The sequence below is a fragment of the Bradyrhizobium sp. LHD-71 genome (assembly GCF_031157255.1).
Lineage (GTDB): Bacteria > Pseudomonadota > Alphaproteobacteria > Rhizobiales > Xanthobacteraceae > P52-10.
Window position 1 is genome coordinate 229,750 of record NZ_JAVIFX010000005.1, and the last position, 57,671, is coordinate 287,420.

At 61.0% G+C, this 57,671-nt stretch carries 47 protein-coding genes and 6 pseudogenes (2 of these 53 only partly in view); 19 read left to right on the plus strand and 34 right to left on the minus strand.

Annotated elements, in window-relative coordinates:
- Window positions 1-249 carry the 3' end of a LuxR family transcriptional regulator gene (locus RCO31_RS07435; protein WP_308967615.1) on the plus strand. The gene continues 483 nt to the left of window position 1, outside the view, so 249 of the gene's 732 nt are visible here — the last part of the coding sequence; its start codon lies beyond the left edge, outside the window; its stop codon occupies window positions 247-249.
- Window positions 250-960: 711 nt separating this feature from the next.
- Here RCO31_RS07435 and RCO31_RS07440 read toward each other — a convergent pair.
- From RCO31_RS07440 to RCO31_RS07455, 4 genes and pseudogenes are all read right to left on the minus strand, one after another.
- On the minus strand, window positions 961-2,394 hold the full coding sequence (locus RCO31_RS07440; RefSeq protein WP_308967617.1) for an MFS transporter: 1,434 nt from the start codon (window positions 2,392-2,394) through the stop codon (window positions 961-963).
- A 321-nt stretch (window positions 2,395-2,715) separates the two neighbouring features.
- Window positions 2,716-2,967, minus strand: a pseudogene (locus RCO31_RS07445) (UBP-type zinc finger domain-containing protein); the annotation flags it as partial.
- Between the two features lie 15 nt (window positions 2,968-2,982).
- Entirely contained in the window at window positions 2,983-4,656 is a 1,674-nt protein-coding gene (locus RCO31_RS07450) for an FAD-dependent oxidoreductase (protein ID WP_308967618.1), read from the minus strand.
- A 13-nt stretch (window positions 4,657-4,669) separates the two neighbouring features.
- Window positions 4,670-4,978, minus strand: coding sequence for a hypothetical protein (locus RCO31_RS07455; protein WP_308967619.1), 309 nt, complete (start codon window positions 4,976-4,978; stop codon window positions 4,670-4,672).
- Between the two features lie 582 nt (window positions 4,979-5,560).
- Here RCO31_RS07455 and RCO31_RS07460 point away from each other — a divergent pair.
- Window positions 5,561-7,018, plus strand: coding sequence for an MFS transporter (locus RCO31_RS07460; RefSeq protein ID WP_308967620.1), 1,458 nt, complete (start codon window positions 5,561-5,563; stop codon window positions 7,016-7,018).
- A gap of 157 nt (window positions 7,019-7,175) precedes the next feature.
- Here RCO31_RS07460 and RCO31_RS07465 read toward each other — a convergent pair.
- From RCO31_RS07465 to RCO31_RS07480, 4 genes and pseudogenes are all read right to left on the minus strand, one after another.
- Window positions 7,176-7,882: pseudogene (locus RCO31_RS07465) on the minus strand (glutathione S-transferase family protein).
- A gap of 228 nt (window positions 7,883-8,110) precedes the next feature.
- Entirely contained in the window at window positions 8,111-9,631 is a 1,521-nt protein-coding gene (gene gorA, locus RCO31_RS07470; RefSeq protein ID WP_308967622.1) for a glutathione-disulfide reductase, read from the minus strand.
- 162 nt (window positions 9,632-9,793) lie between these two features.
- Window positions 9,794-10,297, minus strand: a complete 504-nt coding sequence (locus tag RCO31_RS07475; protein ID WP_374991441.1) for a Dps family protein — start codon at window positions 10,295-10,297, stop codon at window positions 9,794-9,796.
- Window positions 10,298-10,434: 137 nt separating this feature from the next.
- On the minus strand, window positions 10,435-12,129 hold the full coding sequence (locus RCO31_RS07480; RefSeq protein WP_308967625.1) for a thiamine pyrophosphate-binding protein: 1,695 nt from the start codon (window positions 12,127-12,129) through the stop codon (window positions 10,435-10,437).
- Between the two features lie 296 nt (window positions 12,130-12,425).
- On the opposite strand from RCO31_RS07480, the gene RCO31_RS07485 reads away from it, so the two are divergent.
- The 6 genes and pseudogenes from RCO31_RS07485 (at window position 12,426) to RCO31_RS07510 (ending at window position 18,067) form a co-directional block, all read left to right on the plus strand.
- Window positions 12,426-13,016 carry an NAD(P)H-dependent oxidoreductase gene (locus RCO31_RS07485; RefSeq protein ID WP_308967626.1) on the plus strand — a complete coding sequence of 197 codons (591 nt, stop codon included), beginning with the start codon at window positions 12,426-12,428 and terminating at the stop codon, window positions 13,014-13,016.
- 97 nt (window positions 13,017-13,113) lie between these two features.
- A pseudogene (locus RCO31_RS07490) lies at window positions 13,114-13,388 on the plus strand (osmotically inducible protein C); the annotation flags it as partial.
- 212 nt (window positions 13,389-13,600) lie between these two features.
- Window positions 13,601-14,650 carry a VPGUxxT family thioredoxin-like (seleno)protein, type 2 gene (locus RCO31_RS07495; protein WP_308967627.1) on the plus strand — a complete coding sequence of 350 codons (1,050 nt, stop codon included), beginning with the start codon at window positions 13,601-13,603 and terminating at the stop codon, window positions 14,648-14,650.
- Window positions 14,651-14,652: 2 nt separating this feature from the next.
- The gene (locus tag RCO31_RS07500; protein WP_308967629.1) at window positions 14,653-15,465 is read left to right on the plus strand and encodes a transglutaminase-like domain-containing protein; all 813 of its coding nucleotides are present in this window, start codon (window positions 14,653-14,655) and stop codon (window positions 15,463-15,465) included.
- Between the two features lie 443 nt (window positions 15,466-15,908).
- The gene (locus RCO31_RS07505) at window positions 15,909-16,358 is read left to right on the plus strand and encodes a DUF983 domain-containing protein (protein WP_308967630.1); all 450 of its coding nucleotides are present in this window, start codon (window positions 15,909-15,911) and stop codon (window positions 16,356-16,358) included.
- Window positions 16,359-16,366: 8 nt separating this feature from the next.
- Window positions 16,367-18,067, plus strand: coding sequence for a glutamine--tRNA ligase/YqeY domain fusion protein (locus RCO31_RS07510; RefSeq protein WP_308967631.1), 1,701 nt, complete (start codon window positions 16,367-16,369; stop codon window positions 18,065-18,067).
- Between the two features lie 50 nt (window positions 18,068-18,117).
- Here the strand turns inward: RCO31_RS07510 and RCO31_RS07515 are convergent, their stop codons facing one another.
- The gene (locus RCO31_RS07515) at window positions 18,118-18,468 is read right to left on the minus strand and encodes a hypothetical protein (protein ID WP_308967632.1); all 351 of its coding nucleotides are present in this window, start codon (window positions 18,466-18,468) and stop codon (window positions 18,118-18,120) included.
- Window positions 18,469-18,492: 24 nt separating this feature from the next.
- Window positions 18,493-18,804 (minus strand): hypothetical protein, encoded by a 312-nt coding sequence (locus RCO31_RS07520; protein WP_308967633.1) that lies wholly within the window; start codon window positions 18,802-18,804, stop codon window positions 18,493-18,495.
- Between the two features lie 165 nt (window positions 18,805-18,969).
- On the opposite strand from RCO31_RS07520, the pseudogene msrA reads away from it, so the two are divergent.
- Window positions 18,970-19,422, plus strand: a pseudogene (msrA, locus tag RCO31_RS07525) (peptide-methionine (S)-S-oxide reductase MsrA).
- A gap of 131 nt (window positions 19,423-19,553) precedes the next feature.
- On the opposite strand, the gene RCO31_RS07530 reads toward msrA, so the two are convergent.
- From RCO31_RS07530 to RCO31_RS07560, 7 genes are all read right to left on the minus strand, one after another.
- Window positions 19,554-20,087 (minus strand): DUF1993 family protein, encoded by a 534-nt coding sequence (locus RCO31_RS07530; protein ID WP_308967634.1) that lies wholly within the window; start codon window positions 20,085-20,087, stop codon window positions 19,554-19,556.
- A gap of 179 nt (window positions 20,088-20,266) precedes the next feature.
- Window positions 20,267-20,842, minus strand: coding sequence for a cytochrome P460 family protein (locus RCO31_RS07535; RefSeq protein WP_308967636.1), 576 nt, complete (start codon window positions 20,840-20,842; stop codon window positions 20,267-20,269).
- Window positions 20,843-21,049: 207 nt separating this feature from the next.
- Complete coding sequence (locus RCO31_RS07540; RefSeq protein ID WP_308967638.1) at window positions 21,050-21,334, minus strand: GNAT family N-acetyltransferase; 285 nt, start codon at window positions 21,332-21,334, stop codon at window positions 21,050-21,052.
- Window positions 21,335-21,840: 506 nt separating this feature from the next.
- Window positions 21,841-22,356, minus strand: coding sequence for a hypothetical protein (locus RCO31_RS07545; RefSeq protein WP_308967639.1), 516 nt, complete (start codon window positions 22,354-22,356; stop codon window positions 21,841-21,843).
- Between the two features lie 57 nt (window positions 22,357-22,413).
- A complete protein-coding gene (locus tag RCO31_RS07550) occupies window positions 22,414-23,121 on the minus strand; it encodes a metal-dependent hydrolase (RefSeq protein WP_308967641.1) in 708 nt (235 codons plus the stop codon).
- 483 nt (window positions 23,122-23,604) lie between these two features.
- Window positions 23,605-24,474 carry a class II fructose-bisphosphate aldolase gene (locus tag RCO31_RS07555; protein ID WP_308967642.1) on the minus strand — a complete coding sequence of 290 codons (870 nt, stop codon included), beginning with the start codon at window positions 24,472-24,474 and terminating at the stop codon, window positions 23,605-23,607.
- A gap of 808 nt (window positions 24,475-25,282) precedes the next feature.
- On the minus strand, window positions 25,283-26,167 hold the full coding sequence (locus RCO31_RS07560) for a LysR family transcriptional regulator (RefSeq protein ID WP_308967643.1): 885 nt from the start codon (window positions 26,165-26,167) through the stop codon (window positions 25,283-25,285).
- Between the two features lie 354 nt (window positions 26,168-26,521).
- Between RCO31_RS07560 and RCO31_RS07565 the strand changes: the two genes are divergently transcribed.
- The 3 genes from RCO31_RS07565 (at window position 26,522) to RCO31_RS07575 (ending at window position 30,641) form a co-directional block, all read left to right on the plus strand.
- Entirely contained in the window at window positions 26,522-29,560 is a 3,039-nt protein-coding gene (locus RCO31_RS07565; RefSeq protein ID WP_308967644.1) for a PAS domain S-box protein, read from the plus strand.
- On the plus strand, window positions 29,557-29,931 hold the full coding sequence (locus RCO31_RS07570) for a response regulator (protein ID WP_308967645.1): 375 nt from the start codon (window positions 29,557-29,559) through the stop codon (window positions 29,929-29,931). The genes RCO31_RS07565 and RCO31_RS07570 overlap by 4 nt, the downstream gene beginning before the upstream one ends.
- A gap of 92 nt (window positions 29,932-30,023) precedes the next feature.
- The gene (locus RCO31_RS07575) at window positions 30,024-30,641 is read left to right on the plus strand and encodes a response regulator (protein WP_308967646.1); all 618 of its coding nucleotides are present in this window, start codon (window positions 30,024-30,026) and stop codon (window positions 30,639-30,641) included.
- 486 nt (window positions 30,642-31,127) lie between these two features.
- Here the strand turns inward: RCO31_RS07575 and RCO31_RS07580 are convergent, their stop codons facing one another.
- Together RCO31_RS07580 and RCO31_RS07585 are read right to left on the minus strand one after the other, a co-directional pair.
- The gene (locus RCO31_RS07580) at window positions 31,128-33,335 is read right to left on the minus strand and encodes a xanthine dehydrogenase family protein molybdopterin-binding subunit (protein ID WP_308967647.1); all 2,208 of its coding nucleotides are present in this window, start codon (window positions 33,333-33,335) and stop codon (window positions 31,128-31,130) included.
- 4 nt (window positions 33,336-33,339) lie between these two features.
- Window positions 33,340-33,795: a 2Fe-2S iron-sulfur cluster-binding protein gene (locus RCO31_RS07585; RefSeq protein WP_308967648.1), complete on the minus strand. Its 456-nt coding sequence runs from the start codon at window positions 33,793-33,795 to the stop codon at window positions 33,340-33,342.
- Between the two features lie 285 nt (window positions 33,796-34,080).
- Between RCO31_RS07585 and RCO31_RS07590 the strand changes: the two genes are divergently transcribed.
- Window positions 34,081-34,314, plus strand: a complete 234-nt coding sequence (locus tag RCO31_RS07590) for a hypothetical protein (protein ID WP_308967649.1) — start codon at window positions 34,081-34,083, stop codon at window positions 34,312-34,314.
- Between the two features lie 148 nt (window positions 34,315-34,462).
- Here RCO31_RS07590 and RCO31_RS07595 read toward each other — a convergent pair whose 3' ends face one another.
- The 13 genes and pseudogenes from RCO31_RS07595 to RCO31_RS07650 all read right to left on the minus strand — a co-directional run bounded on the left by RCO31_RS07595 (window position 34,463) and on the right by RCO31_RS07650 (window position 48,657).
- On the minus strand, window positions 34,463-35,380 hold the full coding sequence (locus RCO31_RS07595; protein ID WP_308967650.1) for an NADP-dependent oxidoreductase: 918 nt from the start codon (window positions 35,378-35,380) through the stop codon (window positions 34,463-34,465).
- A 51-nt stretch (window positions 35,381-35,431) separates the two neighbouring features.
- A complete protein-coding gene (locus RCO31_RS07600) occupies window positions 35,432-36,349 on the minus strand; it encodes an NADP-dependent oxidoreductase (protein ID WP_308967651.1) in 918 nt (305 codons plus the stop codon).
- 114 nt (window positions 36,350-36,463) lie between these two features.
- Window positions 36,464-36,901 (minus strand): universal stress protein, encoded by a 438-nt coding sequence (locus RCO31_RS07605; RefSeq protein ID WP_308967652.1) that lies wholly within the window; start codon window positions 36,899-36,901, stop codon window positions 36,464-36,466.
- A gap of 153 nt (window positions 36,902-37,054) precedes the next feature.
- Window positions 37,055-37,402: pseudogene (locus tag RCO31_RS07610) on the minus strand (hypothetical protein); the annotation flags it as partial.
- Between the two features lie 372 nt (window positions 37,403-37,774).
- The gene (gene pgl / locus RCO31_RS07615) at window positions 37,775-38,512 is read right to left on the minus strand and encodes a 6-phosphogluconolactonase (protein ID WP_308967653.1); all 738 of its coding nucleotides are present in this window, start codon (window positions 38,510-38,512) and stop codon (window positions 37,775-37,777) included.
- Window positions 38,513-38,678: 166 nt separating this feature from the next.
- The gene (locus RCO31_RS07620) at window positions 38,679-39,512 is read right to left on the minus strand and encodes a Cof-type HAD-IIB family hydrolase (RefSeq protein WP_308967654.1); all 834 of its coding nucleotides are present in this window, start codon (window positions 39,510-39,512) and stop codon (window positions 38,679-38,681) included.
- A 21-nt stretch (window positions 39,513-39,533) separates the two neighbouring features.
- Complete coding sequence (gene zwf / locus RCO31_RS07625; RefSeq protein ID WP_308967732.1) at window positions 39,534-41,027, minus strand: glucose-6-phosphate dehydrogenase; 1,494 nt, start codon at window positions 41,025-41,027, stop codon at window positions 39,534-39,536.
- A 77-nt stretch (window positions 41,028-41,104) separates the two neighbouring features.
- Window positions 41,105-43,204, minus strand: coding sequence for a transketolase (gene tkt, locus RCO31_RS07630; RefSeq protein ID WP_308967656.1), 2,100 nt, complete (start codon window positions 43,202-43,204; stop codon window positions 41,105-41,107).
- Between the two features lie 38 nt (window positions 43,205-43,242).
- On the minus strand, window positions 43,243-44,316 hold the full coding sequence (gene gnd, locus RCO31_RS07635; RefSeq protein ID WP_308967734.1) for a phosphogluconate dehydrogenase (NAD(+)-dependent, decarboxylating): 1,074 nt from the start codon (window positions 44,314-44,316) through the stop codon (window positions 43,243-43,245).
- A gap of 70 nt (window positions 44,317-44,386) precedes the next feature.
- Window positions 44,387-46,003, minus strand: a complete 1,617-nt coding sequence (gene pgi, locus RCO31_RS34690) for a glucose-6-phosphate isomerase (protein ID WP_374991445.1) — start codon at window positions 46,001-46,003, stop codon at window positions 44,387-44,389.
- Between the two features lie 90 nt (window positions 46,004-46,093).
- A pseudogene (gene tal / locus RCO31_RS34695) lies at window positions 46,094-47,146 on the minus strand (transaldolase); the annotation flags it as partial.
- A gap of 326 nt (window positions 47,147-47,472) precedes the next feature.
- Window positions 47,473-48,018 (minus strand): peroxidase-related enzyme, encoded by a 546-nt coding sequence (locus RCO31_RS07645; RefSeq protein WP_308967659.1) that lies wholly within the window; start codon window positions 48,016-48,018, stop codon window positions 47,473-47,475.
- 21 nt (window positions 48,019-48,039) lie between these two features.
- Window positions 48,040-48,657 (minus strand): nitroreductase family protein, encoded by a 618-nt coding sequence (locus RCO31_RS07650; protein WP_308967660.1) that lies wholly within the window; start codon window positions 48,655-48,657, stop codon window positions 48,040-48,042.
- A gap of 970 nt (window positions 48,658-49,627) precedes the next feature.
- Between RCO31_RS07650 and RCO31_RS07655 the strand changes: the two genes are divergently transcribed.
- The 6 genes from RCO31_RS07655 to RCO31_RS07680 all read left to right on the plus strand — a co-directional run bounded on the left by RCO31_RS07655 (window position 49,628) and on the right by RCO31_RS07680 (window position 54,866).
- Window positions 49,628-51,565 (plus strand): FUSC family protein, encoded by a 1,938-nt coding sequence (locus RCO31_RS07655; protein WP_308967661.1) that lies wholly within the window; start codon window positions 49,628-49,630, stop codon window positions 51,563-51,565.
- Window positions 51,562-51,765, plus strand: coding sequence for a DUF1656 domain-containing protein (locus tag RCO31_RS07660; RefSeq protein WP_308967662.1), 204 nt, complete (start codon window positions 51,562-51,564; stop codon window positions 51,763-51,765). The genes RCO31_RS07655 and RCO31_RS07660 overlap by 4 nt, the downstream gene beginning before the upstream one ends.
- A gap of 68 nt (window positions 51,766-51,833) precedes the next feature.
- Complete coding sequence (locus tag RCO31_RS07665; RefSeq protein ID WP_374991442.1) at window positions 51,834-52,931, plus strand: biotin/lipoyl-binding protein; 1,098 nt, start codon at window positions 51,834-51,836, stop codon at window positions 52,929-52,931.
- Window positions 52,932-52,955: 24 nt separating this feature from the next.
- Window positions 52,956-53,597 (plus strand): NAD(P)H-dependent oxidoreductase, encoded by a 642-nt coding sequence (locus RCO31_RS07670; protein WP_308967663.1) that lies wholly within the window; start codon window positions 52,956-52,958, stop codon window positions 53,595-53,597.
- A 3-nt stretch (window positions 53,598-53,600) separates the two neighbouring features.
- Window positions 53,601-54,356 carry an SDR family oxidoreductase gene (locus RCO31_RS07675; protein ID WP_308967664.1) on the plus strand — a complete coding sequence of 252 codons (756 nt, stop codon included), beginning with the start codon at window positions 53,601-53,603 and terminating at the stop codon, window positions 54,354-54,356.
- 90 nt (window positions 54,357-54,446) lie between these two features.
- Window positions 54,447-54,866, plus strand: coding sequence for a cupin domain-containing protein (locus tag RCO31_RS07680; RefSeq protein ID WP_308967665.1), 420 nt, complete (start codon window positions 54,447-54,449; stop codon window positions 54,864-54,866).
- Window positions 54,867-55,121: 255 nt separating this feature from the next.
- On the opposite strand, the gene RCO31_RS07685 is transcribed toward RCO31_RS07680, so the two are convergent.
- Complete coding sequence (locus RCO31_RS07685) at window positions 55,122-56,312, minus strand: ABC transporter substrate-binding protein (RefSeq protein ID WP_308967666.1); 1,191 nt, start codon at window positions 56,310-56,312, stop codon at window positions 55,122-55,124.
- Between the two features lie 200 nt (window positions 56,313-56,512).
- Window positions 56,513-57,671, minus strand: partial view of a multidrug efflux RND transporter permease subunit gene (locus RCO31_RS07690; RefSeq protein WP_308967667.1) — the final stretch only. The gene runs 2,012 nt beyond the window's last position; only the last 1,159 of its 3,171 coding nucleotides appear in the window; the start codon falls outside the window, past its right edge; the stop codon is at window positions 56,513-56,515.

The following is a 57,671-nucleotide window of genomic DNA, read 5'->3' on the forward strand; positions in this document are numbered from 1 at the left end:
CACGCCCATGTCGATGCAAAGATTGCCGACGTGCTGTGGTCCGACCGAGCCGCATCCTTGTTGACGCAACGAGAACGGCAGTGCCTTGCGTGGGCGTCTCGCGGCAAGACGATGGAAGAGATCGCCATGATTCTGGATGTCACGTCGCGAGCCGTGAAGTTTCATCTCGACAACGCGCGCAGGAATCTTGGTGCCTCGACGGTCACCCACGCAGTCGCACTCGCTGTCCGCCACGGATTGTTGCCATAGCCAGGACCTTCGCAGTGCGGTTGGCATCCGCGCTCGCGATGAGATCGAACGCGCGGGCGCGCGTAGCGATGTCAGCCGTCATAGTCGAAGAGCGACGCATGATCGTAGTGCTGTGCGCCCAGTTGGCCGCGAAGGGCGACACGCGGTCGATCACGGGCCAGCGGCAACGTTGATCCTGTGAAAGTCAACGGATGATCTTATAGCGGATCGCCTCTCCAATGAGGCGCGCCCTGTTCATCGCGTCGACCCTTCTGCCGCGCGGACAGAAGCTGCTTCGCCACTGTCGGTCGCGAGATACCGAGGATGATCGATATCTCGAAGTCGTTCAGCATCGTATGGCCTATCGCCTGGATGATCACCGGCCGGACCGTCGGCGGCCTACGCATATACCCGTAGCGCAACTGTCTCGATTGGCAAACAGCACTCAGGACTTCGCACAGGTGTGGGAGGAGGATGCCGCACCGGGGGTGTAGTCGAATTCCAGGCAATCAACGATTTGCCCGGGATGCCGGGAATGGTGGCCTCTAAGTTCGGCATGACGGATTGCGCTTCACTATCATGGGTGTAAAGCAGCCCGGCCATCGAGACGACCCAGGCGGCGATGATGGTTCGGATCTGCATAGTCTTTCTCCTTGCCTCTGTGGGTTCGTCGTGGTTCTTCACTGTTTACTCTCAGCCTTGGCCAGCCTGCTGATCGTGAACACCAACCGGTCAGTCTCGCGGGATGAAATCGACGTGGGGCCCCGGCTCGATGATGAACACCGCGAGGGTGGCGAGAACGCAGGCGATCGCAGCGAGAGCCATCGCCGTGTGGAATCCTGCGAACAACTGAGGACCGCCCTGCTGCATCACGCCCCCGAGGAGCGCGATGGCGAAGAGTGAACCGGCGCGCGAGACCGCGCCGTTGACGCCGGATGCCGTTCCGGCGCGATCAGGCTCGACGGAGGTGAGGACGAGCGTCGTCAACGGCGCGATCGCCAGGCTCATGCCCAGCGCCAGCAAAACAATGCTCGGGAAGACGTCCGTCCAATAGGTCGCGTCCGGACCGATACGGAGCGCCATGGCGCATCCCAGGGCGGCGATGACGCCCCCGGCGAACAATGGCAAGCGGCGGCCAAACTGCCGGCAGAGCATGCCGGCGAGCGGTGAGACGACCGTAATCAGCACCTGCAGGGGAATGAAGGCCAAGCCTGCCACAAGCGACGGCAAGTGCGCGCCTTGAATCATCACGAACGGGATTAGGGTCAGCATGACCGTGAACGGCCCGTAGAGGAGCGCGGTGAACAAGTTCGCGCCAATGACCGACCGCGAAGCGAAAAGCGATGGAGGCAGCATGGCGTTGTCGCCTAATCGCCTTTGGGTCACGATGAGGCCGGCCAAGCTGCCCAAACCGACAATCAAGGTGATGAGCACCCATTGGTTCAGCCCGGAAGCGTTAGTCAGGCTGGTCAGCCCCGCGCCCAATCCACCGAGCCCGACCGTCGAAAGGACTGCGCCACCGACGTCGACCCGGACGCGATTCCCTGGAGCATCCGGTATCCACACGGCGCCAAGGGTCAGCGCGCCAGCGACCACGGGCAAGAGCATCAGAAAGGTCATCCGCCAGGACCCGTGATCGAGGATGGCACCGGCGATCGCGGGTGCGACGCCGCTGGCGATCGCCGCGGCCGCGGACCAGATGCCGACCGCGCGGGCCTTCTTGTCGGCGGGAAAGGCTTGCCCAAGCACGGAAAGGCCGTTGGGCAGGATCAAGGCTTCACCCAGGCCTTGCAGGAGCCGGCCGACGATGAGCGGCGCGAAACTTGGCGCGAAAGCAACCGCGGCTACGCCAAGACCAAAGAGAGCGATCCCCGCGACGAAGATCCGCTTCTGTCCGAACCGGTCACCCAGAGTGCCGGCGATCAAGGTCAGGGCCGCGAGCGGCAGCAGCTCGGCGTTCATCACCCACTGCAGGTCGAGCGGCGACAAGCGCATGTCTCGGCCAATCGCCGCGAGTGCGACGGTGACGACGGCGGCGCTGACGAACACGAGGCAACTGCCCAGGCTCGATGCGACGAGCACCTGAGTGCGGTCGAGCGCGCCGATGGCCTTGCGCTCGGAAAGCGCCAGGCCGCCATCGGTAAGGATCAGGGGCGCGCCGCTCACGACATCGTCTCTCAGGTTCGATCGCGCGATTTACAGCGCGTGAACTCGTCGGCCAACGGGTTGAAGCCGAGCCGCCATGCGCGTCCTCGGATTACTCTTCGCAACATCAATTCAATCTCAGGTAAGGCCTGTCTGAAGCACTCTCACTTCCAGCACGTGCTGCTCCGCCGAACGCCGGGGGGTGGGATTGCGCCGCGCTTGCGCGCGGTGAAAGAGGACAAGGGAGATCTGCCGCGCCGACCGTCGCGAGAACAACAGTCGGTACTTTCCGCCGGTCGTTCTCCTTTCTGTTGGCGGCCTTCTATACCCATCGCGTGATCGGCCCAGTTGCGGTGTTTGATTGGGAAGCTCGACGATTGTTTCATCGACGTAACACCAGCCCCAGCCTTCCGGCGGGTCGTACCCCTCGATGATCGGGTGAGCGGTCGCGTGGAAATGCTTCGTGGCGCGGTGGTTCGGGGAATCGTCGCAACAGCCAACTTGCCCGCATGTCCAGGAGAGCCGTAAATGCACCCACCAATCGCAGGTCCTCAGGCATTCCTCGCAATCCTGGCGCTCGGAATGATTCGCCATGGCCGCATCGGTTGCTCATCGACCCATCTCGTTTGAGCCTGACGAAGCTTGGGCCGCGAGAGCCTGGTGGATCTGCGCAACGACCGCCGCGCCTTCACCAACGCCGGCGGCGACTCGCTTGACCGAGCCGGAGCGGACATCGCCGATGGCAAAGACGCCCGGTCGGCTGGTTTCAAGCGCAAGTCGGCCGTGGCCGGTCAGGACAAAACCGTTGTCATCGGTCTCGACGCAGCCGGCAAGCCAGCCAGCGTTCGGATCGGCGCCGATGAACAGGAACAGAAACCTGATCGAAAAATGCCTGGTCGAGCCGTCGGCACGATCGCGGAAGACGACGCCGGTGAGACCGCTCTGGCAATCGCCTTCGAGCGTGACGATCTCGCTGCCTACGTGGATCGTGACGTTGGGCAGCGCCCGGATCCGGTCGATCAGGTAACGCGACATCGTTGCTTCGAGCGGTCTGCGGACGATCAGGTGGAGGTGATTCACGTGCGGCGCGAGGAAGACCACGCCCTGGCCGGCCGAATTGCCGCCACCGACCAGCGCAACTTCCTCACCTTCGCACAGCCGCGCCTCGATCGGCGTGGCCCAGTACGAGACGCCCTTGCCTTCAAACATCCCGAGCCGCTCGACATCGGGGCGGCGGTAGCGCGCCCCTGAGGCGACAACGATCGTGCGGGCGTGCACCCGTTGGTCGCCAGCGAGGACCACGCCCAGGGGGCGCCCCGGGGTTGTCTTACCTTCGGGGCAATCGAGCCGCTGTACGGCGAGGGGAATAGCGATCTCAGCACCGAACTTGAGGGCCTGATTGAAGGCGCGGCCGGCGAGCGCATGGCCCGATATGCCAGTAGGAAAACCCAGATAGTTCTCGATTCGATTCGACGCACCCGCCTGGCCGCCGTATGCGAGCTCGTCGAGAACAATGGTCGAAAGCCCTTCGGACGCCGCATAGACCGCGGCCGCCAGACCGGCTGGGCCGGCGCCGACTACCGCGACGTCATAGAGCTTGTCTGTATCGATTTCGGGCGTGATGCCGACGCAGCGCGCCATATCGATCTCGTTCGGTCGGTGCAGCAGCGAGCCGTTCGGGCAGACGACGAGCGGCAATTCTTCGGCAGTTACGCCGAATCGTTCGATGAGATCGTGACCTTCACCGCCGCTGCGTGCGTCGAGCACCAGGTAAGGATAGCCGGCGCGGGACAGGAAGCTCTGCAGTCGGATAACAGCGGCGGAGTCCGGCGCCCCTATGATGATCGTGCCGGCGCTGCCTTCCTCGATCAGTTCGACGCGGCGCAAGATCAAAGCGCGCATGATCGTCTCGCCGATTTCGGCCGAGCCTATCATCAGCGCTCGCAGGTGCGCAGCGTCGAACGGACGTGCAATGGCGCCTTGCTCCCCGGCTCGGGCTCGGGTGATCGCAGGGCGACCGGCGAGCTGATTGACCTCGCCGGTGAATTGGCCCGCTCCAAACGTGACGAGTGCCGCATCACGGTCTAAACCGTCGCGCCGGGATATGTCGACTGAACCCGACAAAATAAGCCAGGAAGGCACTCCCCGCTGGCCGTGGTCGTAGAGAATCTCGCCTGGTGCGAAATGCCGCTCCGGCCCGCTGGCGAAGCGCAGCGCCGTCTTGATCTGCGCCACGTCGAGCACGGGAAACATCTGATATGAGCGTTGCTCGCGCGTACTCATCGAGTGGACTCCTTCACAGCAGCCAGGATCGTGGGATCAACTCGGAAACGGTGGAATAGATCTGCGGCGTGTGGTGAAGTCCGGAGATGGGACGATCACCGCTCATTGTGTCGACCAGCCCATAAAACCCCCAGTTAACGTCGATGCCGCGCATCCTGGCGCTGGTCCGGTAATCGTGCCGCGGGACAGGCGGTGATATTCTCACGGCCCTCGAGATGCCGGCGTTGGTGAACCCGTTCTCCGCGATGTTGCAGAGCGCGATCGGCGCTGCCGTCGTTACAAACGAAACCTCGATGGAGGGCGCCGCAGATAAGAAAGCCAACTGACGCCTTCCGCGCCGACGAGCCTGGTCGGTCACCGATGCCATGTTTTGCATCCGGCAGCGCTTTTCTCTTCATTTCTTGCGATAGAGTAGTATCCGTCGCAGGTTGCGACGCGCGTTACTCGATATTTGCGGCGACATGAACGGTTATTGATCGCCGCGCGGGACGAAATTTACCAATAGCCGGTTCGTATGGTTTCCATAGCGGCGGGGAATAGCGAAGCGACGGTCACTCCGCTCGTGGCGATAACGATCGTCTATCTACTCTATGGCGAGAGGTGATTTCCCTCGCGTGGGTTCGATCGCCAATGTCTCAGACACGTCCTAGGCTTGGGGCATCTGGAATTTGAGAGCAAGACCGTACGTGGAGGTGCGCGTGGTCGATTTCTTCGGAACGCGATCGTCTCTCAGACGCGCCGTTGATTTAACGATCGTGCCCATAGGGGGATGACTTGCAACAATCCCTATCGCTCAGCTCGCATCGGGCGTCGCAATCTGATCAGTGCCGGGCGCACGGATCACGAGCCCCTTAGTCCGTGAGCTCCGCGTGGCCGTGTCGGCAACAGATTGCGAGGTCGATAAATGGTGCAGACGTTTGTGGAGCCATGCGGCCGCGGCATCATCGATGCCGAACCATGCCCGGAAGAGCGGGGACGGGAAGTGCTGCCTGCGCGCCGGCCCATGGTGCTCACGGCCTGCGTGCTCGCGTCATCAATGGCTTTCATCGATGCGACAGCGTTGCCTGTTGCATTGCCAAGATTGCGCGCTGATTTCGGAGCGGACCTCGCTTCCGTTCAATGGGTTCTCAACGGGTATATGTTGGCGTTGGCCTCGTTGACATTGATCGGCGGCGCACTCGCTGATGTTTACGGCAAAGCGCGCATGCTCGCAGTTGGGAGTGTCCTTTTTGGATTGGCATCGGCTGCGTGCGCCCTGGCGCCTTCGCCCGCCTTGCTGATCGCCGCGCGCGTCGTGCAGGGAGCCGCCGCGGCGATTGTCACCCCCGCCAGCCTTGCCCTGATCGGCGCCACCTATCCACGCGCGGAGCGGAACCGGGCGATCGGCGTATGGGCGGCGGCGTCGGCTCTGACCACGGCCGGCGGTCCGGTCCTAGGAGGCTGGCTGACAGAGAAATTCGGCTGGCCGTCTGTGTTCTGGATCAATCCGCCGCTTGCGCTCGTCGTAGTCGGAATTCTGCTCGTCTTCGCGCCGAAAGATGGCGTAATCCAGCGCAGATTCGACGTGACCGGCGCGGTGATCCTTGCCGTGGCCCTCGCGGCGCTCGCCTGGGCGCTCAGCCAGATTGGTCCTAGTGACACTCACACCGGCGGAAACACGCCGGCCTGGTCGGGCGGAATGGTAACGATCGTCGCGGGGCTCGCCATTGTGGGGCTCGCCGTTTACGGGTTGTGGGAGCGCAGAAGCAAACACCCGATGACCCCACCCCGGCTGGCCCAAAACAACACCTTCCTTGGGCTGAACGTCGCGACTCTGATGATCTACGCGGCCGTGTCGATCATGTTCTTTCTTCTACCGTTCGACCTCGTCGACCGCCGCGGTCTGTCGCCGACCGACGCCGGCCTGGCATTCTTGCCCTTCGCGCTAAGCATTGGGCTCCTGTCAGGTGTATTCGGCGGGCTGGCGGACAGGATCGGCGCGCGGGCTTTGCTCATCGCGGGACCAACAGGTGCGGCGTTTGGATATATCTGGATGGCGCTTGGTCAGGAGGAATCCTTGATGGTCGGCGTGATCGTACCAATGACGCTGCTTGGCCTGTCCTTCGCAGTCCTCGTGGCGCCACTCACCGCATCGGTCCTGTCGAGCGTCGGCCAGATGGACGAAGGGCTTGCCTCCGGCATCAACAATGCGGCGAGCCGGATCGCTCAGCTTGCCGGTGTGGCGCTGGCGGCCGGCGTCGCGTCATTTGGGTCCGGCTACGAGGTCGGTCTCGCCGTCGCGGCCGTGAGCTCGATCGGGGGTGCCTTTATAGCTGCAATAACCCCGACGCCGGACGCGTTATCATCATCCAGCGGTTCATGATCCACATCCGTTGAATTGCTCGACCCTGTGGTCTGTCATTTTGGCGGATGGGAGCAATGCCATGCCGAAGATGCGATAATTCCGAGAGCTCGTCATGGAGCTGAGTATACGCTTTGCCGCTTGAGACCTTCAGTATATCGAGCGATCCGGCGACCGCCTATACGTCGCTCGCCGGATAGTTGGACGGGAAGAGCGCGCGCTTCGTCTCCTCATCATTCACCTTCTTGAACTCGTGGTCCTTTCCGACGGAGCGCGCCCTCGCGATCGCGGGACGCCCGTCGATCGCGGTGAACCACCGCTTGATGTTCGGGAATGGCGCGAGAGGATCGTCTGAGCCCTTCATGACGCGGGAGGCGCGATCGATCCAACCCCAAGCCGACATGTCGACGATCGTGTATTCAGAACCAACAATGTAGTCGCGGCCGGCAAGGTGGGTGTCGAGTACGCGATAATGGCGCTCCGCTTCCCGGCGATACCTATTGACGGCGTAGTCCAATCCCTCAGGCGCGGCGAACTGAAAATGTACTGCCTGTCCGGAGAATGGCCCGAGGCCTGTTCCGAGAAAGAAAAGCCACGACAAAAGCTCACCCCGATCGGCGGGTTGTCCGAGGAAGCGCCGCGTTTTCTCGGCGAGGTACAGCAGAATGGCGCTTGAGTCGAAAACCCGTGTCTCTTTCCCGCCAGGTCCTTCGGTGTCGACGATGGCGGGCACCTTGGCGTTGGGGTTGACGGCACGAAATGAGAGCTGATGTTGCTCACCCTTGCTCGTGTCGACCGGCACCACGTCATACGGTAGCCAGCCTCCTCCAAAAACAGAGCGATCTTGGCTGGATTGGGCGTCGGGTGGAAATAGAACCGGATCATCGCGCTCACTTTCGGGTTTTCAGACTGATGGCGCCCGAGGGCAGGGCGCGTGTTCAAAGGAGCTGGCGGTTGACGCGGCCGGCGTGATACCGCCCGTGCTTTCACCGGTGCGGAAGTAACCGCGCCGATATCGATTTTATCCCCGGCAGCTTGAAACTGCAATCGACGGTGAGCCGTTCGGTACGCAGCAACGTTCCGAGCGGGACCTTTCGGAGCGAGCCGTTGCCGTCAAAGGGCGGTGTTTGGGATCGGTGCGATCGAAGCGTCGCGCCGATCGTAGCGTACGGTCGGTGTCTGCATGGCAACAATCTCCTCGCCGATCGTCGGGTGCACGGCCATGACCGACATGAAGTCGCTCATGGTGGCTCCACTTCCCACGGCGATCGCCAGCACTTGAATCATTTCGCTGGCATCCTCGGCGAAGATGTGGATCCCGAGGATCCGGTCTGTCTCGCGATCGACAATCAGTTTGAGAAGTGACGTCTCGCAATCGCGGGTTAGGGCAGCCTTCAGCGGGCGGAAGCGCGTCTTGTAGACGTCGACAGCAGGGTATTGGGCTCTCGCTTCGAGCTCTGTCAGGCCTACGGTACCGACTTCTGGGCTGGAGAAGACTGCGGTCGGCACATTGGAATAGTCGACGTGCCAAGCTTTCTCGCCGAACACGCTGTCGGCGAATGCGTGGCCTTCGCGGATCGCGACGGGCGTCAAATTGAATTGGTTCGATACGTCACCGACAGCGTAAATGCTTGAAATATTCGTGCGTGAGCACTCGTCGACAACAATTGCACCATCCGCCGCTGTCTTGACCCCAGCGCGGTCGAGCCCGAGCGATGTCGTGTTCGGCGCGCGGCCAAAGGCGAGCAGGACCTGGTCCGCGACCAACTTTCCCCCTTGTTCGGTCGTAACGTCGATTTTTCCGGCGCGGTCGCCAGCGCCGGCGGGTTCGTTCCGCCGATCAAGGCGACGGATACTGTCGCCAAGCATCAGCTTGATGCCACGATTCGCGTAGGACGCGGCGACCGCCTGGCGTACGTCCTCGTCAAAGCCGCGCAGGATATTGCTTCCGCGGCAGACGACGGTGACGTCGCTTCCTAACGCAGCAAACAGGCCGGCAAACTCGATCGCGATGTATCCAGCACCGCCGATGACAAGCTTCCTCGGAAGTGTCTTCAAGTCAAAGATGTCATCTGAGGTGATGCCCAGCTCGATACCGTCGAAGGGAGGTAGCTCGGGCCGTGCGCCCGTCGCAATTAGGATGGTGCGCGCTCGCACGCGACGGCCGTCTTTGAGAAGGCGCACCGTATGCGCGTCCTCGAGCATAGCGCGAGACCGAACGATCTCGACGCCCGCCCTTTCTTGACTGGCGCCGTAGAGCTCTTCCAGGCGTGTGATCTCGCGGTCCTTCGCGGCAACTAATGACGGCCAGTCGAAATGCGGAACCGACAAGCGCCAGCCGAATTCCGCAGCCTCATCGAATGTGTCGCTGAAACGGCCGGCATAAACAAACAGCTTCTTCGGCACGCAGCCGCGGATGACGCACGTCCCTCCCAGCCGGTACTCCTCGGCGAGCATCACTTTTGCGCCATGTCCCGACGCGACGCGCGCAGCACGCACACCTCCAGAGCCGCCCCCAATCACGAACAGGTCAACGTCGAAATCCGCTTCGCGAGAAAGTGCCGACGCCTCGGTCCCCGTTGGCGGCACGTCGTGCGGTCCTTGTAATACATCTGTGTTGCTCAAGTCGGCCATCCAATTCGTTCTGCGCAGGCCGTCAAAAATGTAACCGCTGTCGCGTTCTGCGCCCGCGCAAGGCTTTGCTTCACTCTGGATTCGAACCGCCGCAAGTCCTAGCGCAGGCCCAGCCACTTCGGACTCCCGGCATCCTGTTCTGGACTTTCGGCACGCGAGGGGTCAGCGCGGCCGTGCAGCCTCGCGGAGGAACCACGCCCTCTTCTCGGCGGCGTCAATGCCCTCCAGTAGGCTCGCCGTGGCAAGGTCCTCGAGTTGGTCGCAAAGCTTGTGCGCCTGACGCATCGAGGCGGCCAGGGCGTTGTTGTCCTCCATCAGCTCAACGAGCATCGCATTCGGTTCGACGTCATCAGCGTCGTTGTCCTTAATGGTGCGCAGCCGCGCGGCTTGCCCAAGCGATCGGATCGTCGCGCTACCCATCGCGCGGACGCGCTCGGCGAGCGGGTCGATCACTTCGAGAATGCCGCTCGCCTGCTCGTCCAGCATGAGGTGGTAGTCCCGGAAATGGGGGCCACTCACGTGCCAGTGAAAATTCTTGGTCTTGAGGTAGAGCGACAGTGCGTCAGCCAAGGCCTCGTTGATTTTCGCCGCTAAGGTTGCAATCGAATTCCGCGCCGCGGGCTCGTCCTTCTCACGGTTCGGCACGCCTTGAGCGCTTGTCGTCATGTCGGCAGTCCTTTTCGTTGTGGGTGTTGCATACTGGCGCGTGGCAGGTCTGCAGGCCGAATTCGCCGCGCGCTCCGCGCGAGCTCTGGAGGCCAACGTTTCACGACGCATCGGACGAGCGAGAAGAGGCGGGGACGTCAGCCTCCGGTGAAAGCGGCAATCACTTCCTTGATCTTCGCGACGGCGTAGCCGCCAACCTGTTTCAGTTCTACGTGTGGAAGGTTCGGCATCTCGTCGCGCACCACACCACATGCGACGATCGCGGGCCCCGGGCACGCGAACGCTTCGATCAAAGTCGCCTCGAGCAGCGCTGGATCGCGGACCGCGAAACCGTGCGCGCCACAGGCGCGCCCTAGTGCGGCATAATCCGGGTTTGTGAATTCGATTGCCTCCCGGAAAGGAACTAGTCCCACGCTCTCGGCCTCGAGCGCGACGAGCCCGAACGCCGCATTGTCGAAGATCACGATTTTTACGGGTAAGTGATGGTGAGTCGCCGTGAGGAATTCGCTCATCAGCATGTTGAAACCGCCGTCCCCGGTGAGGACGATCACCTGTCGCGACCGGTCGAGCGCCTGGATGCCGTTGGCTTGTCCGAGCGCCGTACCGACGGCCGCATTATTGAAGGAGCCTACAATGCGCTGCTTGCCGTTCTGTCGAATCCAGTTGCCTGACCACAGCGTGTTGAGGCCTGTGTCGAAAACGAATACGGCGTCGTCTTTCGCGATGTCGCTGACTATCCGGGCCACTGCCTGCGGATAAATCCTATCGCGGCTGCGCATCAGGTCGCTTTGCTCGTCGAGTAGCTTGTCCCATGCGCGCCGGCCATCGGTGATTTCGTCGAAGAAAGCGCTTTCGGTCCTCGACCTCACTCTCGGCAGGAGAGCGGCGAGTGTCGGACGCACCGAGCCCCTTACGCCGAGCGCAGTCGGTGCACGCCGGCCAATCGCTACGGCTCGTTCGTCGATCTGGATGACACTCCCGTGCGATGGCAGGAAGTTCGAATACGGATAGTCCGTGCCAACCATCAGCAGGAGGTCACAGCCTCGGACCGCGTTGTAGGCCGGCTTGGTGCCGATCATGCCAAGTCCGCCTATCCAGCGCGGATCGTCGTAGGGGATGATCTCCTTGCCGCGCACCGTGTGGACGAGCGGCGCCTTCAGGCGGTCTGACAGTTCGCGAAGCAGGTCGGCCGAGCCCCGGCATCCCGCACCGCAGAGAATGGCGACCGACACGGCCGCATCCACGCGGCGGGCAACCACGTCGATCTCGCGCTCATCTGGCGGAATCTCTCCGCGCGGTCCAAGTGTCGCGACGCTCGGAACGGCGTGCTCGATCTTGCTGGACAATACATCCTGGGGGAGGGTCAGGTGCGCGACCCCGGGGCCGGCATACGCGGTGGCGATCGCCTGGTGGATCACGCCGGGCGCTTGGGCCGGTGCGGTGATCGTCTGGGTATAGAGCGACACGTCCCGGAATAGCAGGTCGGGCTCCGTGTATTGGTGATAGTCGATGCCTTTCAAACGTCGCGGCATCTCTCCCGACAACGCTAAGACGGGAGCATGGTCACGCGCGGCCTCATAGAGGCCCGCGACGAGGTGCGTGCTGCCAGGCCCCGTCGTGCCAGCACACACTGCGAGCTGGCCGGTCAGCTTGGCTTGGCCGGCCGCGGCCAGCGCGGCACCTTCTTCGTGCCGGACGCCGACCCATTCTATCGTGCTTCGTCGTACAGCATCGCCAAGTGGGTTCAGCGAGTCGCCGATCAGTCCGAAGATCTGCTTGACGCCGACCTCCACGAGAACGTCGACGAGGGCTTCCGCGACAGTGCGCGACATGAATCTCTTCCGCGGTTGGCCTGCTTTTGTCGAAACGGACGCCGCGTCCGGGCCGATGCCACGGCGTCACTGCCAAAGCCTTGCGCTCTTGCACTAAGTCGCTCGTTGTACTGGATGATTCGTCCGCGCGGTGATAACCCCGCGTTATGAATAGCATGCCCTCGGCGTATTCCGGACCAAGTCGCCGAATGGCTACACTGGGACGTCAAGTGCTGCGTGCCGTTGCGACGTAACGATCGCGCCGCGCGCCGAGCCGGTTCGTTGCCTCCGACAGCAGCGATCGTGGGGTCAAGATCGTGCAGCTTCGAATACTCGTCTTCTACGGATCGTACCGGTCAGACAGGAAGGGTATCCGCCTGGCACGGTACATCTGCGAAGAGCTCCGGTCGCGTGGTGACGCGCCCGAGCTGATCGATGCGAAGGCCGTCGGCCTGCCGATCTTGGATCGCATGTACAAGGAATATCCGCCGGGCGACGCGCCCGCGCGGATGGAGGCCTTGGCGGCGAGCATCCGTCAGGCGGACGCATTTGTGTTCGTCGTAGGCGAGTACAATTGGGGAGTCCAGCCAGGGCTGAAGAACCTCACGGATCACTTTCTCGAAGAATGGTTTTGGCGGCCCGCGGGCATCGTCAGCTATTCCGCCGGTCGCACAGGCGGTGTCCGCGCTGCGGTCGCCTGGCGCAGCACGCTTTCTGAGATGGGCATGCTGGTCGTGTCCAGCACGCCTGCCATAGGGCCTGTCGAGGAAGCGCTCGACGACTACAGCCAGGCGACCCGGGAGCTCGGCCGCTCGTTGGGACTCGCGCTATCAAAATTCCTTGAAGACCTCGCTTGGTGGGCGGAAGCTGGCAAGGCGCAAAGGGCGCGGCGGGCCCCGCCTTACTAGGTGCGTGCGCCGGCAATCGCCGGGGCACACGGGACAGGCCGATATACGCCGTGCCACTTGGACGAACGACGCATCAAAATTGACGCGGACAGCCCAAATCACATCGCAAGCCGTTCAGCTCGCCGGTCACTCGGGCGCCAATCGCTCCGCGCGGCTCGACCTTCCCGGCGGGCCAGTGCGGGCCTGTGAGCTTTTGCGCACTGCTTCACGTGAAGGACTTGGTTGCCGTTCGACGGATTGCGGCCGAGCGCGGCCGCGCGGGCATCGCTGTTCTGCGCTTCGACTTCACCGAACATGGTTCAAGCGAGGTCGACTTCTCGTCGACCAGATTTCTCGTCGAACGTAGCGGACCTCGTTTCCGCAGCGGATTACTAGCAGCGGTCTCCGTATCGACTGAGCTTTTCGAGAATGCGCTCTAAAAGCCCTTCGGCCGCTTGATCCGAATCCGCGTCGTTGTCCCCGAACAGGGTGAAAGCGGCTTCCTAAAAGCAAACTTCATGGTTCACGGGTGCCGCCCAAATCGTCAGCAAGCGGCAATCTCGAGAAACAAGCTCTTCGGCTTCGTCGGGTGGCACGAGCGATCAGTGGACTCGAAAAAGGAGGTGAGGCGGAGACAACCATTTTTCCTGCTGATCGATACGGGGGCAATGGGCCGCTGTCTTTATTGTATGGCGAACTGGCCTCACCATATAGTTGGCATGCAGCAAAATGGAACTTCCTTTCGTGAGCATCGTGAGCTCGGCGACGTCGAATGGCTGCGCGATCATGATCGCGCTCTGGCGTTGGCGGCCGAACAAGGCAAACCCGTTCTGCTGCTGTTCCAGGAAGTGCCCGGGTGTTCGACGTGCGTGCGATTTGGGCAGGATGTCCTGACGCATCCGTTGATGGTGGAACTGATCGCCGATCGATTCGTGCCGGTGGCGATCTTCAACAATCATCCCGGTTCAGACGCCGAGATCCTCCTCCGCTACGACGAGCCATCGTGGAACAACCCCGTGGTGCGGTTTCTCGGACCTGGTGGAGCGGAACTCCTGCCCAAGCTGGCCGATCGCTACGACGCGCTGGGGCTGCATGAAAAGATCACGACCGTTCTCGAAATGCTTGGTGATGATGTGCCCGGTTATTTCCGCTTGCTGGGGCGCGACCTGCTGGTCGATTATGGCCTCAGCAAATGCGTCACCTACACAACTCCGTGCTTCTGGTCGGGCGAAACGAGCCTTGCCCAACATTCGGCGGTCATCACGACCGATGCTGGCTGGGTCGATGGCGAGGAAGTGGTACAGGTGCATTTCGATCCACGCGGGGTCTCACACTCGGATTTGGATGTTTATGCCCGTGCGGAAGGGTTCAATCCAACCAACAGTCGTGGTTTCGAACTTGATCGTGAACCGCAGTTCTACCTGCGCAAAAATGCCGCCCGTCACCTGCCTCTAACGCCGGCCCAGCGTACACGCCTCAACCTGGCGGTGCCTTATCGCGATCCGCTCACGGACGTGCTCAGCCCGCAGCAGTCCGCATGGCTCGCCGATCCGAAGCTAAAGCTATTGAGCAGGGATGACGCCTATCGTCAGGACATTCGCCAGAGCTGGCCGCCGTTGGCGGCGCGGCTTGGTGCTATCGGGAAGGAGATGTGATCGTGGATGTCGCCTCCATCGGTCTCATCGAGGATGAGGATATCCTTCTCGACCTAGCATCGCTTGCGATCAGCCATTTGGATCACGAGAATATCGATATCGGCCCCTACCTCCGCGCACTCGAAGAGATCGAGAACCGGGTATGCCATGAAGGGCAGAGTGCGTTTCTGCCCGAAGAACGCGCCGCTGTACTATCCCGCGTGCTGCACAGCGAGTTGGGTTTTGTCGGCGATGCCGACGGTTACGACTCGCCAGCCAACGCCGATTTCATCGCGGTTCTCGACCGTAAGCGCGGCCTACCGATTGCGCTGTCGATCCTCTATGTCGCGATGGCCCGCCGGGCTGGATGGGGTGCCTATGTGCTCAATTTGCCGGGTCATGTGCTGGTCCAGGTCGGCGAGAGGAGTCCGGTGGTGATCGATCCTTTCGCGGGCGGCGGTCTGGTGCCAGAGCGGAAGATCGCGGCGATTTGCCGGGCTTACCTTGGCGAGGAAGGCGATGCTTTCAGGCTCAACGTCTTCCGGATGAGCAATCGTGACGTGCTGGCCCGGTTGTTGAACAACCAGGCTGTTCGAGCAGAGAATGGGAGTGACCCTCATCGAGCCCTTATCGTGTATCAACGCATTACTCAGATCGCGCCGGCAGTGCTGGATGCCTGGCAAAGGCTTGCGCGTCTGCAGTTGGCGTTCAACGATGTTGCGAGCGCTAGGGCAAGCCTGTTCGCTATGTCAGAAGTCGCGCCCGACAAGAAAACGCGCGACCGGATAATGGATGCTTTTGAAGCGCTTGGTTCAATCAGACCTGCCTCGCCATAGAGCGCAGCATCCGCCTGATCGAATCACCGTGAAAAGGCGTAGATGGCGGGAGGCATAGGCCAGACCGACCGCCTATGATCGGGATACTGGTATGACAATCATAGGAACAAGCATGAAGTCTCTTTCGGCTGCTGGTTCCGTGCGCCGCCGTCAGGCAAATGCTCAAGATGGATGACAAACTCCTAAAGAGTCACTCAAACGACCCCCTATGATGCCGTTATGGGAGTTGATGGCACAGCTGTCGAAGAATGCGTTCCTCACCTCAGACGAATGGCCGCTTCCCCCCGCCCGTCATCCGACGCGAAGGACCTACGTTCTGTTGGAGGATGGACACGTGCAGGCCGCCGTGATCACGCCGGGTTATCGATTGCATGCCCCATCTGAATAACGTTTGAGCGCCGTCGCCGACTAATCTGTCACGGTGTGATACAAGAGGACGGGCGATGGCCACGACGGTTCCAGATCCCACTGGAAGTCACAACGAGGACCGGACGTCCGCGGAGACTGCTGTCGGGCGGAACATTGGTCTCTCCGTTCGGCGAGCTGTTCAAGGAAAGTGTCCGCGCTGTGGTCGTGGGCGCCTGTTTCGTGCGTTTCTTAAGGTCGATGATCACTGCTCAGTCTGCCACCTCGATTTCACCAGCCACCGGGCCGACGATCTGCCGGCCTACTTGGTGATCGTTATCGTCGGTCATGTCTTGGTTCCGGTAATCCTCTGGGTCGAAGCCGATTACGCGCCGTCGTTGACGCTTCAGCTCGGCGTTTATCTTCCGATTACGGCATTGGTCTCGATCGCTCTCCTGCAGCCGGTCAAGGGCACCGTCGTCGCGCTGCAATGGTCGCTCAAGATGCACGGCTTCGGCGCACATCAGCCCAACAAGCCCCGGGCATGAGGTAGAAGTTGGCTCAACAGAGCGGTGTTCAGGAAGTGAACGCGAGCGCCAACAATTTCATTCGCAGCATTATCGCGTCAGACGTTGATGCCGGCTGCACGCGCGTCGTCATCACGCGCTTTCCGCCCGAGCCGAACGGCTACCTCCATTTGGGGCACGCGAAGTCGATTGTGCTGAACTACGAGCTCGCCAAGGAATTCGGCGGCCGCTGCAACCTGCGCCTTGATGATACGAATCCGGCAAAGGAGAAGGTGCAGTACATCGATGCGATCAAGCGCGACGTGCAATGGCTCGGATTCGAGTGGGCAGAGGGCCTGCGCTTTGCCTCCGACTACTTCGAACAGCTTTACGCCTGGGCCTGTCATCTCATCCACATCGGCAAAGCATACGTCGACGACCAGTCCGTCCATGACATTAGAGAGGGTAGGGGGACATTAACGAGTCCGGGCCGGAACAGCCCGTTCCGCGCCCGTAGTGTTGAGGAGAACGCTGAGCTATTCGCGCGCATGCGAGCAGGCGAGTTCAGGAACGGCGAGCGGGTACTCCGTGCTAAAATCGACATGGCGTCACCGAACCTCAATCTGCGTGACCCGGTCATCTATCGTATTCTCAACGCCAGCCATCCGCGAACCGGTACGGCATGGCACATCTACCCGAGCTACGACTTCGCGCACGGCCAGTGCGACGCTATTGAAGAGGTGAGTCATTCGCTCTGCACCCTGGAGTTTGAGGATCATCGACCTCTCTACGACTGGTTTCTCGACAACCTCCCGGTGCCATCACGGCCCCGGCAGTTCGAGTTCGCTCGCCTGGACATGACGCATACCGTCCTGTCAAAACGCGTGCTGACGGAGCTCGTGCGCGACGGCCACGTTGAGGGCTGGGATGATCCGAGGATGCCAACGCTCGCCGGCTTGCGCCGGCGCGGCGTACCAGCTGAGGCCGTGCGTCGATTCATACGGGGCGTCGGTGTTTCCAAGGCCAACAGCACGGTGGACGATAGCGTCCTTGACGCCGCTATTCGAGACGTCCTCAATGAGCAGGCTCCCCGACGAATGGCGGTGCTCAAGCCACTCAAAGTCACGATAGAGAACTATCCCGCGGGCCGGATAGAAGAGTTGGAGGCGCCAAACCACCCCGCAGACGCGAGCTTCGGGACGAGAATTGTACCGTTCTCTCGCGAGGTCTATATCGAGCAAGACGATTTCAGTGAGGTGCCGCCGCGCGGTTTCCGGCGCCTTGCGCCGGGCCGCGAGGTAAGGCTCCGGTACGGTTATCTGGTCACTTGCCATGATGTCGTGAAGGATGCGGCGGGACGCGTGGTCGAGCTACGCTGCACCTACGATCCCGACAGCGGAAGTGGTGCCGGCGGCGGCCAGCGAAAAGTTGGCGCGACAATCCATTGGGTGAGCGCGGTGGACGCATTGCCGGCCGAAGTCAGGCTTTTCAACCGGCTCTTCACGAGGGCGCGCCCGACGGATCTCGTGACCGACCTCGATCCGCATTCCATGCAAACACTCAGCGGCTGCCTCGTCGAACGGGCAACCGCCTCTGATCCTCATGGTGACGCATTGCAGTTTGAACGCCAAGGCTACTTCACTCACGACGACGATTCTCGCTCAGGAAGGCTGGTCTTCAATCGAACCGCCTCGTTGCGCGAGAACCCGGGAAAGTCGCCAGCGGCTCACCTCGACCGTGTGAGGAAATAAGACAGTTTACAGAGCATTCGTCTCGTAGCCGGCGATCACCATTGGTTTGGTTATCCGGGCTTCATTTTATCGACCGGCACCTCAGAGATCGTCACCACGACGCTCCCCGGGTCGAAATCGGCGGCGCCCGCCACCGCAGAGGCGACGGCGTCGCGTAGGGCCGGCTCGTAAGAAAACCCCGCGTCGCCAGCGACAAATCCATGGACGAAAATCTGATGGCACTCTAACGGAGTGCCATGCAGCCAGAAGCATGCTGAGGAGATCTCAAGCACGGTTGCTTGGGTGAGGTCGCGGGGGGTTCCGGTCGTGTTAGCGTGCGCGTCCTTGACCGCCTCGGGAAGCGCAGCTTTGCGCTTATCGGAAAGCTGACCTCCTGGAATCTGTATCGTGTAAGTCGCCATCCATCCTCTCAGTTTTTGTGGAGATCAGGTCCGCGCGTCCCGCGGCCGGGGGGTCACGCGGTGCGCATACGCCTCCTGGCTAACCGCCTCGTCGACAATCCGCCCGATGCAGGCTTCGATCTCCTCCTCGTAAGGCGACACCGGACTTGCGTGCTGGTCGTCGTCCGCCACGAACCGCGGGACGTGCTGCGACGCTCTACGCAGGCGCGCCACCAGAGCGTCGGCCGCCTCTTGCGTTGGCTCGAGTGCCAGGACATGTGCAAGCAGCAGCTGCACGACCGAGGTAAGGGCCGATACATGAGCAGCGTTAGCTGTGTATTCGTCGCTTTGGTGCATGCCAGATCCCGTCGCGGAGGCTCGATCTTAGAGACTAGCTACCACGATTGCCCGCGACCATCTCATCTGGCTGGTTATCGATTGGATGCCCGCCTTCTATCGTTTCTCACTAGGTCTGCGATCGCTATTGTCGCGTGGCGGCGTCTAGCCGATCAGAGAAACATGATGACGGAGAAGGCGATACTGGCCGGCGGATGCTTTTTTGGGGCGTCCAGGACATGTTCCGCCGACTGCGAGGTGTGGTCGCGACGCGCGTCGGCGACGCCGGCGGCGATCTCCGAAATCCGAGCTACGGTAACCATCCGGGGCATGCCGAGGCGATCGAAATCTTCTTCGATCGGACAGTCGTTAGCTACAGGGCCATCCCTGAACGATTCTTCCGGCTTCACGACCCGACAACTTACGAGCAGCAGGGGAGTGACTTTGAACCAAGCTACCGTTCTGCCATCTTCTATACGGACAAACGGCAGAGACGGCGCTCGCGACGATCGCCGAAATCGAAAGCTCTGGCCTGTGGCCCGGTCCTGTGGTGACTGAAATCAATCCCGAGGAGCGGTCTGGCAGGCCGAGCCTGAGCACCGAGACTACCTGCAACGCCACTCGGGCGGTTACAGCTGAGAGTTACTTCGGCCGAGCTGGCGACTGCCGCCCGCGCCTTCATTCAAAAAAGGTCGTGAACCACCGGGGAGCCGCAAACTGACCTGCCGCTCTCGACGGCGTCCGCGCAGCCCGTACACCGAGCCCGCGTCTCAGGAATAGTCACCGCCACTCTGCTGGCTGAGCTTTCCGAGGTAGTCACGCTTCCCGATCTTCGCTCCGAGGTGTCGGAGGATCGCGTGCGCAATAGAGATGTGGAAAAAGAAGTCGGGAAGTACCAGGTGCCGAATATAGTCGTCGCCGCCGTACCACCCACGCACGATAGGCGGCGTCAGTTCGTATGTGTGGGATTGCGCGCGGGCGACTTCGTCTGGCTGCACCTTTTGCAAGAACCCGCGAGTCTCAAGGAGCCGCCCCTTTAGCGCCGGATACATCATAGGGGTGTTGCAAGCCGCCGGTGGGTCGCGCTGCATCAGCTTGGCCATGTGTGCGGCGACCTTGTTACAGCCTATGGAGACCTGCTCTCCGAAAGTCAGCATGTCGGGTGCGAGCCGTTCGTCAAGGATCCGACCAGGCCTAAAGCCCTTAGTCCGCTCGAGCGCTTGGGCGTGGTCGAGGTAATCATCCATCACGTTTAACCCATGCACCATGACAGGGACTGTGATGTCATAGACCGAGAGGGACACGCCAACCTCCATGCGCTCGTTTGTATTCTGAACCTCGGTCGGCCTCGATAGGTCGATAACCGACACGAATAGCCACGATAACTACCTCCCGTCTCGCGGCTGGCCACATCAGGTTGCCGAACCCGACAATGGCGTCCGCGAAGCAGCAGCAAGAGGAGAGCGCGTACCCATGCGGCCGCCTAGCGATGCAGGACGGGATATCCGTTCACGTAAATCCAGTCGGTGGCTTGGGCGGGCACATGGCACCCCTGGCAATCGGTACGGTAATCGGTAGAGGTCGTCTTGAGCGGCTTGTCCACATCGAACCATGACCATCCCCACCCGTCGCCCCACAACGGGTTGTCGGGGTGCGTTCCCTTGCTGTCTTTCACCATGACGAACCAGCCCTTAAGCTTGTCGGCGTGGCTCACCGTGCCCGTGGTCAATTCGTTCGTCGAGGTCTCAAAGACTTCTTTCACCAGGACGGCGCCGTCCGGGTAGTTTCCCGTCTTCCGGTAGGCGTCAATCGTCCCTGGAGATGCGTAGACGGCGTGCATTTCCTTCGAGCCCTGCCCGCTGTCAGCGGCAATCGCCCAGGTCCCGAGCGCTTGGTAAAGGGTTCGATAATCTTCGGGAACGCGCAGGTTTCCGGCGGAATCGACTACGCTCGCGGTCGGGGTGGCCGGAGCCGTTCCTTTCATCTGCGCGAGCGCCGCCACGGTTCCCGCGACCAGCGCGACAATAACGGCGAGGCCGGCGGTCCTCGAGAATTTCATGGGATCTCCTTTACTGCCCGCGACGTTTGCTCGGCGCAATGGCTTCAATAAATGTCCAGCCGGCCGCGCATACTCGGTCCATCCGGCGACCTCCAGGATCGGACACAGCCGACAGAATTAGAAATTCCCTTTGAACATGCATTCGATAGGCGTGGGGTATCGTCTTCAAAGGCCAATGCACACGCGTGTGTTCCGCGCGGTGTTTGCTCAGCCATCCAGGAGAGCCCCGTACTCCGCGTGGCGCGCGGCGTAGGAAGACATGAAAGGGCACTTCGCGATCACTCTTTTCCCGTCGCGGCGCGACGCCTCGAACACGCCATGCGCCAAGCGCGAGCCGTATCCCCGGCCGGACAGTTCCTGCGGCACTTCCGTGTGGAGCAGAACGACCCGATCGTCGTCAACCTTGTAGTATGCGACCGCGGTCGCTCCGCCATCGATGGGCATTTCAAATCGACTCATGGCCGGATTGTCTCGGACGTCGCTTTCCACCATCTATCTCCCTCGCGATAAGCCAACAAATTTATCAGGCCAACGAGCGATGGTCTGCCGGCGCACCTCAAATGATCGGTGTGCCTGGACGAATGGCGACGGATTATGGATTCGCGGCGCGATCCGCTATCTTGCCTTTTGACCGCGAGAGCGTCGGCCTCGGATCACTATTAATTCGAGTGGCTCAAGGATGGGAAGACCACGTACACGCCGCCTTCGTTCTCCAGGGCGGCCGGGTCGTTGCCGCGCTGGCCGTCCTTATCTAGGACGGCATTTCCGCCTTCGAGCGCTTCTTCATTGCGCGAACCGGCCGGGGCTCTATTCTTTCGTCGAACTAATGCTCATGCGAGCGTTTCGCATGACAGCCTTTCGATGAAGCCTTTGGCGCAAAAAGTTGTCGGTCGGTTTGACGTTGCGTCGGAATGCCGTCCGGCCGGCAAAGTCCAACCCTGACATTGTTGAATGCTTGGCCGCGGAGAGCTTATTGCACGTCTCGACCCGGTCGAGCATCATCGTAAAGAGTCGACGCTCCATCTATTCGAGCCGGCGAGCCCCAGAAATAGGGCGCAACACATGGCGGCAAATACGGAGTAGTCGAATGGCGACTTGATTCCGAACGAGATCGCCATGGCCGAACCGAACAGCAAGAGCAGCCCGGCGCTGCCGAAAGCCGCCCACCGTAGCGCGAATCCGAGGACCAGCGTAACGCCAAAAAGCAGCTCAAGAACCGTCGCTGCCGTGCCGAGAAAAGGCACCATCGACGCGGGCGCGAAGGCATTTACCTTGGCCGCGTAGGTCAAAAATCGCTCAAATGTTCCCCAGGAAACTCCCCGCTCGCCTGGATTTCCGTAGAATCCGAGCCTATCGCTGACCGACAACAGGAACGAGAGCCCCAGCGCCATCCGGCTTCCCAACGAAAGCAGATCGAGGGCAAGAGAAGCTACTCGCCCGGCAGATTGCAGTTTGAGAATCGGTTCGCCGCGCCAACTGCGTAGGAGACCGCCAAGAGTTATGGTTGCTGACATCGTGGCTATCCTATGGGCGGGTGGGGACCCCCGGGGACCTGTACCGTGAGCGCGCCGCTAGAGGGTAATTGTCTCGCCGACTTTCGGCACCACAACGTCGGTGGACGACCCCTTTAGCCCTTCGACGAACTTCTCCGCAGTCTGATCGATGATGGGGAAGCTGGCGTAGTGGCAAGGAATCGCTGTGTCGAACTTGAAATAGCGGCGACAGGCGAGTGCAGCGACCGCGCCGCCCATCGTGAGGCGATCGCCGATCGGTACGATTCCGATGTCCGGCTTATATAGTTCCTGGATTAGCTCCATATCACCAAAGATGTCGGTGTCGCCCATGTGATAGAGCGTCTTGTCATCGGGGAAATGAAGGACGAGGCCGGTCGGATTGCCGAGATAGACGTTCTGTCCGTCTTTCATACCGTATGACGAGGAATGCAAGGCGTTGACAAACGCGGTGGTGAAGCCGCCGCAATCCACTGTTCCGCCGTGGAGTCCGGGATTGACTTTGTTGCCATTGACACCCTGTCCGACGAGATAGTTGCAGATCTCATGATTGGCGACCAACATGGCGTCGGTCTTTTTCAGGATGGCGAGCGCGTCCCCGACGTGATCGTTGTGGCCGTGCGTGAGCAGCACATGTGTGACACCCTCAGCAGCTTCCTCCCACCCTTTTTTCCAGGACGGATTTTCAGACAGAAACGGATCGATCAGGATCTTGGACCGGCCCACTTCGATGCGAAATGCGGAATGTCCGAACCATGTCAGTTTCATAGGACAGTGTTCCTCGATCGTTTCTGATTAAGCTGTTGCGGGAAACCCGGGTCGACATTTCATGACAAGGGCTACCGGTAGTGTCCAAATGCCCTATTGGCGTTACTCGATGGAGCCCTCAAACAAACGTACTCGATTGTCGCAGCGCCGGATGGCGTTTTCCAATAGCGGGCGTATATGGTTTCCATAGCGCGAGATAATTGCCGAAACGTCATGAGCATCAAGGCGCGTGACGGCGCTAGCGCCCACCCGGCGCTAACGACACCGATATACGGACGCTGCTCCGCAGGATTAGACGTGTACAATGTTCTCGGGTGCGATCTGGTCCGTTCAGTGATCCTGTCGTGCATCGCTGGTATAAGATTCAGCCTTCCCGAGCCCGAAAACATGATGGTCCAGCGCGATATGCGCATTACCCGGGCGGGAGAATTCCGTCCATTACGGCGCCTCGAGATGAGCTTCGGTGATCATTCGGGTCCCGATCTAGTGCAGATTGTTTAAGAGCTTCAGTCTCGCCATCACGACTTCTTTGATCGCGTCGACGGCAAAAGGAAGAATCTTGTACGGCACGACTTCGTCGAGCTTATTTGAGAGACCCGCTTCAAGGCCGCGCCTCCACGCAACGCGCAGTTCAGTATTGATGTGGACGATGTTGATGCCTGCGGAGACAGCCTGACGCAAACTGTCGTCGTCAGTCCCCGACCCGCCATGTAAGGTCAGCAGCGCGGCCGTCTTGCGCTTGATCCTCGCAATCCTGTCGACATCGAGTTGCTTCTTCACCTGTCCGCGCACCATGCTGGGAAGCAGTCCGTGCATGTTACCGACGGATGGCGCCAGCATGTCGATCCCCGTAGCATCGACGAACCGTTTGGCTTCTTCAGGGCGCGTGAGACCTTTTGTGAGATCAGGCGCCGTCTCATGGATTTCGGAACCGGTCCCGATATCGCCGATCTCTCCCTCGACCATGATCGCAGGATTAAGCGCCTTCAGCTCTTTGACCGCGTCCTTGGTCCTTTGGATATTCTCTCCGATCGGCAAACCTGACAGATCGAACACGAGAGCATCGAAGCCCGCCTTGACCGCGTCGATCGCGCTCTTGAGCGAATGGACATGATCGGCGTTTAGAAACAACCGGACGCCGGACTCCTCACGCAAGCTTCGCACTATCGCAGCAATCGAACCGTCGCCAATGAATTGGCGCTCACCCTCAGAAACCCCAACGATGACGGGAACGTTCAGTTCCCGTGCTGAGGCGAAGATGGCTTTCAGAGTGGCTAAGTCGCCGACATTGAAGTGGCCGACCGCGACCTGCCGCTTCTGAGCGTCTTCAAGCACGTCACGCAATCGGAACATAACAGTTTCCTTCCAACACCATTCAACGACTCGCAAGCGAGGGAGCGCCGAGCTGCTTGCTTTCTTCTAACCGCTAAGCGACGGCGACCTAGGACATCGACGCTGCGCGGCGCAGAGTGGCGAGGATTTCGCGACGGTTCATCCCGAACCGTGAGTCGGGTTCGACGGCGCCGTTACGGATCCGCCCGTCCGTCTCGATCACGTCAATCGTGGGAATGGGTAGCATCCAGTCCAGTGAGCAGTGGCGCGATCATCTACTTCCCGAATGCGTCGGACGTGGTCATGTTCCCAATTCCATTGCAGGGCATCGAACATACGACCGGGAAAGAGGATGATCCAACTACCATTAGTTATCGAATCGATGCCAGCTACGCTGCATGAATTGCTTCGTGCCGACCGACACTTCCCAGCCATCCATGGGTGGCAACCAAGAGGGTCGAATGGAGGTCCTTATCGATGACTTGGGTTTGCGCAGATGGCGTCCCAGGCCCGTCTCAGCGCGGATTTGGGCCTATTCAACGCTCGTTGTAATCGCAACGCGAGTGGGGGCTGGAGCATTCGTTCGTTGATTCCTTCGCTATCGTTCACGAGGTTCGAAGGCTGCCCTCGTCAGCCAGGAGCGCCTGTTCTGCGCGCACCAGATGCGCCAGGATCGGGGCAAGCTCGTAATCCTGCGGGATAAGCCTGAGCCTTCGGTTGGGTGTTTGTTTGCGAGCGGTAGGTTTCGGCGCGGAACGGGTAAAGCTATCGTGTCAACAACTACCGGGAATGCCGCGCCGTGGCCGCGATGCCCGGATCGGTGGCCGTCCTAGTGCGCGCGGAGCTCCCTGAGAAGGAAGTCGGTAAATGCGCGGGCGGCAGGCTTTATTGTCTTTCCGCTCACGAAGACCGCGTTCAGCTCCTGCGAGCCGAAATCCCAGTCAGGCAACACCCGCACGAGCTTGCCGGCGTCAAGCTCTGCTCGCGCGCTGTTCTCGCTCGACGCTGCGATCCCCAACCCGGCGACCGCGCTTGCCGTGGCGACTTCGTTCGTGGTGATCGAGAGCGGGCTGTCAACCCGCACGGAGGTGACGCGACCGCCCTTGCGGAAGGAGAACGTCGGTGAGGGATGCGCCGGACTGATGATCACAGTGTGGTGCGTGAGGTCCGACGGCATCGTCGGCATGCCGCGCTCCCGCAAGTAGTCGGGAGAGGCCGTGAGTATCCTTGGCTGGTGGATGATCTTGCGGGCAGTCGCGCTCGAGTCGGGGAGGGGGCCGAACTGGAACGACACGTCGAGGCCCTCAGTCACGAGGTCTGGGTAGCGGTCAGTCGGCCGGAGCTCGATCTTGAGAGCAGGGTGCTGCTTCATGAACGCGGGAAGCCGCGGGACGATTTCCCTGAGCCCGAAACTGATTGGCGTGCCGACCCGCAGCGAGCCGCGCAGCTCTCCCGTTCCGCGCGCCTCGTGGTCGGCCTCGTCGAGCGCCGCCAGGATCGCCTCAACGCGCATGAGGTACGTCGTGCCGGCGTCGGTCAGCGTCACCGCCCGGGTGGTGCGGCTGAAGAGCGTCGTGCCGACCTCCTCCTCGAGGGCAGCGATCAGCCTGGATGCGGTCGGCTGCGACAGGCCGAGCTCTCGGCCGGCATTGGAGAAGTTGCCGACGCGCGCGGCGCGGGCAAACAGCCTGAGTGCTGAGAGTCGATCGTTCATCGCTTGCCGCGGTCGTCCGACACTTCGCGTAGCGCCATGTGTGAAGGCGGTTTCTCTAGCCGCCGATCCAGCCAAACCGGCATGAACCTAATTGAAAATCGCGATCCGTTAGACGGCAAGAGGTCATACCTGACACCATCGGATATTCGGTTGTTCGTCTCGATCGTAGTAATCATTGTCGTATCTCGGTTCAATTGCAGCAGAATTGGTCCGCTAGCACTAACCAGTCCATTGCACGATGGTGTCGCCAATACTTTTGGGTCGTTTGCGGTGGTCAATGGGACAAAAACCGACACCAAAGCACAATAGACGTTTTCCAGGTACTGACTCAGTTTCATGAGGAGGACTTGAAGGATGGCAATAGAGATCGGTAAGAGCGGCCTATTGGATGCGCTACCGGTTATGCTTTGGACTGCGCTGCCCGACGGAAGCATCGACTTTGTCAATCGGCGCTGGACCGACTACACGGGCCTCGGCTTGCATGAGGCACAGGGCTGGGATTGGCAGACCATCGTTCATCCGGACGACCTAGCTGGACTTGTCCAAGGCTGGCAGTTCGTTCTGGAATCGGGTGAACCGGGCGAGGTCGCTGGCCGCGTGCGACGCTCGGACGGGCTGTACCGCAGGTTTCTTATCCAGTGTCAGCCAATGCACGACGATGCTGGGCAGATCAACAAATGGTGCGGAGTCGCCCTCGACATTGATGTCTCGCGTTGTCAGGAGGAAATACTGAGGCAGCATGAGGTCGACTTTCAGCTGGTCGCGGAGAGCATTCCGATACCAGTCGTCGTCACCTCGTCATCAGGGGAAGTCGAAGGTCTCAATCAACCCACACGCGACTATTTCAGAAAAACCTTTGATGAGCTGAAGGGCTGGAAGCCATCCGACGTTGTCCATCCAGACGACCTCGATGACACGATTGCTGCGCAAGTCGCGGCACACCAGAATGGCAGCCCCTATCATGTCGAGAGCCGGCACCGCCGCGCTGATGGCGTGTACCGCTGGTACAGCGCCCATGGCCTGCCCTTACGGGATGGGCAGGGCCAAGTCCTACGTTGGCTGCATTTGTTGATTGACGTCGATGATCGAAAACGAGCCGAGGAAGCGCTGCGTACAAGCGAACGCAATGCGCGGTTAATCGTCGACGGCATTCCCGCCGGTGTCGCGATCCTTGCACCGAACGGTGAGGTTGAAGCGGTCAACAGGCCTATGCTCAAATACTTTGGCAGGGCAGAGGATGAGATCAAACAGTGGGCGACCGCTGGCGTTGTTCATCCGGACGATCTTCCGCGCTTCGTAGAGAGCATCGAGCGGTCGAGCACGACTGGAAACCCCTACAATACCGAACAACGACTTCGTGGCGCAGACGGCACCTATCGCTGGTTTCAGGTTTGCGGCCTGCCGCTCCGCGACGCCGATGGGAACATCGTTCGTTGGTACGTTTTGCACACCGACATCGACGAACGGAAAAGCGTCGAGCAGGCTCTGGCGGAGAACGAACGCAACCTGCAGACTACCATTGATAACATTCCGGTACTGGCATGGTCGGCACGCGTGGATGGCACTGCTGAATTCTTGAACAAGCACTATCTCGACTACGCGGGCCTCACTGCCGAGGAGGCGCAGGACTGGGGCTGGACGGCTGCGGTCCATCCCGAGGACCTGAATGAGTTGGCCGCCACGTGGCAAGCCATAATGGCTTCGGGGAAGCCGGGAGAGGCCGAAGCGCGGCTACGTCGCCACGACGGCGAATATCGGTGGTTCCTATTCCGGGTCAATCCGCTCCACGACGAACACGGCAATATCCTTAAATGGTACGGCGTTAACACCGACATGGAAGATCGCAAACGCAGTGAAGAAAGTTTTCGCGCGATCGTCGAGACAACGCCCGAATGCGTGAATGTGATTGCTCGTGACGGCACCGTGCTGCGCACCAATGAGGCCGGCGCGGTAATGGCCGGAGCGCCATCCGTCGATGCAGTGGTCGGTCAGAGCTTTTTCAACTTCGTCGCGCCGGAGCATCAGGAAGAATATCGCGAATTTCACGAAAAGGTCTGCGCCGGGGAGAAGGGCTTTCTGGAGTTCGACCTGGTCAACGCATCCGGCGTCCGCCGGCACATGGAAACCCACGCCGCTCCCTTGCGCGACAGCGACGGGTCGACCTTGCAGCTCAGTGTTACGCGCGACATGACGGCGCGCGCGCTCGCGGAAGATGCTCTCAGGCGGAGCGAAGCCTTTCTGGCCGAAGGCCAGCATCTCGCTCGCATGGGCAATCTTTCCTGGAATGTTACCAGTGGCGACATCGTCTGGTCGGAGCAGCTTTACCGAATCTTCGAGTTCGAGCCGGGTACGGTCGTCACACTCGATCGGATCGCCACTCGGGTTCATCCTGAAGACATGCCGCAGATGGCGGACATGGTGGGACGCGCGCAACGCGGGGAAAGCGATTTCGAATACCAGCATCGGATCGTGCTGCCCGACCAATCCGTCAAGTACTTGCACTTGATTGCGCATCGCGCTCGTGATCGTGTAGATGAGATCGAGTACATTGGCGCAGTTCTCGACATAACCCAACGCCGGGTCTCGGAAGAGGCGCTCGAGAAGCTGCGATCCGAGCTTGCGCAAGTTACCCGCATCATGAGTCTTGGGGCATTGACGGCCTCGATCGCGCATGAGGTCAACCAACCGCTGGCGGGCATCATTACCAATGCCAGTACGTGCCTTCGCATGCTCGCTGCCGACCCGCCTAATGTAGAGGGTGCGCGGGAAACCACGCGACGCACGATACGCGATGGCAAGCGCGCTGCGGACGTGATCGCGCGATTGCGCGCGCTGTTCGGCAAGCGGGCGGTGACCGTTGAGCCGGTCGACCTGAACGACGCCGCGCGAGAGGTCATAATGCTGTCGTCGGGGGATTTGCAACGCAATCGGGTGATGCTGCACACCGAACTGGCTGACCAACTGCCCCCGGTCGGCGGCGATCGCGTCCAGCTTCAGCAAGTGATCATGAACCTCTTGCGTAATGCTGCCGACGCGATGAGCGCCGTCAACGACCGTCCGCGGCGTATGCTAGTTAGGACAGCACGCGACGAAGATGGAGTTCGCCTCTCTGTGCGCGACGCCGGTATCGGCTTCGGGCCCGAAGGGACCGAACGGCTGTTCGACGCGTTCTATACGACGAAAAGCGATGGCATGGGAATTGGACTATCCGTCAGCCGCTCGATCATCGAGAGGCACAACGGGCGTCTTTGGGCACAGGTCAATGACGGCCCTGGAGTGACATTCTCATTTTCAATCCCCTGCTGTTCCGGGGATGCGATCACAGCTCACGATGCCCCTGCGAAACACGTGGCGGCCAACCGGACCACCAAGAATGTAGCGGGGTTTTCATGAACGTTACGCAACTGCTCGTGTCGATCATCGATGATGACGAGTCAGTACGCGAGTCTCTCCCTGACTTGGTAAAGGAGCTCGGCTTCAGCGCCGAAGCGTTCTCGTCGGCGGAGGAGTTCCTGGCGTCTGATCACGTCGATCAGACCAGATGTCTGATCCTTGACATTGCAATGCCCAGGATGAGCGGACCCGAGCTGCATCGCGAACTGATGCGTCGGGGCCGGCCGATTCCGATCATTTTCATCACTGCGCTAAAGGATGACACCGTCCGGCCACGCCTGATCGAGCAAGGTGCTGTCGACTGTCTGTTCAAGCCGTTCACCGACGACGCGCTGCAGGAGGCATTGAGTTCCGCACTACGTGCCAACTGACACTCGCGCCTTGATGGTCGCATGGCAAGGGGATAAAATCCACGATGACAAACTTGGCGACTCCACCCGATGACGTGCGGAGGTTGGCGGTCATGCCGCAGGAAACGCCCATCGTGTTCGTGGTCGACGATGACGTGTCCGTGCGCGAATCCTTGGAGCTGCTCATCCGCTCCGCCGGCTGGCTGCCGGAGATGTTCGCGTCCGCTCAGCAATTCCTGGCCCGCCAGCGGGCGCTAGTTCCGAACTGCCTCATCCTCGACGTCAATCTTCCCGACCTCAACGGGCTGGACCTGCAGAGACTCATCTCTGTCGAGCGCACAGAAACGCCGATCATCTTCATCACCGGTTATGGGGACGTGCCGATGACGGTGAAGGCGATGAAGGCCGGAGCTGTCGAGTTCCTGACCAAGCCGTTTGGTGATGAGATACTACTGGGTGCCATCGAGCAGGCGCTCAAACGTAGCACAGCCGCGCTTGCCATCGAAGCTGAGATGCGGGCGCTGAGGGGTCGTCACGCAACGCTCAGCAGACGCGAACAGGAGGTTATGGCGCTGGTAGTGACCGGTCTGCTCAATAAGCAAGTTGCTCACGAGTTAGGTATCAGCGAGATCACGGTGAAGGCGCATCGCGGCCAGGTAATGCGCAAAATGGAGGCGGGCTCTCTTGCCGACCTGGTCAACATGGCGGCTCGTCTCACCATCAGACATTAGCCTTAGCCTAGATTAGCGGACCCGTCGAAGCGCGCCTGTAGCGATGGTCCGCGAAGGGAACGACGCGCGGGAGATCAAGCCCGCCGTGGGATACGGACGCGCAGGGCGGTCTCAAACGAGAACCCCGCTGACTTCACGCATGCGAGCGGCGAAGACACCGGGATTTAAGCGACAGACCGTGTCGCACCGGCTTTTGTCCCGGCAAGGACGGGCTCATCCCCGCTCCTGCGTGGCCTCCGCGGGAAAGGTCTATATCCGAATCGCACGCTTGGGCGGAACAAGTCGAGCATTGTTTTACCATTACTGCGGCAGCGATCCCGACTGCTTCTGGTATCACGGAGGCAATGCCACGCCTGACGACGTCCGGGTCGCACAGTATCAGGGACGATCAGCCGCTGAGCGGCGTGACGTAATTTGTGTGTCGGGTGGCGTAGAAGGGTATTCAGCCCGTGCACGCGGCGACGCGCGCGGGACGACAGACAAGGACTATGACGACGACCTCAGCGAAGCCGTATCGACCGGCAGGCTGCGCACTCGCTTGCCGGTGGCCGCGAAGATCGCATTGGTCACCGCGGCGCTGACAATGGCTGTCGGTGCTTCACCAATACCGCCGGGAGCTTCCGCGTTCTTGATCAAGTGCGTCTCAACCACCGGTACCTCATCGATACGCATCGGCAGATAGTCGTGGAAATTGCTCTGCTCGACCCGACCATCCTTAAAGGTGATCGAACCATGAAGCGCGGCCGTCAGCCCGAAAAGCGTTCCACCCTGAACCTGTGCTTCGATCGTATCGGGATTGACATACATGCCGCAGTCAATCGCGCAGACGATCCGCTTGACTTTGACAGAGCCATCAGCCGCCACTTCGACCTCGGCGACTTGGGACGTGTAGCTTCCATAGGCGAATTGAACCGAAACCCCGCGGCCATGGCGTGCGGGAAGCGATGATCCCCATCCGGCTTTTTCCGCGGCAAGGGACAGAACAGCGAGTGCTCGCGGATTGTGGCCGAGCAGTCCCTTGCGATAAGCAACGGGATCCTGCCTCGCGGCATGCGCGAGCTCATCTATGAAGCTTTCGACCACAAAAACATTGTGAGTAGGTCCGACGCCTCGCCACCATGATGTTCGGACACCAGGAGGCTCGACCTGGACATAATCGACGTGAATATTAGGCAGCGCATAGGGAGGCTCTGCTGCCGCTTCCACGGCATCGGGGTCCAATCCGTCCTTGACATAAGGAGGGTAATAGCGAGCCATAACCGAGGAGCCGGCGATCCGATGCGTCCACGCCACCGGCTTGCCGGTCGCATCAAGTCCCGCCGACATCCGATCGAGATAGTACGGCCGATACATATCGTGCTGGATGTCTTCCTCGCGGCTCCAGATCACCTTCAGCGGTCCATCGACGTGCTTGGCAATCTTGACGGCGAGGATCGTACCATCGGCCTCTAGCCTCCGGCCGAAGCCGCCGCCGATCAGATGATTGTGGATTTTGATGGCATCCATTGGCAGGCCGGTGAGTTCGGCCACCTGTGACTGCGTGATCGTTGGCGCTTGCGTCCCGACCCAGATGTCGCAACGTTCCTTGCGCAGATGAACGGTGCAGTTCATCGGCTCCATCGCCGCGTGTGCGAGGAAAGGGACCTGATAGATGGCGTCAACCCGTTGTGCCGCGGCCGCAAGAGCGTTCTGCGCGTCACCGTCGTTACGAGCAACCACGCCCGGCCTTTTGGACTCCTCCTCCAAGTGCTTGACGATGTCAGCGTTGCTGACCTTGCCGTTCGGCCCGTCGTCCCACGTGATAACAGCAGCCTCGAGACCCTTCTTCGCCGCGCCTGTGTGATCGGCCACCACGGCGACGACTTCTCCGATATTGACCACCTGCCGGACGCCTTTCACGGCCCGCGCGGCCTTCTCGTCCACAGTTTTCGCCTTGCCACCAAGCACGGGCGAAATTGCAACCGCCGCAACCCTCATGCCGGGCAATCTCGCGTCGATACCGTAGAGTGCGCGCCCATCGACCTTTATTGCTGAATCCACGCGCTTGGCGCGCGTTCCGATCAGCGTGAAATCCTTTAGATCCTTCAATTTGACCTTGGCCGCATCCGGCACGGGCAACTTCGCCGCAGCCTCCGCAAGTTCGCCGTAACTCAGTTGCTTCGAGCCGGATGCGTTGAACACGACGCCGTCCTTGGCGCGGCAGGTCGCTGGATCAACACTCCACCGCTTGGCGGCGGCCGCAATCAGCAGATTACGCCCCACTGCGCCTGCTTGACGCAGCGGCGTCCAGAACGCGCGGACAGAGGCCGAACCGCCTGTGTTTTGGATGCCAATAATCGAATTGACGTAAAGCGCATGGTTTGGCGGCGCATGCTGAAGCTGAATCTGGTCAAGCCCGACTTCCAGTTCTTCGGCCAGAAGCATCGAGAGAGACGTGTAAACCCCTTGGCCCATCTCGATCATCGGCATGACGAGGATCACCGCGCCGGCTGGATTGATCCGTATAAATCCATTCGGCGCGAACGTGCCCGTGACTTCATTGTCGAGCACTTGCGAAGCCGGCGCTGCGAAAACCGACTGCGTGCGCGCACCGGTCAGCACAAAACCGAGCAGCAGACCTGTACCCTGAAGAAAGGTTCGGCGCGATACAGCCGCTTCATCAGCAATCTGCTCTCTCAGAATAAGCCCGTCCATGATCTCAAACTCCAGCGGCGTGCTTGATCGCGGCGCGGATGCGCTGATAGGTGCCGCATCTGCAGACATTGCCCGACATGGCCGCGTCGATGTCTCCATCCGTCGGCTTCGGCGTGTCCCTCAGCAGTGCCGTCGCCGACATGATCTGGCCGGACTGGCAGTAGCCGCACTGAACCACCTCCAGGTCCAGCCAGGCCTTCTGCACGGCCGCGCCTTGCGGCGACTGACCAATCGCCTCGATCGTCGTGATCGCGCTCTCGCCGACGCTGTCGACCGGGGTCTGGCAGGAGCGGACCGGCTGTCCGTCGAGATGCACAGTGCAGGCGCCGCAGAGCGACTGGCCGCAGCCGAACTTGGTCCCGGTCATACCGAGTACGTCGCGCAGCACCCACAGCAGAGCGATGTCGCCGTCGACATCGACCTCATGGGGTGTGCCGTTGATCTTTAACGTGAAAGCCATGATGCCTCTCGGTGGCTAGAGCTGATCGGACGCAACCGGTCGACCTGGACAGCGCCGGCTGACTGCATCCATCAAATTGTGGTCGCCGCTCACGGCCGAACGCGAATGACGCACCGCCGGCCTTCTTAGCGATCGCGCGGTCGACTACCCCAGGATCGGACGCCGCCGGCGAAATTAGAAATTCTCTTTGGACATGCATTCGATAGTTATCGGGTATCGTCACCCAAGGCGTTGTGTCCGCGTGTCCGGTGCGTCTTCGAGGTCGTCGACTGAGGCGATCACGTCGTGAGTGTGCGCCATTCTTTGGTTTTCGTCGCGCAGGGCCGTGATGTTGAAGAACGCAAGTATGCCGCTGATGACAAAAAAGCCACCGCAACTGTGAGGACGAGGATCGTCGCAGATTGCCCGACCGATTGCGAACGCGATATTGCTGAGGGGTATTTTGACGTCATGCAAAATCGCGAAATTGAAACTATTGCAGCGATTGTCGCGAGGACGTGTTGTTCAATGACGAGATAAAAAATGCTGATGAGCGGCGGAGGAGCCGCCGTCATCAGGTGATGCGTAGCATCGCGAGCCCGAGGCGGCTCAGTCGACTCCGACCGTCTTGGATACGGAGGCCGCGATGATCGACGAAGCCTTGAAACTTCCCGCCTTCCTTGTTGCCTCACTTACGAACGCGGATGATCGTCTTCCCTGGAGTCCGTTTGGTCGGGTTGAACCCGTTGACGGCATCGTCCAGGGACGCGACGGTCCCGATGTTCGTCCGCAGTCGTCCGTCCCGCACGCGTTGGATGATCTCACTCAGTTGGACGCGATTGGACTCGACGACGAAGTCGATCGTCAGGCCGTCGGCGGGTCGCGCGTCGGTCGGCCCGGCGATGGTCACTAGCGTACCTCCGGCACGAACGAGGGCTGCTGACCGTGTGGCGATCTCGCCGCCGATGACATCGAACACCAGATCTACTCCGCCAACGTCTTCGAGTTTGTCCTTCTCGAGGTCGACAAACGCCTGCGCGCCGAAGTCAAGCGCCGCCTGACGGTCACCGCCGCGTCCGGTGCCGATGACGTAGGCGCCGGCCAATCGGCCCAGCTGCGTCACCATCGAGCCGACGGCGCCGGCCGCGCCGTGCACAAGGAGAGTCTGCCCCGCCTGAAGGCGGCCGTACTCGAACAATCCCTGCCACGCAGTCAAGCCCGGGATTATGACGCTCGCGCCCACCGTGAAGTCGACGTCGCCCGGCAGTGGTGCGAGATTGCGTGACTCGACTACGACATACTCCGCCAGCGTGCCGTCACGGGTCCAGTCTGTGAGGCCGAACACCCGCTGTCCGACCGACACGCCCCTCGTGCCATAACCGAGGGCGGTGACGACACCAGCCAATTCGTGCCCGGGGATCGTTGGTGTCCGGTCGCGTCCGAGGCGATCGGTCCAGTTGGAGGGCCACGTGAGCTCACCAGAGGTGAACCCCGACGCGTGAACCTCGACGACGACGTCGTTCAGCGCGGCCTCCGGCTTGGGCCGATCCACCAGCTTCATTCCGGCCGTCCCAGCAGCCTGGTCTGTTACAATGATTGCCTTCATCTGAACTGCTCCTCGGTCATTTGACGATTGGCGGAAGTGTCGCCGCATTGGTCACGGACGAACGCGGATGATCGTTTTCCCCTTGCGTCGTTCCGGCTTGTTAATGGCAGCGACAGCCCCGTCGAGGCTCGCGATGGCTCCGATGTTCGTTCGCAGCCGTCCGTCTCGAACCCTCTGGATGATCTCGCTGAGTTGCGCGCGATCTGACTCGACAACGAAGTCGACCGCCAGACCATCGGCGGGACGTGTCTCGGCCGGCCCCATGATGGACACCAGTGTTCCTGCGGTTCGGACAAGCCGCGTGGAGCGCTTCGCGATGTCGCCGCCGAAGACATCAAAAACCAGATCGACCGGGCCCACGTCTTCCAGAGCCTCGTTCTCCAGGTCAACAAACTCCCGGGCACCGAAGTCGAGCACCGCTTGACGGTCGGCGGCGCGTCCTGTGCCGATCACATAGGCGCCGGCCTCTCGTGCGAGCTGCGTTACCATCGACCCGACGACGCCCGCCGCCCCATGAGCGATGACGCGCTGCCCCGGCTGAAGTCGCCCATGTTCAAACAATCCCTGCCAGGCCGTCAGGCCGGACATCACGACGCTCGCTCCGACCGTGAAGTCGATATCGCCCGGCAGCGGCGCGAGCCGGCGTGCCTCGACCGCTACATACTCGGCCAAGGTGCCGTCACGATACCAGTCGGTGAGCCCGAACACCCGCTGTCCAACCGAAAGCCCGGTTGTGCCGTAGCCGAGAGCGGTGACCACGCCGGCCAGTTCATGTCCGGGGATCGGCGATTTTCGCTCACCACCGCTGCGATCGCTCCAGGTCGGAGGCCACGTAAGCTCGTCCCACGTGAATCCTGACGCATGGACCTGCACGACGACGTCGTTTATCGCCGCCTGCGGTTCCGGCTGGTCCACCAGCTTCATCCCGGTTGTTCCCGCAGCCTGGTCCGCCACTACGATCGCTTTCATCATTCAGCTCCAAATGGGCGGGATGTCTTCATTTCCTGATCTCGTTTGTACGCAACCCGAAAATAGGATCCGCACCTCCAGGGTCTCATGTCCTCTGGCGATAACGGGTGCCGGTTATCGGGTGACCAACACCGGAGTTTTGGTCTGCGCCAGGACGTTGTTGGTCTGGCTACCCAAAAGCAGGCGACCGAGCCCGCGACGCCCGTGCGAGCCCATGACGATCAGGTCGGTCCCAAGATTCTCGGCGGTGATGACAATGCCTTCGGCCGGGAAGCTGTCTTTGACGTGAACGGTCTTAACCAGAAGCCCAGCATCCTTTACCTTGGCCCCGGCCTTGTCGAGCAGGCCCTTCGCCACTTTTTCCTGCCCCTCGATCAGTTCGTTCGGATCGGCAATGTAGCCCGCGTCACCGTAGTAGCCGGTGCTAACCGGCTCGCTCACGGTCACGATGGTGAGATCGGACTTGAGGGCCGTGGCGATAGAGATCGCGTGATCGAGTGCGCGATCCGCCAAGTCAGAACCATCGGTCGCGACCAGAATGTGGCCATACATTACCTGTTGCCTCCAGAAAAAATATGTCGTCAATCGCGACGATGCCTTGAGATACTTGCCGTAGAGGTACGTATTCTGATCTCGGTGCAGGAGCGAAAAGTAAGCTCGCGCGTCTCTATGGTCCAATGCCCTATAGCTATTGAATCGATGCCGTCAGTGCGAAGCCACAACGAACCGAGATGGGCTTCGTGGATCGATATGGGCGCATGGCGATCGTTTGCGCGCCAGCGGCGTTCCAGCCAGGAGCCGTCGCTCCACCGATGCCTTGAGGGCGCCGCGATGCGTGAGGCTGTATTCGGCGGGCGCTCGCTCCATACGGCATAGGGGGTCTGCCTTCAGCGGGAGTAGGGCACCATCCGGTCCGACGATCTCATATTTGTAGCAATGGTTCGAACCGAGGCCGGGAATGAAGATTTCCCACACACCGGCAGCATGGCGCAGCCGCATCGGACAGCGCCGCCCGTCCCAGTCGTTGAAGTCCCCGACGACGCTGACGCGTCGGGCGTTGGGCGCTCAGACGCAAAGGAAACACCCGGCACGCCATCGTGCTCACGCAAGTGAGCGCCGAGCACATCATAACTTTCCCGATGCTCGTCTTGCACCAGCAGGTGAATGTCGAAATCGCCGAGGATGGGCGGAAAGGCGTAGATGTCGTCGAAATCGACCGTTCCCGGCGCGCCTTCGCCGCGCAGGCAGTAGCGAAGGGGGCGCGGTCGCCGAGCGTGCCGATGAAGAGCCCATCGGCGTGCGCGCGTTGCAATTCGCCGGCCTCGGCGTCTGTGTCGCTCTGAACGACGAGGAGCCGACGCGCCCAAGGCAGAGTGTTCGACCGTGGCAGCTTTCATCGTGCCGAGGCAACCGTAACACAGAGCGTCACGGGCGGTGCTCCGGAGTCGCGGCGCGATCGAGGAAGAAGCGGAGTGCACCTTCTGGCCGCAGCCGCACCGCCGGTAATGAGGTGTCGCCGTCGAAGAGCCGATCGAGTACCCCGCGCTTTGCTTCGCCGGCGGCCAGAAACGCGACCTCCCGGCTGCTGTTGAGCGCTGGATAAGTGAGAGAAATGCGCGGTTCGGGCTTGGCGCCGACGACCGGGGCGACCCACCGTCGGCGCTCCTCGAGAATTGCCATGCCGGGGAAGAGCGATGCGATGTGACCTTCCGGCCCCAGGCCTAGGAGGATCACGTCGAACAGAGGCCGTTTCGGTGTCAGCGCTGTCGCGCCATAAAAGGACTGGAGGGTGCGCTCGTACTCGACCGCCGCTTCCGCGGGCGTCAGACCTTCGGTCGGTATAGGATGAACGTTGGTGGCGGGAATCTGCATCCGAGATAGGAGGGTCTCGCGCACCATCCGGAAGTTGCTGTCGGCGTCGTCGTGCGGCACGAAACGTTCGTCGCCCCAAAACCAGTGCGTCCGCCTCCACGGGAAGGCGTCATAGTAGGGAGGTGCCGCCAGCAACTCATAGAGCCGGCGCGGGGTCGAGCCCCCGGAAAGAGCGATCGTGAAGGTGTCCCGCTTTGCCAGCGCGGTGGTCAGGAGCCAGTCGGCGGCGCGCCGCGCCAGCGCCTCGGGGTCGAATAGCACTTCAACGGCGGCGTTGGAAAACGCAGTCATGGGCGTTCCTTTCCGGCTTTCGCTCGTCACCGATGGCAATGGTCGCATCGGTGTGTTTAATTGACCCGAAGATGGCACCGGCGAGCGTGGCGCCGGTTGCCGCTAATCTCTTCGTTAACCCGACGGAAATCGTCGGCGCGGATCGAAGGTGCGACGAGGACTGACATCATCGCGCGACCTCGGCCGGCGTCGGGTTCAGGATGAACTGCTCGATCGCCTTGGCAAAGCCCTCGTCGTTGTAGGATCCAGTGACGGCGTGCGCTTGTTTTTTGACGTCCGGTCCGGCGTTGCCCATGGCGATACTGAAGCCGCTCTTGCGGAACATTAGCACGTCATTCGGTTGATCGCCGATGGTGGCGATTTCTGCCGGTGGGATGGACAGGAACTTCGATAGCGCCTGGACCACGGTCCCTTTGTTTGCCATCGGATGCGTGACGTCGAGATAGTAGGGCTGCGAGCGGGCGGCCGACGCCGATGCGCCGAGCACATCTTGTACCTCCTTCTCGACGCGCGCGAGGCGGTCAAGATCGTCGCTCACGCCAACGATCTTCACGGCGTGCTGCAGTGCCACGCCGAAATCGTCGACGACCGTCGGCGGAAACTTGACCGTCCATTGCTCGCGCGCGACGTGCGGCGCCTCGCGATCGCGAATGAGCCATTGGTCGCTGGTATAGACCCAGGCGTCCATGCCGTGGGCACGAATGAGATCGACCGCATGGTGCGCCGTTTTGGGGGCGAGAAGGTGCTCCTCGATGACCGTCATGTCGGAATTAACGAAGATTCCGCCGTTGAAGCCCGCGATAGGCGTGTCGAGCGCCAGCGGCCCGAGTAACATCGCCAAGCCACGCGGCGGCCGGCCGCTGGTGATGGCAAAGCGGACGCCGTGCCGGCGGAGCGCCTGAATAGCGGTCCGCGCGCGGTTCGTCAGAACTTTCTGTTCCGTGACGAGCGTGCCATCGACATCCGCGATGACCAGGGAAATCTTACGCTTCTCGCGCATCGATGGTTTCCTTTCCCACAGTCAACCAAGCGGTCGCCATGCGCGGCCGTCTCGGGCGAGCAGTTCGTCGGCTGAGGTTGGACCGCTGCTGCCGGCGGCGTACTGTGGGACGTCGAGCACTGCCTGGCCCGCCCACGCATCGATTATCGGCTGGACAGCCCGCCAGCCGGCTTCGATATTGTCGGCGCGCTGGAACAGAGTCGCATCACCAATCAGGCAATCGTAGATCAGCGTCTCGTATCCGGTGGCACAAGTCGCTTTGAAATAGTCGGCATAGGCGAAATCGAGTTTGACATTGCCCAAGACAACGGCCGGGCCGGGGCGCTTGGCCGCGAGCTCCAGCGCGACGCCTTCATCAGGCTGGATGTGTAGAATCATCCAGTTAGGGTGCATCCGTTCGACATCGGTGCCACGAAACAACGAATAAGGCGCTTGCCGAAACCGGATGGCGATTTCCGTCCTCCGCCGCTTCATGTATTTGCCGGTGCGCAGATAGAAGGGCACGCCGGCCCAGCGCCAGTTATCCACATTGAGCTTGCAGGCGACGAAAGTCTCAGTAGTCGAGTCGGGAGCTACGTCGGGCTCGTGTCGATAGGCAGCAGCTGGTTTGCCTAAAATGGAACCGGCCCCGTATTGGCCGCGCACGGCGTTGCGCAACGCCTCTGCTTCGCCCATCGGCCGGATCGCCTGAATGATTTCGGCCTTCTTTGCCCTAACGGCATCCGCGTCAAACGAAATTGGCGGCTCCATGGCCGTCATCGCGAAGAGCTGGAACAGATGATTGGGGACCATGTCCCTTAACGCGCCGGTCTGTTCGTAAAACCTGCCGCGCCGCTCAACTCCAACGGTCTCCGCCGCCGTGATCTGGACGTGGTCGATATGCGCTCGATTCCAGATCGGCTCGAAGATGCCATTGGCGAAGCGTATCGCCATGATGTTCTGTACCGTTTCCTTGCCAAGGAAATGGTCCATCCGGTAGATCTGGTGCTCGGCCATGGTCTTCAAGATGTCGGCGTTGAGCGCCCGGGCTGACGCGACGTCGTGGCCGAATGGCTTCTCGATCACAACCCGACGCCAGGCGCCGTCGTTTTCTTCAGTGAGTCCCGCTTCTCCAAGCCTGGACACCGCTGTGCCGAACAGACGGTCGGCGACCGCGAGATAGAAAAGGTAATTGCCGCCGGTCCCGGCTTTCACGTCGAGAGAGGCGAGATGGTCGCCGAGCCGCTTATAGGCCTCCGGATCATCGAGGTCACCTGGCAGGTACGTCATGCGATCGGTCAGCCAGCGCCACGCAGCCTGATCGAGCTGATCGACCTGAAACCCGCAATCACGTCCGGCGACGAACTCGTTCATTCTCGCGGTGAGGTTCAAAATCCAGTCCTCTGTCGTCTGCGACATCCGACTGACGCCGACGAGCCGGAATTGTTCGGGCAGACGTTTGGCGCGGACCAGATTGTACAGCGCCGGCACGATCAGACGCTTCGTCAGGTCGCCGGTGGCTCCGAAGATCACCATGGCGCAAGCAGGCGCGACGGCGACCGCACCGGTCTGCGCGCCGCTCTCCGTCTCTCTCGGCTCAGCTGCCTCATCCATCATATTCGTCTCTCTCTTATTCCGGCCGAAACCTCGGTTTCATCATCTACGCCCAGCAATTCCTTCGCGATCGTGACGACATTTTCGGGCTCAAAGCCGAATTTGCGTTGCAACTCCTTCAGCGGCGCGGAGGCGCCGAAGGTCTCCATGCCGATGACCCGCCCGGCGTCACCGACATAGCGCTCCCAGCCGAGCGTCGATCCCTGTTCGACGGCGAGCCGCACCTTGATCTCGGGCGGGAGCACACTGTCGCGATAGGACTGCGGTTGGCGCTGAAAGATGTCCCAGGAAGGCATCGAGACCACGCGGGAGCGAATTGCCTGAGTGGCCAGCTCTTTTTGAGCTGTGACGATCAAAGAGACCTCGCTGCCAGAGGCAATCATGATGATCTCAGGCGGGCCGCCGGGCGTGTCCGCCATGACATAGGCTCCACGTGCAACGCCGGCGGCTGGGGCGTATTGGGTGCGATCGAACGTCGGCAGCGGCTGGCGCGACAGCGCAAACACTGCCGGCTGATGGCGCAGTTGCAGGACGTAGCGATAGGCCTCGACGACTTCGTTGGCATCGGCCGGCCGCAGGACGACCAGCCCGGGGATGGCGCGCAGCGACATCAGATGTTCGACCGGCTGATGGGTTGGCCCATCCTCGCCGTCGCCCATCGCATCATGGCTGAAGGCGAGAATGGTCGGGAGTTCCATGATGGCGGAGAGTCGGATGGCTGGCCTCGCATAGTCGCTGAAGACGACGTAGGTCGCCCCGAAGGGGCGGAGTTTTGACAAAGCCAGGCCGTTAACGACCGCCACCATGGCGTGCTCGCGAACGCCGAAATGGAGGTATTGGCCGTTCGGGCTGCCAGGCTGAAAGTCGTGTGCGCCTGCGAATTTCAGAGCGGTCTTGGTAGAGTTTGTAAGGTCGGCCGATCCGCCGATGAGCCATGGAATATTCTGGGCGAGCCTGTTCAACACCGCGCCCGAGGCTTCGCGTCCGGCGAGGCCCTTGGGATCCGGCGGAAATTCTGGCAGGTCGTGATCCCACCCCGCCGGCAGCTCGCGATGCTGCATCTGATCGATCTCGATGGCAAACTCCGGGAAGGCCCCGCGGTACGCGGCAAACAGCGTTTCCCAGCGCTCGCGCGCCGCGGCGCCGCGTGCGCCGACCCCGGCCTCGAAATGCTCGCGCACCCCATCAGGCACAAGAAATTTGGCGTCTTCCGGCCAGCCATAGGCGCGCTTGGTCAAGCGAACTTCGTCTTCGCCCAACGGGTCGCCATGGGCCGCCGCCGTGTCGACTTTGTGGGGCGAGCCATAACCGATATGGCTGTCGAGAATGATCAGGGTCGGCCGCCCTGTGGTGCTCCGAAACGTCGCGAGCGCATTCTCGATCTGTCCGAGGTCATTGGCATCGCCAACCCGCAGCACGTTCCAACCGTAAGCCAGAAACCGAACCGCGACGTCTTCGGTGAAGGTGATGCGCGTATTGCCATCGATCGTGATGTGGTTGTTGTCGTAGATCCAGCACAGATCGTCGAGAGCTAGGTGACCGGCCAGCGAGGCCGCCTCCGAACCGACCCCTTCCATGAGGCAGCCGTCGCCGCAGAGCGCATAGATTTTATAGTCGAAGATATCGAAGCCAGGGCGGTTGTAGCGGTCGCCGAGCCACTTGCGGGCGATGGCCATGCCGACGCTGTTGGCGATCCCCTGGCCGAGCGGACCGGTCGTCGTTTCGACCCCGGACGCCCAATGATATTCCGGATGCCCTGTCGCCTTACTGTCGAGCTGGCGAAAGCGGCGGATGTCATCCAGCGTGATTGCCGGCTGTCCAAGACGCTCGTAGTCAGCGTTCACTGCCCGCGTGCCAGTCAGATAAAGCACAGACCACAACAGCATCGACGCATGGCCATTGGACAGTATGAAACGATCGCGGTTTGGCCAGATCGGGTCTTTCGGATCAAAGCGCATGACCCGGTTCCACAGAGTATACGCCAGCGGCGCCAGCGCCATCGGCGTACCGGGATGGCCCGAGTTCGCCTGCTGGATTGCGTCGATGGAGAGGGTGCGAATGGTGCTGATTGCTAGTTGATCGAGCGCTTGTTCGGTCATGCCTTTCGCCTTTCCTTCGTGCATTCGTGTGCAATTGGCTACGGCTTGGCCGGCTTTTCGATATGCGCGCCAAATTCGTAGCGCATGGCCGACAGCAGCTTGTCGGCGAAATCCGCATTTCCACGCGAGCTGAAACGTTCATAGAGCGCTGAGGACAAGACGTGTGCCGGTACGCCTTCGTCGATCGCCGCTCTGATCGTCCACCGCCCTTCGCCGGAATCCGAAACCCGGCCCGCAAAGCCGGACATTGTCGGATCCTTGAGGAGCGCTGTCGCCGACAGATCGAGAAGCCAGGAGGAAATGACGCTACCGCGGCGCCACAGTTCGGCGATGTCCGGTAAGTTCAGATCGTACTGATAGTGTTCGGGATCGCGCAGCGGCGTCGTTTCGGCATCGATCACGTCCGTCGCTTTGCCGATATCGGCGGCTTTGAGGATGGCAAGACCCTCGGCGTAAGCCGCCATAACGCCGTATTCGATGCCGTTGTGCACCATCTTGACGAAATGTCCGGCGCCGTTCGGTCCGCAGTGCAGATAGCCCTTCTCAGCTGTGCCGTCCGTTCGTTCCCGACCTGGAGTACGAGGAATGTCGCCACGGCCAGGCGCCAAGGTCGCAAAAATCGGGTCGAGGTACCTGGCGATGCTCGCTTCGCCCCCGATCATCAAGCAATAGCCGCGCTCGAGCCCCCAGACGCCGCCACTGGTCCCGGCATCGACATAATGGATGCCCTGGCTCGCCAACTCCTGGGAGCGCCGGATATCATCGACGTAGTAGGAATTGCCGCCGTCTATCAGAATGTCGCCCTGCTCGAGATGCGGCAACAGGGCCGAGATGGTTTGATCGACCGCGGCGGCCGGTACCATCATCCAGATGGCGCGCGGCTTCGTCAGCGACCGTGCCAGTTCCTCGAGCGAGGCCGTGCCGACGGCGCCCGCTTCGACGAGCCTATGAACCGCTTCCGACGATCTGTTGTATACGACGCACTCGTGGCCGCCAGCCAAAAGACGGCGGGCCATGTTTGCTCCCATCCGGCCGAGACCGATCATTCCGAGCTGCATGTGCAAGTCCTCCTTTTTGAAGTTGGATTGACGAGCCGGCGATTGCGCCTTGATCCGCGCACGGCAACCACCAACGTCGGCTGTTTTCGATCGTCGGCCGACTCGTTCCCCTTAAGCGTCGTCATCAGACGATGCCTTTCAGCTTGCGGTAACGCCGGATCAGCGCGTTGGTGGAACTGTCGTGTTGGAGCTCGGGTTCGGTTGTGCTCTCGAGTTGCGGAATGATCTGTTGGGCAAGTGCTTTGCCTAACTCCACGCCCCACTGGTCAAACGAATCGATCCCCCAAATCGCGCCCTGCGTGAACACGCTGTGCTCATAGAGCGCGACGAGGCGGCCTAGCGTGTCTGGCGTCAAGCTATCGAGCAACAAGGTGTTCGATGGTCGGTTGCCCTCGAACAGCCGATGCGGCACGAGCCGATCCTGTATGCCCTCGGCTCGCATCTGCGTTTCACTTTTACCGAAGGCCAGGGCTTCCGCCTGTGCGAAGACATTCGCAACCAGCATGTCATGGTGAGCACCCAGCGGATTGAGCGTCTTCGCGAAGGCGATGAAGTCGCAAGGGATAAGGCGAGTGCCCTGGTGGATCAGCTGATAGAAGGAGTGCTGGCCGTTTGTGCCCGGCTCGCCCCAGTAGATCGGACTGGTGTCGTAATCGACGCGAGTGCCATCGAGCGTAACGTGCTTGCCGTTGCTTTCCATCGTCAATTGCTGGAGATACGCGGGAAAGCGGTTCAAATATTGCTCGTAAGGCAGAACAGCCGCCGTCTGGGCGCCGAAGAAATTGTTGTACCAGATCGCGAGCAGCCCCATCAGCACAGGAAGGTTCCGCTCGAACGGCGCGGTACGGAAGTGCTCGTCGACGGCGTGGAAACCATCGAGCATGGCACGGAAATTCTCCGGGCCGATGGCGACCATCGTCGACAGGCCGATCGCTGAATCCAGCGAGTAGCGCCCACCGACCCAGTCCCAGAAGCCGAACATGTTGGTCGTGTCGATGCCGAACTTCGCGACTTCCAATGCATTGGTCGAGACGGCGACGAAATGCCGGGCGATCGCGGATTCGTCACGGTTCAAGCCGGAGAGCAGCCAGTCTCGAGCGGTCCGCGCGTTCGTCATCGTTTCCAGCGTCGTGAACGTCTTGGAAGAAACGATGAACAAGGTCTCTGCCGGATCGAGGCCCTTGACTGCTTCGGCAAAGTCCGTGCCGTCGATATTCGACACGAAGTGGAACGTCAGCGACCGATCACTGTAGTGCCGAAGGGCCTGATAAGCCATGACCGGACCGAGGTCCGAACCGCCGATCCCGATATTGATCACATTGCGAATGCGTCTGCCGGTGTGACCCTTCCAGGCGCCGCCGCGCACGCGATTGGCAAAATCCGCCATCTTGTCGAGAACGGCATGAACGTCAGGCACCACATTGCGGCCATCGTGAATGATAGAGGTCCCCCGAGGCGCGCGCAGCGCGACGTGAAGAACGGCGCGGCTCTCAGAGGCGTTGATCTTGTCACCGCGAAACATCGCATCGATGTGCTCGCGCAATCCGGATTCCGCGGCGAGCCGCAGCAACAGGCTCAGGGTTTCGTCGGTGATCCGGTTCTTCGAATAGTCGAGATAAAGTCCGGCGGCCTCGACCGACAGCCGTTCGCCGCGTTCGGGATTCTCGGCGAACAGTTGCTTGAGATGGACGTCCTTGATCTCGCAATAATGCTTTTCTAGCGCGCTCCACGCGGGGCGCATGCGTAACGCGAGCGCTTTCGTTGGCTTTCCCTCCTTTAACGACTTGCCAATTTGCGTGGGTCCCGATCGCGATTCGACGCGCCCTTTGGACGCGATGCGGGCCATCAACTCATTCCAGGACTTGACGAAGGCTCCGGCTCCTTCTTCCTGAAGCCGGGCGGCGAGCGCGTCGACAGCGATACCCGCCTTGGTGAAGGACGCGAGAACGCTCTCGCAGTCGTCGCCGTCAGGGGAAAGAGCCGCACGAACCTCGCCGTGATCGGCGAAGGCCTTAAGCGTCGCCTCCGGCATTGTGTTGATGGTGAAGGGCGCAGCGAGGGCCTGCGCGTAGAGAATATCGGAAGCTTTCGGGTCCTTGGTTCCAGTGCTGGCGAACAACAGGCGCTGCGGACAAGCGCCCGCATTGGCGGCGCGTTGAAAGCGTGGCGACGCCAGCTGTTCCTGATATGCCTCGTAGGTGTGCTGAGCGACCGCGATGCCAAGTCGATTCGTCAACTCCTCTGGCACCGCGCCGGCGACGGCGACGTCCCAGCGGCTGACAAACAAAGAGGCGACTGATGGGACTGCCGGATTCATCCCTGCCGCGATGCGCCGTTCGACGCCGCGCAGATAAGCCTCGGAGGCGGCGAGATACTGCTTTCGCGAGAAGAGTAGTGTGACATTGATCGGAATGCCGGCGAAGATCGCGTCTTCGATAGCGGGAATTCCTTCAGCGGTGCCCGGGATCTTGATGAAGAGGTTCGGCTTGCCGCCGCGGCGGTGGAGATCGCTGGCCGCTTTGATCGTACGTCCGGTGTCGCGCGCCAGGAGCGGCGAGACCTCCAGCGACACCCAGCCGTCCACTCCGTCAGTCCGGACGAAGGTCGGTCGAAACAGATCTGCGGCTTGTCTCAAGTCCGTGAGCGCCAGATTGAAGAACAAGTCCTCGGCCGATTGCGCCGAGGGCGCGATACGGGAGATATCAGCGTCATAGGCACTACTGCTTTTGATCGCGTGCTCGAAAATTGTCGGGTTGGACGTCAGTCCCGTCACTGAGAAATCGTCGATGTAACGTCGCAAGGTCCCGTTGTTCAACAGATCGCGTGTGATGCTGTCGAGCCAAAGGCTTTGACCGCAATCCTGGAGTAGCTTTGTCTGTTTCATGGCAGTAATTCCGTGCTCGACGCACCAGCGTTGATGGTTTGATCGTCATTGATTGACGAAGTAATCACTCGACGGCGAGTTCAAAATCGACACCCTCCCATCGATCCGCGGCCGGTCAATAAAGCGTGAACACAATCGCGTTGCCTGGCTTGAGGCGCCGTATCGAGATCGGCGAAGTGGGTGCCGAGACCGCGGGGCAGCAAAGTGGCCCGAGCCTATTTAGCTCATACGGGAACCCGGATGCATCCTCTGCAGCCGAGCGTTAGCTTGCGTGAAGACGAACCCTCCGAGGACCCTAGGAGAGGGTCGACGCGACCGGATAGATTTCAGATCGAGCCGGCCGGCGTAACGTGAGGAAAATCCTTCTCGGGATCGAACACGTTATTGAAGAAGTTCGTCAGCGAGTACATCGCCACCAAGGCGACGATCTCAATGATGTTTGCATCGGTGTAGCCGGCATCACGGACCGCCTTTAGATCGGCGTCACTGACATGACCGCGGGTCTCGATGACTTTGCGCGCGAACTGGACGGCGGCATCCCGCTTCGGGTCCGTTGCATGGCCCTTCCGAGCGAGAATGATCTCATCGGCCGGCAGCTTGGCCATATGCTCGGCCGTAAAGCTGTGAACCGTCAGGCAGTAGTTGCACCCGTTCACTTCGGAGACGGTAAGGCCGATGCTGTCGCGCGTCTTCACGTCGAGCGCCTTGCTCATGGAGTCCAGCAGGGCGGCCCATGCGTTGAACGCGATTGGGCTCTGCGCGAAGGTCGCCATCATATTTGGTGTGAAGCCGATGTTCTTGGTGAACGTATCGAGAGTCGGTTTGCAAGCGACCGGCACTTGATCCGGCCTTAGAGCGTTACTTCTTGCCATCGTATTCTCCGCAATTGATACTCATACGAGACGCAGGACGTCGGCAACCGGACGGCGCGGCTTCTGCCGCCAATTCCCTGGACGCTCCGCCCCTACGGCCAAGAGCATGACCGGCACTTCGTCCTTGGTCAGTCCGAACTCGCGGTGCACCGCATCCGCATCGAACCCGATCATCGGCGTCGAACCCAAGCCTAGCGAACGGGCTGCATAGATTATCGCCGCCGCGCCAAAGGTGCCGGTGCGAACGGCCTCGTCGCGCTGGCGCTGCGGGTATTCCATGTAGAGATCGCGCGCCGGGATTTCCCAATCCGGCACCATCTTTGCCGGCATGATGCCGGCCTCCACAACCGGCGCCAGGCGCTCTGGGACGACGCTGGAATCGGCCAACTGACCGCAGACGATGAAGGTAACGGCGGCCTCGGTGATCGCGGGCTGACTCCATGCGATCGGACTGAGCCTAGCTTTGGCTTCCGGGGTGCGCACCGCGATGAAGCGCCAGTTCTGCAAGTGGAATGATGTCGGCGCGGTGGTTCCGATTCGCACCAGCTCCTGGATCTGGTCGTCGCTCAAGGTGGCGGTGGGATCGTAGTACTTGGTGGTGCTGCGGCTCAGAATGGTTTCAATAACGGCGTTGGTCATCGCACTTCCGGTGGTCATGATGATTCCTAGTGTTCAGGAGTGACTGAGCTACGAGACGCTTTGCGCCTTTTGTCGAAAATCTCTCTGCGGTGGGGCGTATCGCCATCTGATGCCCGAGTCGTCGGTCGTTCCCGAAAGCGAAGGGTCAACTATGTCGCCTCGACGCCTATCCGGCGCGGCAAGGCGCCGTCAGCGGTGATACATCGACGTCCTTCACTTTCGCGCGCGGGTCGGACAGGGCACGCTTGCTCGTCTAGGGGCGCGGCTGTGGTTGCGGCAACCCCGACACGGCAACAGCCCGGCCGATGGTCTTCCTTGGGTTCATCGGTTCTCCTTGTTGCCCATGCGGCAAGACAGCTCGGTGTGATGAGTCATCTCGCGTTGATGCGGCCGCATCTGCGTCGCCCAGCGGGCGCTACGATCGAACACGACAGTGCGCTTGGGAAATTCCTTTTGGACATGCATTCGATAGGTGCGGGATATCGTCGCCTAGAAGGCGACACCCGCGCGCCCTGTGCGATCAACGCGAGGTTATTGAGGAGTACACCTGAACCGGCGTATCCGGTGGTGTTGGGGAGCATGGATTGGCGCTTCGCGAGCGCTTGTGAGTGACCGTGGGCCGGCCCGCGCCGCTGGCGTTGCACGGCACGAGCCGTCTCTTTGGACGAACGGCGACGGATTGTGGATTCGCGGCGCGATGAGCGGATTTACCATCCGCCGGCGGCCGCGTACGGCCTGCGGCACTCCCGTTTGCACCATTTGGGGAAACGCGCGGCGATGCCCGATCTCAATGCAAAGCCGCCTCACCTCCTTTGGTGCGGCGTGCAGCGCACAGAGGTTCCGGACGTCCTTCGCGGCGCCCGGTTGCTGAGCGCTCCCGCGATCAAAATAGCTGAACTCGGGATGCCTGAATCGACTGATGGCTCACGCGAAGCCGAGGCGGGCAGTCGACACCAAGGAGTAGTTCTTCTTGACGCTGCCTGAGCGAGTGAGACTCCTCCCGTTGGGTTTCCCCCTTACGTCCTGGGCGTTCGCGATCCGGACCTGGCTGGCGGCTATTCTTGCATTGTATGTAAGCTTTTGGCTGTCGATCGAAACGCCGTCGATGGCGATAATAACGGTTGCGATCATCGCCGAACCAACCCGCGGTCAGGCCCTTGATAAGGCTGTCTTTCGTATCCTTGCGACGATCATCGGCGTCGCGGCTTCCATAGTCATAACAGGCCTCTTCTCCCAGTCGCGGGATCTCCTGCTGATCGCCTATGCCGGCTGGATGGGGCTGTGCGTGTACGCCGCAGGAATGCTCGACGGCAATCGTGCTTACGCGGCGGTCCTGTCGGGCTTCACCGTGGCCCTGGTTGCGATCCAGGAAATGAACAATCCGGAGCACGTGTTCGAGGCGGGCATGATGCGTGGTGCGGGAATCCTCATCGGCATTGCATCGCTCACGATTGTCAACGACCTCCTATGGTCGCCCGATCGCCATACGAAACTCATCGCACAACTGGCCGATATCCGGCGCCGCATTGGCAACCAGGCGAAAGCGGCGATCCTTGGAGAGCCTGCGAAGCCAACAGCGTCCGCGGCTTTGCTCGCTGAAATAGCGGCGCTTCGGCCTGAGATTGCGACCCTTTCGGTTGAGTCGAGCAGCGGTCCCGTCAGAAGCATCGCGGGTCAAAATGCAGCCGCCGCGCTCGTGGCGGAGCTACATGCCGCACGGAGCCTCGAGGTGCTGCCGGTCACCGCTGATAAGGCGACGTCCGAGAAGATAGTGTGCGCGCTGGAGCGCGATGAAAGCGCCCCCCCGGTGGCCTCTGTCGTGTGGCGTACCGGTGAGCAGGCGGATGCGGCAACGACAGCCTCGCTCGCTTGGACACTCAAGGAGCTGCTCAGAAGAGACGAGCAGGTTCGACAGAATATTGCCGCTTTACGCACTGACGAGCCTCCTCATTGGCATTGGCGCATTCGGATCTATCGATCGCATCGAGCCGCAGTTGAAGCCGGTATCAGAGCGGCGATTTGGGTCGCGCTGGCGGGGGTGGTCCTCGTCTATGCAGGATGGCCTGCGGCGAACACGTCCTTGGCCCTTTTTGGCACCTTTGTCGGACTTGGAGCGCTAACGCCCAATCCGCGCGCGACGACTGCACTCGCGCTCGTCGCGGCGCCCATCAGCGGTATTCTCGCTGCGCTTCTTCAGTTCGTCGTTCTCGACGGCGTTGACGCATTCGCGTTGCTGGCGATCGGGTTGGCTCCTCTCATGATCGGCGCTGCACTCCTGATATCGTCAGCCAATCGCATAGTATCGGCTCTCGGTCGTTTTATTCTTATATTCACATTGGTGATTGTTTCGCCGACCAATCCGCAAAGCTACGACGCCCAGTCGTACCTCTTCTTCTTTCTGTTTGCTTGTGTCGGCCCAAGTCTGTTGTTCGTGGTGCAATTTCTTGTGCCTCCCGTTTCGCAAGATCGGCGGGGACGCTGGATCTTATCGTCGGTCCGCAAAGAGATCGCTCAAGGGCAATTCCGTGGCCGGCAATATGAGCCGGAGGAGGAGATGTTTCGCGACGCCGGCAGGATAGGTCAGATCCTGTCTGCTGGCGCGAACGCCTCCAGCAACCCGGAAGCCATCGACGAGGTTCTTTCTCATTTCGATCAATCGTCGATTATCCGGTTGTGTGACCACAAGCTGAAGATGCTGACTGGCGGCGCGCTGACGGGATTGGTCGACGAGATCCGCGCGGCGTTCAGCAAACGTGACCCGGGGGCAATTCGCGCCGCGGCGGACGTCTTAAGCAAGGCGTCAACTTCGGATCAGATTTTGGCTGATCTTCGTGCCGCGCTCCTGGTCGCGAGCTTCCACATCGAGACGGCGCGCGGACGACACGCTGAACTTGGCGAGGCCGCATGACGCGTAGCTTTCACGAGTTCGTCATCGGCGGCGTCTTGGTCGAGCCGTTCATAGCGTACGTGGTCACGGCTCTCGTCGTCGTACTCCTAATCAGGCCGCTTATGCGTTTTGCGGGAGTTCTAAAGATCTTCAGCAACGCTGCGATCGCCGAGCTCAGCCTCTACGTCACAATTTTGGGCCTGACGGTCTTGTTCTTCTGAGGGAATGATGAATGCACGGTGCGAGTCAAGATAAGGCTGTCGATCGAGAAGAAGTGGGGTCGAAATCCTTGTCGGATTCGACCGACGATGACACGTCGGTCGAACTCCGTCCGATTGTGCGTGCGAAATCCGAGCCGCCTCTTGTACCGCCCGCTAACCCGCCAGCCGCCCAAGGAAGCGGCATCGCGCGGGTTCTATTGTCGATGTCGCGCAGACTGGCGACATTGGCGATCTTGCTCGTTGCGGTGCTCATCTCACTCGTGGTGTGGGACCAGTATGTCGTTGCGCCCTGGACCCGCAACGGACGCGTGCGTGTCCAGGTTGCGAGTGTAGCGCCTCGAGTATCCGGCCAGATTACGCAGCTGCGAGTCTCCGACAATCAGTTCGTCCACAAGGGAGACGTTCTCTATCAGATTGAGCCCTTTGATTTCGACGTCGCGTTGCGACTGAACAAGGCGCTGTTAGAGCAAAGAGAAGCCGACAGTCACGTCAAGGAGCTGCAGTCCGAACGGCGGAACCAGCTGTCGGAACTGTCCACCTCGCGAGAACAGCAGCAGATATTCGAAGGCAGTGCGCGACAGGCCAAGTCCGCCGTCGACGCAGCACGCGAACAGGTTGCGCAAGCGGAAATTAATCGGAAGCGAACGGAGATTCGTAGCCCGGTGAACGGCTACGTCACGAATCTGCTGCTTCGCGTCGGCGACTATGCGCACGAGGGGGTCAGCAATATGACGATCGTCGATACCGATAGCTTCTGGGTGGATGGCTATTTCGAGGAGACGAAACTGGCGCAGGTGTGCATCGGAGATCGCGCCGAGGTCCAGTTGCTGGGGTATTCGATTCCGCTCGTCGGCCATGTGACGACGATCACCCGGGGCATTAGCGTGTCGAACGCTGCGCCTGGCCCTCAGGGCCTCCCCAATGTGGACCCCATCTACACCTGGGTACGGCTGGCGCAACGTGTCCCGGTCAGAATCGCCATCGATAGAGTGCCGTCCGGCGTGCCGCTCGTCTCCGGCATGACGGGAACCGTAACGTTGCGCGACGAGTCGCAAGCGACTGAGCGTACATGGTTTTATCGCGCCATGGCCGCGCTCGGGACGAGCCTCTCCCACTTGATCAGTGGGGTATCGCCGCGGCCCGGCTGCATCGCGTCGAAAACATGAGCGAAAGGCATTCGCAAGGTTCGCATGAACATTCTCCATATTGATTGTAGCCCGCGTCCGGAATCGCATAGCCGTCAGCTTTCGGCCGCCATCGTCGCAAGGCTCATTGGGGTCACGTCCGGCGCGACTATCATTCGGCGTGATTTTGCCGCCGCTCCGCTGCCGCACGCGTCACTCGACTACGCGACCGCATTGTCGTCGCCAGCGACGTTGGCTGCGCCGCCGAAGGGCGCGCTTGATCGTTCCGAAGTGCTTATTCGGGAAGTCGAGGCCGCCGATGTGATCGTCATCGGAACGCCCATGCACAACCTCACCGTTCCATCGGTCCTCAAGGCGTGGATCGATCAGATCCTGCGCGCCGGTCGCACCTTTATGTCGACGCCGGCCGGGAAGGTCGGAATGCTCGGGGATCGGCCGGTATTCGTCGGCATCGCTTCCGGTGGCGTCTTTTCGGGCGAGAAAGCCAATCAACCCGATTTTCTTACGCCATATCTGTCGGTGGTTCTGGGCTCCATTGGGCTGACAACCCTACAATTCGCTCTCTTGCAGGCCACCGCGTTCCTCGAGGGGGACCACGCGAGGTTAGCGAGGGAGAAAGCGCTCGCGGCGATCGACCTGACGGTTGTGGCGGAGGTTCCACGTCGGGCGACCGCGGAGGGAGCGTAAACCATGAAGATCGTCGTGATCGGTGGCACTGGCCTGATCGGCTTGAAGACCGTTGCCATCTTACGTGAGAGCGGCCACGAGGTCGTCGCAGCGTCGCGAAAGGGTGGCGTCAACACCGTCACCGGAGACGGGCTCAAAGAAGCAATGGCTGGCGCTGAGGTCGTGATCGACCTCTCGAATGTGCGTTCAGCAGACCGCGAGGCGGTGTTGGACTTCTTCGAAAGCTCTGGCCGCAACCTAATCGCGGCGGAGGCGGCGGCGGGTATCCGCCACCATGTCACGCTGTCCATTGTCGGCGTCGACAGGGTTCCCGGCCAACTCTATTACCGCGCCAAAGTCGCGCAAGAGAAGCTGATCCAGGCGTCCAGGATCCCATTTACGATCGTTCGCTCGACACAGTTTCTCGAATTCCTCAGGGCCATCGCCGATGCGAGTACGGATGCAGGCGTCGTCAGGCTTGCGCCGGGGCTGCTTCAACCTATTGCGGCCGATGACGTCGCCAGTATCGTCGCTGAAACTGCCGTCGCTCATCCGGAAAACGGGATCGTCGAGATCGCGGGACCGGAATGCGCGCCGTTCAACGAAATCGTTGCTCGCTATTTGAAGGCGGTCGGCGACCTGCGCAAGGTCGTGACAGATCCCGAAGCTCGATATTTCGGCGGTCGGCTCGAAGAAACGTCGCTCGTACCGTTGGGTGAAGCGCGTATCGGCCGTCTCAATCTCGAGGAGTGGTTGCGCCGCTCCCGGAAAAGAAGCTGATCCGGCCGTCGCAGGTCATCGACCAGGCCTCCGCATCAGCCCGCCCAGAGCCTCCCACAAAACCAGCCTAAGTGTGAAAGGAGAAAGCCTATGAAAATAAAAACCGTCGCCGCCGCCGCAAGCGTTGCGTTCGCCCTTTTGATTACGGGTCCCACCACCGCCCAGGAGAAAAAGATGGAAACCGTCGCAAAGAACTTCGAGGGGGCCATTCCCAATATCCCCGGCAAATCGCTGATTGCCGTGGAAGTCAATTACCCGGCGGGTGCAGCCTCTCCGTCCCACACCCACGCGAAATCGGCTTTCATCTACGCGTATGTGATCTCGGGTGCGATCGAGTCGAAGGTGAATGATGGTAAGACGCGCATTTATCGGGCAGGCGAGAGCTGGTCAGAACCGCCGGGTGCGACCCATTCGATCAGCCGCAATGCGAGCAAGACCGAGCCGGCGAAGCTGCTCGCCGTCTTCGTGCTCGACACCAATGACAACCCCCTGACCACGCCCCTCAAATAACCCTCAAGGGAACGGCGGCGTGGTCGAACAGCTCGTCCATCGAGGATCCTCATTGCCGGTCGCCGCGCTAGGCAATGACGTCGGCAGGGTTGCAACGAGCGGCAGGCATTCCGCGCCAAAGTAGTTATCGTGCTCAACTGTTAGAGACGAGCTCCTGACCGACGGAACGTGGCGCGCCGCGTTAAGTGCATAAACGGAACCCGGAATCGCGAGATTCCGGGTAAACGCTGCCCATTATGCGGAGTGACGGGCACGTCACTTCGTCAGCCGGCAACCGCTTTCCTTGGCGGTGTAGAACGCCTGGTCGCCAGGCACCACCGCGAGCCGCTTGTAGTAGTCCCAGGGCTTCTTCGACTCCGAGGGCTTCTTGACCTCGAACAGGTACATGTCGTGCACCATGAGGCCGTTGGGCAGTACCTTGCCCTTGGCAAAAGCGTCGTCGACCGGCAGCTCTTTCAACTTCCGGGCGACCGCGTCGGCGTCTTTGGTGCCAGCGGCCTTCACCGCCTTCAGGTAGCTCAACGTCGCCGAATAGGTGCCGGCCTGGTTCGTGTTCGGCATCCGTCCGGTACGCTTGAAGAACCGTTCGGAGAAAGCGCGACTCCGGTTGTCTTGATCCCAGTAGAATCCCTCTGTCACCACCAGACCTTGCGCCGCGTCGAGACCGAGGCTGTGAACTTCGGAGACGGTCATCAGCAGGCCGGCAAGCTTCTGGCCCTGTCGGAAGATGCCGAACTCCGCCGCCTGTTTGATCGAGTTCGTGGTGTCCTGGCCGGCATTTGCGAGACCGATGATTTTTGCGTTCGAGCTCTGCGCCTGGAGTAGAAAGGACGAGAAGTCCGACGAGTTCAGCGGCGCGCGAACCGAGCCGACCACCTTGCCGCCCGAACGGCTGACGATTTCGCTGGTGTCCTTTTCCAGCGCGTGGCCGAATGCGTAGTCGGCGGTCAGAAAGAACCAGGTGTCGCCGCCCGCCTTCACTAGCGCGCTGCCGGTACTGACCGCGATCGCGTGGTTGTCGTAGGCCCAGTGGAAGCCGTAAGGAGTGCAGGCGTCGCCGGTGAGGCGCGTGGTCCCGGAGCCGACGACGATATCGATCTTCCTCTTTTCATCAGAAAGTTCCTGCACCGCCAGAGCGACCGTCGACGTCGTCAGGTCGGTGATCATGTCGACGCCGTCGGCGTCATACCAGCGCCGCGCGATGGCGACGGCGAGATCGGGCCTGTTCTGGTGATCGGCGGTGATCAGCTCGACCTTACGACCGAGCACCTCGCCGCCGAAATCTTCAATGGCCATCCGGGCGGCTTCGACCGAATACCTGCCGCCGTAGTCGGCATAGACGCCGGACTGGTCATTCAGAACACCTATCTTGACACCTTGCGCCGACGCCGGCGCAGCGACCAGTAGGCAGCATGAAGCCGCCGCGACGAAAATTCCCAGTTTCATTTTATAACTCCCCACAGCCAATAGTATCGCCTCTCCAGCCGTACAGTCTCGGACCCGTCATCCTCAGGTGCTGAGGGGACCGAGGCTCGAAGGGCGCGCGGTGGGGGCGGGGCCGCGCACCCTTCGAGATGGGCGGTCCGCGCTCGTACGAGTGAGAGAGATCGCGTTCCCGCTTCATCGTGCATCGGCGTCACCGCTGCTCATTCTGCTGCGGCTGCCATTGTTTGGGTCAGCTTGCTCTCGTTCTTTCCTTCCGCGAGGTTGCGTACCACCACGTAGAAGATCGGCGTGAAGATCAGGCCGAACAGCGTGACGCCGAGCATGCCGAAGAACACTGCGACACCGACCGCCTGTCGCATCTCCGAGCCGGAACCGGTCGACACAACCAACGGCAATACGCCGAGAATGAAGGCGAATGAGGTCATCAGGATCGGCCGTAGGCGGAGCCGGCAGGCTTCGATGACGGCCTCCAGCCGCGACCTGCCTTGAAGCTCGATGTCGCGCGCGAACTCGACAATCAGGATCGCGTTCTTGGCCGCCAGTCCCACCAGCACAACAAAGCCGATCTGTGTCAGGATGTTGATGTCCTGGCCCATGATGCGCACGCCAATGGTGCCCGCGAAGAGGCACATCGGTACGATCAGGAGGACCGCGAATGGCAGAGTCCAGCTGCCATATTGCGCCGCCAACACCAGATAGACGAACAGCACGCAGATTGGGAACACATAGAGGCCGGCATTACCCCCGGTCACCTGTAGATAGGACAGATCGGTCCATTCGAAGGAAAAGCCGCCTGGCAACGTTTCTTGCGCCAGTTGCTTGATAGTGTTGAGAGCTGTCGTTGAGCTCACGCCCGCCGGTTCACCCTGTATCTCGGACGCCGGGTAGAGATTGTAGCGCGCGACGCGGTCCGGTCCGGAGATGTTCTTGAAGTCCACGACGCTTCCGAGCATCACCATGTCGCCGGCGGCGTTACGGGTACGCAGCCGAGCGAGATCGGAGGTCTCTTTGCGGAATAGTTGGTCGGCCTGCGCCGTGACGCGATAGGTGCGTCCGAACAGGTTGAAGTCGTTGACATAGGTCGAGCCGAAATAGGTCTGGATCGTGTCGTTGATGTTGGTGATCGGCACCCCCAGCTTTTGTGCTTTGACGCGATCGATATCGACGAACAACTGCGGTGTGTTCGCGGAGAACGGTGAGAACACTGAAGTCAGGTTGGGTGACTTGCGCGCTGCCGCCACCAGTTCATCCGTCGCAGCCGCCAGCAGCTCAGGTCCGCGACCTTGCCGATCCTGCACGCGGACTGCGAAACCGCCGCCTGTTCCGACACCCGGCACCGCGGGTGGCGGAATGACGATC

What these genes read in the sequence shown, in the direction of transcription:
- RCO31_RS07685 (WP_308967666.1), bottom strand. Translation starts at nt 56,312, where the DNA reads ATGAAACTGGGAATTTTCGTCGCGGCGGCTTCATGCTGCCTACTGGTC.
- RCO31_RS07600 (WP_308967651.1), bottom strand. Translation starts at nt 36,349, where the DNA reads ATGAAAGCGATCGTAGTGGCGGACCAGGCTGCGGGAACAACCGGGATG.
- RCO31_RS07515 (WP_308967632.1), bottom strand. Translation starts at nt 18,468, where the DNA reads ATGGCGACTTACACGATACAGATTCCAGGAGGTCAGCTTTCCGATAAG.
- RCO31_RS07580 (WP_308967647.1), bottom strand. Translation starts at nt 33,335, where the DNA reads ATGGACGGGCTTATTCTGAGAGAGCAGATTGCTGATGAAGCGGCTGTA.
- RCO31_RS07560 (WP_308967643.1), bottom strand. Translation starts at nt 26,167, where the DNA reads ATGAACGATCGACTCTCAGCACTCAGGCTGTTTGCCCGCGCCGCGCGC.
- RCO31_RS07570 (WP_308967645.1), top strand. Translation starts at nt 29,557, where the DNA reads ATGAACGTTACGCAACTGCTCGTGTCGATCATCGATGATGACGAGTCA.
- RCO31_RS07680 (WP_308967665.1), top strand. Translation starts at nt 54,447, where the DNA reads ATGAAAATAAAAACCGTCGCCGCCGCCGCAAGCGTTGCGTTCGCCCTT.
- pgi (WP_374991445.1), bottom strand. Translation starts at nt 46,003, where the DNA reads ATGCGCCCCGCGTGGAGCGCGCTAGAAAAGCATTATTGCGAGATCAAG.
- RCO31_RS07650 (WP_308967660.1), bottom strand. Translation starts at nt 48,657, where the DNA reads ATGACCAACGCCGTTATTGAAACCATTCTGAGCCGCAGCACCACCAAG.
- RCO31_RS07460 (WP_308967620.1), top strand. Translation starts at nt 5,561, where the DNA reads ATGGTGCAGACGTTTGTGGAGCCATGCGGCCGCGGCATCATCGATGCC.
- RCO31_RS07550 (WP_308967641.1), bottom strand. Translation starts at nt 23,121, where the DNA reads ATGAAACTGACATGGTTCGGACATTCCGCATTTCGCATCGAAGTGGGC.
- RCO31_RS07475 (WP_374991441.1), bottom strand. Translation starts at nt 10,297, where the DNA reads ATGACGACAAGCGCTCAAGGCGTGCCGAACCGTGAGAAGGACGAGCCC.
- RCO31_RS07545 (WP_308967639.1), bottom strand. Translation starts at nt 22,356, where the DNA reads ATGTCAGCAACCATAACTCTTGGCGGTCTCCTACGCAGTTGGCGCGGC.
- RCO31_RS07670 (WP_308967663.1), top strand. Translation starts at nt 52,956, where the DNA reads ATGAACATTCTCCATATTGATTGTAGCCCGCGTCCGGAATCGCATAGC.
- RCO31_RS07480 (WP_308967625.1), bottom strand. Translation starts at nt 12,129, where the DNA reads ATGTCGCGCACTGTCGCGGAAGCCCTCGTCGACGTTCTCGTGGAGGTC.
- RCO31_RS07660 (WP_308967662.1), top strand. Translation starts at nt 51,562, where the DNA reads ATGACGCGTAGCTTTCACGAGTTCGTCATCGGCGGCGTCTTGGTCGAG.
- RCO31_RS07565 (WP_308967644.1), top strand. Translation starts at nt 26,522, where the DNA reads ATGGCAATAGAGATCGGTAAGAGCGGCCTATTGGATGCGCTACCGGTT.
- RCO31_RS07645 (WP_308967659.1), bottom strand. Translation starts at nt 48,018, where the DNA reads ATGGCAAGAAGTAACGCTCTAAGGCCGGATCAAGTGCCGGTCGCTTGC.
- RCO31_RS07505 (WP_308967630.1), top strand. Translation starts at nt 15,909, where the DNA reads ATGGCCACGACGGTTCCAGATCCCACTGGAAGTCACAACGAGGACCGG.
- RCO31_RS07535 (WP_308967636.1), bottom strand. Translation starts at nt 20,842, where the DNA reads ATGAAATTCTCGAGGACCGCCGGCCTCGCCGTTATTGTCGCGCTGGTC.
- gorA (WP_308967622.1), bottom strand. Translation starts at nt 9,631, where the DNA reads ATGGCCGACTTGAGCAACACAGATGTATTACAAGGACCGCACGACGTG.
- RCO31_RS07595 (WP_308967650.1), bottom strand. Translation starts at nt 35,380, where the DNA reads ATGAAGGCAATCATTGTAACAGACCAGGCTGCTGGGACGGCCGGAATG.
- RCO31_RS07585 (WP_308967648.1), bottom strand. Translation starts at nt 33,795, where the DNA reads ATGGCTTTCACGTTAAAGATCAACGGCACACCCCATGAGGTCGATGTC.
- RCO31_RS07555 (WP_308967642.1), bottom strand. Translation starts at nt 24,474, where the DNA reads ATGTTCCGATTGCGTGACGTGCTTGAAGACGCTCAGAAGCGGCAGGTC.
- RCO31_RS07575 (WP_308967646.1), top strand. Translation starts at nt 30,024, where the DNA reads ATGCCGCAGGAAACGCCCATCGTGTTCGTGGTCGACGATGACGTGTCC.
- RCO31_RS07540 (WP_308967638.1), bottom strand. Translation starts at nt 21,334, where the DNA reads ATGGTGGAAAGCGACGTCCGAGACAATCCGGCCATGAGTCGATTTGAA.
- RCO31_RS07620 (WP_308967654.1), bottom strand. Translation starts at nt 39,512, where the DNA reads ATGCGCGAGAAGCGTAAGATTTCCCTGGTCATCGCGGATGTCGATGGC.
- RCO31_RS07520 (WP_308967633.1), bottom strand. Translation starts at nt 18,804, where the DNA reads ATGCACCAAAGCGACGAATACACAGCTAACGCTGCTCATGTATCGGCC.
- RCO31_RS07450 (WP_308967618.1), bottom strand. Translation starts at nt 4,656, where the DNA reads ATGAGTACGCGCGAGCAACGCTCATATCAGATGTTTCCCGTGCTCGAC.
- RCO31_RS07605 (WP_308967652.1), bottom strand. Translation starts at nt 36,901, where the DNA reads ATGTATGGCCACATTCTGGTCGCGACCGATGGTTCTGACTTGGCGGAT.
- RCO31_RS07675 (WP_308967664.1), top strand. Translation starts at nt 53,601, where the DNA reads ATGAAGATCGTCGTGATCGGTGGCACTGGCCTGATCGGCTTGAAGACC.
- pgl (WP_308967653.1), bottom strand. Translation starts at nt 38,512, where the DNA reads ATGACTGCGTTTTCCAACGCCGCCGTTGAAGTGCTATTCGACCCCGAG.
- zwf (WP_308967732.1), bottom strand. Translation starts at nt 41,027, where the DNA reads ATGGTGATCTTCGGAGCCACCGGCGACCTGACGAAGCGTCTGATCGTG.
- tkt (WP_308967656.1), bottom strand. Translation starts at nt 43,204, where the DNA reads ATGACCGAACAAGCGCTCGATCAACTAGCAATCAGCACCATTCGCACC.